Origin of the sequence: Mucilaginibacter sp. RCC_168 (assembly GCF_041355315.1) — a bacterium.
Taxonomy (GTDB): Bacteria; Bacteroidota; Bacteroidia; order Sphingobacteriales; family Sphingobacteriaceae; genus Mucilaginibacter.
Map to the genome: position 1 here is coordinate 230,687 of NZ_JBFUPN010000004.1, position 56,062 is coordinate 286,748.

General features: G+C 42.0%; 45 protein-coding genes and 1 tRNA gene (1 of these 46 only partly in view). 19 read left to right on the top strand and 27 right to left on the bottom strand.

The window, feature by feature from the left end:
* The 6 genes from AB6735_RS05105 to AB6735_RS05130 form a co-directional block, all read right to left on the bottom strand.
* Positions 1–97, bottom strand: the start of a protein-coding gene (locus AB6735_RS05105; protein WP_370994772.1) for a Wzz/FepE/Etk N-terminal domain-containing protein. 965 nt of this gene lie to the left of the window's left edge; only the first 97 of its 1,062 coding nucleotides appear in the window; the start codon lies at positions 95–97; its stop codon lies beyond the left edge, outside the window.
* Positions 98–138: 41 nt separating this feature from the next.
* Positions 139–2,622, bottom strand: coding sequence for an SLBB domain-containing protein (locus tag AB6735_RS05110; RefSeq protein ID WP_370994773.1), 2,484 nt, complete (start codon positions 2,620–2,622; stop codon positions 139–141).
* A 185-nt stretch (positions 2,623–2,807) separates the two neighbouring features.
* Positions 2,808–3,320: a D-glycero-beta-D-manno-heptose 1-phosphate adenylyltransferase gene (gene rfaE2 / locus AB6735_RS05115; protein WP_370994774.1), complete on the bottom strand. Its 513-nt coding sequence runs from the start codon at positions 3,318–3,320 to the stop codon at positions 2,808–2,810.
* A gap of 53 nt (positions 3,321–3,373) precedes the next feature.
* Complete coding sequence (gene gmhA / locus AB6735_RS05120; protein ID WP_370994775.1) at positions 3,374–3,931, bottom strand: D-sedoheptulose 7-phosphate isomerase; 558 nt, start codon at positions 3,929–3,931, stop codon at positions 3,374–3,376.
* 79 nt (positions 3,932–4,010) lie between these two features.
* Positions 4,011–4,991: a D-glycero-beta-D-manno-heptose-7-phosphate kinase gene (gene rfaE1 / locus AB6735_RS05125; RefSeq protein WP_370994776.1), complete on the bottom strand. Its 981-nt coding sequence runs from the start codon at positions 4,989–4,991 to the stop codon at positions 4,011–4,013.
* A gap of 237 nt (positions 4,992–5,228) precedes the next feature.
* Positions 5,229–6,890: a capsule assembly Wzi family protein gene (locus AB6735_RS05130; protein ID WP_370994777.1), complete on the bottom strand. Its 1,662-nt coding sequence runs from the start codon at positions 6,888–6,890 to the stop codon at positions 5,229–5,231.
* A gap of 405 nt (positions 6,891–7,295) precedes the next feature.
* Between AB6735_RS05130 and AB6735_RS05135 the strand changes: the two genes are divergently transcribed.
* Together AB6735_RS05135 and AB6735_RS05140 are read left to right on the top strand one after the other, a co-directional pair.
* On the top strand, positions 7,296–8,156 hold the full coding sequence (locus tag AB6735_RS05135) for a hypothetical protein (RefSeq protein ID WP_370994778.1): 861 nt from the start codon (positions 7,296–7,298) through the stop codon (positions 8,154–8,156).
* A gap of 90 nt (positions 8,157–8,246) precedes the next feature.
* Positions 8,247–8,435: a hypothetical protein gene (locus tag AB6735_RS05140; protein WP_370994779.1), complete on the top strand. Its 189-nt coding sequence runs from the start codon at positions 8,247–8,249 to the stop codon at positions 8,433–8,435.
* 47 nt (positions 8,436–8,482) lie between these two features.
* Here AB6735_RS05140 and AB6735_RS05145 read toward each other — a convergent pair whose 3' ends face one another.
* Positions 8,483–8,824 (bottom strand): YciI family protein, encoded by a 342-nt coding sequence (locus tag AB6735_RS05145; RefSeq protein ID WP_370994780.1) that lies wholly within the window; start codon positions 8,822–8,824, stop codon positions 8,483–8,485.
* A gap of 154 nt (positions 8,825–8,978) precedes the next feature.
* Here AB6735_RS05145 and AB6735_RS05150 point away from each other — a divergent pair, with 154 nt between their 5' ends.
* The 5 genes from AB6735_RS05150 (at position 8,979) to AB6735_RS05170 (ending at position 14,258) form a co-directional block, all read left to right on the top strand.
* Positions 8,979–9,455: a GNAT family N-acetyltransferase gene (locus AB6735_RS05150; protein WP_370994781.1), complete on the top strand. Its 477-nt coding sequence runs from the start codon at positions 8,979–8,981 to the stop codon at positions 9,453–9,455.
* Between the two features lie 98 nt (positions 9,456–9,553).
* Positions 9,554–10,369, top strand: a complete 816-nt coding sequence (locus AB6735_RS05155; protein WP_370994782.1) for an AraC family transcriptional regulator — start codon at positions 9,554–9,556, stop codon at positions 10,367–10,369.
* A gap of 155 nt (positions 10,370–10,524) precedes the next feature.
* Positions 10,525–10,947, top strand: a complete 423-nt coding sequence (locus tag AB6735_RS05160; protein WP_370994783.1) for a secondary thiamine-phosphate synthase enzyme YjbQ — start codon at positions 10,525–10,527, stop codon at positions 10,945–10,947.
* Positions 10,948–11,105: 158 nt separating this feature from the next.
* Positions 11,106–12,974 carry an ATP-binding protein gene (locus tag AB6735_RS05165; protein ID WP_370994784.1) on the top strand — a complete coding sequence of 623 codons (1,869 nt, stop codon included), beginning with the start codon at positions 11,106–11,108 and terminating at the stop codon, positions 12,972–12,974.
* 411 nt (positions 12,975–13,385) lie between these two features.
* The gene (locus AB6735_RS05170) at positions 13,386–14,258 is read left to right on the top strand and encodes a creatininase family protein (RefSeq protein ID WP_370994785.1); all 873 of its coding nucleotides are present in this window, start codon (positions 13,386–13,388) and stop codon (positions 14,256–14,258) included.
* Positions 14,259–14,804: 546 nt separating this feature from the next.
* Here the strand turns inward: AB6735_RS05170 and AB6735_RS05175 are convergent.
* Positions 14,805–15,752 carry a Smr/MutS family protein gene (locus tag AB6735_RS05175; protein WP_370994786.1) on the bottom strand — a complete coding sequence of 316 codons (948 nt, stop codon included), beginning with the start codon at positions 15,750–15,752 and terminating at the stop codon, positions 14,805–14,807.
* Positions 15,753–15,895: 143 nt separating this feature from the next.
* Here AB6735_RS05175 and AB6735_RS05180 point away from each other — a divergent pair, with 143 nt between their 5' ends.
* Together AB6735_RS05180 and AB6735_RS05185 are read left to right on the top strand one after the other, a co-directional pair.
* The gene (locus AB6735_RS05180) at positions 15,896–16,402 is read left to right on the top strand and encodes a DUF892 family protein (RefSeq protein WP_370994787.1); all 507 of its coding nucleotides are present in this window, start codon (positions 15,896–15,898) and stop codon (positions 16,400–16,402) included.
* Positions 16,403–16,966: 564 nt separating this feature from the next.
* Complete coding sequence (locus AB6735_RS05185; protein ID WP_370994788.1) at positions 16,967–18,844, top strand: M1 family metallopeptidase; 1,878 nt, start codon at positions 16,967–16,969, stop codon at positions 18,842–18,844.
* A 188-nt stretch (positions 18,845–19,032) separates the two neighbouring features.
* On the opposite strand, the gene AB6735_RS05190 is transcribed toward AB6735_RS05185, so the two are convergent.
* Both AB6735_RS05190 and AB6735_RS05195 read right to left on the bottom strand, forming a co-directional pair.
* Positions 19,033–19,431: a YtxH domain-containing protein gene (locus tag AB6735_RS05190; RefSeq protein ID WP_370994789.1), complete on the bottom strand. Its 399-nt coding sequence runs from the start codon at positions 19,429–19,431 to the stop codon at positions 19,033–19,035.
* A gap of 381 nt (positions 19,432–19,812) precedes the next feature.
* Complete coding sequence (locus AB6735_RS05195) at positions 19,813–20,007, bottom strand: cold-shock protein (RefSeq protein ID WP_076377605.1); 195 nt, start codon at positions 20,005–20,007, stop codon at positions 19,813–19,815.
* Positions 20,008–20,207: 200 nt separating this feature from the next.
* Between AB6735_RS05195 and AB6735_RS05200 the strand changes: the two genes are divergently transcribed.
* Positions 20,208–20,861: an HAD family hydrolase gene (locus AB6735_RS05200; protein WP_370994790.1), complete on the top strand. Its 654-nt coding sequence runs from the start codon at positions 20,208–20,210 to the stop codon at positions 20,859–20,861.
* 109 nt (positions 20,862–20,970) lie between these two features.
* On the opposite strand, the gene lysA is transcribed toward AB6735_RS05200, so the two are convergent.
* The 4 genes from lysA to AB6735_RS05220 all read right to left on the bottom strand — a co-directional run bounded on the left by lysA (position 20,971) and on the right by AB6735_RS05220 (position 26,802).
* Positions 20,971–22,146, bottom strand: coding sequence for a diaminopimelate decarboxylase (gene lysA / locus AB6735_RS05205; RefSeq protein WP_370994815.1), 1,176 nt, complete (start codon positions 22,144–22,146; stop codon positions 20,971–20,973).
* Between the two features lie 219 nt (positions 22,147–22,365).
* The gene (locus AB6735_RS05210) at positions 22,366–23,676 is read right to left on the bottom strand and encodes an aspartate kinase (RefSeq protein ID WP_370994791.1); all 1,311 of its coding nucleotides are present in this window, start codon (positions 23,674–23,676) and stop codon (positions 22,366–22,368) included.
* 220 nt (positions 23,677–23,896) lie between these two features.
* Positions 23,897–25,186 carry a BamA/TamA family outer membrane protein gene (locus AB6735_RS05215; protein WP_370994792.1) on the bottom strand — a complete coding sequence of 430 codons (1,290 nt, stop codon included), beginning with the start codon at positions 25,184–25,186 and terminating at the stop codon, positions 23,897–23,899.
* Positions 25,187–25,371: 185 nt separating this feature from the next.
* Positions 25,372–26,802: a hypothetical protein gene (locus tag AB6735_RS05220; RefSeq protein ID WP_370994793.1), complete on the bottom strand. Its 1,431-nt coding sequence runs from the start codon at positions 26,800–26,802 to the stop codon at positions 25,372–25,374.
* Between the two features lie 117 nt (positions 26,803–26,919).
* Here AB6735_RS05220 and AB6735_RS05225 point away from each other — a divergent pair, with 117 nt between their 5' ends.
* Both AB6735_RS05225 and AB6735_RS05230 read left to right on the top strand, forming a co-directional pair.
* Positions 26,920–28,899 carry a phosphatidylinositol-specific phospholipase C domain-containing protein gene (locus AB6735_RS05225; protein ID WP_370994794.1) on the top strand — a complete coding sequence of 660 codons (1,980 nt, stop codon included), beginning with the start codon at positions 26,920–26,922 and terminating at the stop codon, positions 28,897–28,899.
* Positions 28,900–29,087: 188 nt separating this feature from the next.
* A complete protein-coding gene (locus AB6735_RS05230; RefSeq protein WP_370994795.1) occupies positions 29,088–30,047 on the top strand; it encodes a hypothetical protein in 960 nt (319 codons plus the stop codon).
* A 399-nt stretch (positions 30,048–30,446) separates the two neighbouring features.
* On the opposite strand, the gene AB6735_RS05235 is transcribed toward AB6735_RS05230, so the two are convergent.
* The 3 genes from AB6735_RS05235 to AB6735_RS05245 form a co-directional block, all read right to left on the bottom strand.
* Positions 30,447–30,785, bottom strand: a complete 339-nt coding sequence (locus tag AB6735_RS05235; RefSeq protein WP_370994796.1) for a hypothetical protein — start codon at positions 30,783–30,785, stop codon at positions 30,447–30,449.
* A 12-nt stretch (positions 30,786–30,797) separates the two neighbouring features.
* Positions 30,798–33,920 (bottom strand): AsmA family protein, encoded by a 3,123-nt coding sequence (locus tag AB6735_RS05240; RefSeq protein WP_370994797.1) that lies wholly within the window; start codon positions 33,918–33,920, stop codon positions 30,798–30,800.
* A gap of 297 nt (positions 33,921–34,217) precedes the next feature.
* Positions 34,218–35,183 (bottom strand): quinone oxidoreductase, encoded by a 966-nt coding sequence (locus AB6735_RS05245; RefSeq protein WP_370994798.1) that lies wholly within the window; start codon positions 35,181–35,183, stop codon positions 34,218–34,220.
* A 205-nt stretch (positions 35,184–35,388) separates the two neighbouring features.
* Here AB6735_RS05245 and AB6735_RS05250 point away from each other — a divergent pair, with 205 nt between their 5' ends.
* Together AB6735_RS05250 and AB6735_RS05255 are read left to right on the top strand one after the other, a co-directional pair.
* The gene (locus tag AB6735_RS05250) at positions 35,389–36,108 is read left to right on the top strand and encodes a DUF4397 domain-containing protein (RefSeq protein ID WP_370994799.1); all 720 of its coding nucleotides are present in this window, start codon (positions 35,389–35,391) and stop codon (positions 36,106–36,108) included.
* A 155-nt stretch (positions 36,109–36,263) separates the two neighbouring features.
* Complete coding sequence (locus tag AB6735_RS05255) at positions 36,264–37,718, top strand: alpha-L-fucosidase (protein ID WP_370994800.1); 1,455 nt, start codon at positions 36,264–36,266, stop codon at positions 37,716–37,718.
* A gap of 99 nt (positions 37,719–37,817) precedes the next feature.
* On the opposite strand, the gene AB6735_RS05260 is transcribed toward AB6735_RS05255, so the two are convergent.
* The 3 genes from AB6735_RS05260 to AB6735_RS05270 form a co-directional block, all read right to left on the bottom strand.
* Positions 37,818–38,105: a hypothetical protein gene (locus AB6735_RS05260; protein WP_370994801.1), complete on the bottom strand. Its 288-nt coding sequence runs from the start codon at positions 38,103–38,105 to the stop codon at positions 37,818–37,820.
* A gap of 84 nt (positions 38,106–38,189) precedes the next feature.
* Positions 38,190–38,263: transfer RNA gene (locus tag AB6735_RS05265), tRNA-Arg, on the bottom strand.
* Between the two features lie 134 nt (positions 38,264–38,397).
* The gene (locus tag AB6735_RS05270; RefSeq protein ID WP_370994802.1) at positions 38,398–39,264 is read right to left on the bottom strand and encodes a hypothetical protein; all 867 of its coding nucleotides are present in this window, start codon (positions 39,262–39,264) and stop codon (positions 38,398–38,400) included.
* A 269-nt stretch (positions 39,265–39,533) separates the two neighbouring features.
* Here AB6735_RS05270 and AB6735_RS05275 point away from each other — a divergent pair, with 269 nt between their 5' ends.
* Complete coding sequence (locus AB6735_RS05275; RefSeq protein ID WP_370994803.1) at positions 39,534–40,469, top strand: Nif3-like dinuclear metal center hexameric protein; 936 nt, start codon at positions 39,534–39,536, stop codon at positions 40,467–40,469.
* 320 nt (positions 40,470–40,789) lie between these two features.
* Entirely contained in the window at positions 40,790–41,650 is an 861-nt protein-coding gene (locus tag AB6735_RS05280; RefSeq protein WP_370994804.1) for an N-acetylglucosamine kinase, read from the top strand.
* 177 nt (positions 41,651–41,827) lie between these two features.
* On the opposite strand, the gene AB6735_RS05285 is transcribed toward AB6735_RS05280, so the two are convergent.
* Positions 41,828–42,520 carry an NUDIX domain-containing protein gene (locus tag AB6735_RS05285; RefSeq protein ID WP_076374039.1) on the bottom strand — a complete coding sequence of 231 codons (693 nt, stop codon included), beginning with the start codon at positions 42,518–42,520 and terminating at the stop codon, positions 41,828–41,830.
* Between the two features lie 130 nt (positions 42,521–42,650).
* On the opposite strand from AB6735_RS05285, the gene pfkA reads away from it, so the two are divergent.
* The 3 genes from pfkA to gap are packed head-to-tail and all read left to right on the top strand — an operon-like array spanning position 42,651 to position 45,492.
* Positions 42,651–43,637: a 6-phosphofructokinase gene (gene pfkA, locus AB6735_RS05290; RefSeq protein ID WP_370994805.1), complete on the top strand. Its 987-nt coding sequence runs from the start codon at positions 42,651–42,653 to the stop codon at positions 43,635–43,637.
* 3 nt (positions 43,638–43,640) lie between these two features.
* Positions 43,641–44,489, top strand: coding sequence for a hypothetical protein (locus AB6735_RS05295; RefSeq protein ID WP_370994806.1), 849 nt, complete (start codon positions 43,641–43,643; stop codon positions 44,487–44,489).
* A gap of 7 nt (positions 44,490–44,496) precedes the next feature.
* Positions 44,497–45,492 (top strand): type I glyceraldehyde-3-phosphate dehydrogenase, encoded by a 996-nt coding sequence (gene gap / locus AB6735_RS05300; protein WP_370994807.1) that lies wholly within the window; start codon positions 44,497–44,499, stop codon positions 45,490–45,492.
* 210 nt (positions 45,493–45,702) lie between these two features.
* Here the strand turns inward: gap and AB6735_RS05305 are convergent, their stop codons facing one another.
* The 6 genes from AB6735_RS05305 to AB6735_RS05330 all read right to left on the bottom strand — a co-directional run bounded on the left by AB6735_RS05305 (position 45,703) and on the right by AB6735_RS05330 (position 55,809).
* Positions 45,703–46,428 carry an SDR family NAD(P)-dependent oxidoreductase gene (locus AB6735_RS05305; RefSeq protein ID WP_370994808.1) on the bottom strand — a complete coding sequence of 242 codons (726 nt, stop codon included), beginning with the start codon at positions 46,426–46,428 and terminating at the stop codon, positions 45,703–45,705.
* Positions 46,429–46,479: 51 nt separating this feature from the next.
* Positions 46,480–47,385: an AraC family transcriptional regulator gene (locus AB6735_RS05310; protein ID WP_370994809.1), complete on the bottom strand. Its 906-nt coding sequence runs from the start codon at positions 47,383–47,385 to the stop codon at positions 46,480–46,482.
* A 154-nt stretch (positions 47,386–47,539) separates the two neighbouring features.
* The gene (locus tag AB6735_RS05315) at positions 47,540–49,957 is read right to left on the bottom strand and encodes an ABC transporter permease (protein ID WP_370994810.1); all 2,418 of its coding nucleotides are present in this window, start codon (positions 49,955–49,957) and stop codon (positions 47,540–47,542) included.
* Positions 49,958–50,138: 181 nt separating this feature from the next.
* Positions 50,139–50,330: a hypothetical protein gene (locus AB6735_RS05320; protein WP_370994811.1), complete on the bottom strand. Its 192-nt coding sequence runs from the start codon at positions 50,328–50,330 to the stop codon at positions 50,139–50,141.
* Positions 50,331–50,411: 81 nt separating this feature from the next.
* Positions 50,412–52,355: a 1,4-alpha-glucan branching protein GlgB gene (gene glgB, locus AB6735_RS05325; protein ID WP_370994816.1), complete on the bottom strand. Its 1,944-nt coding sequence runs from the start codon at positions 52,353–52,355 to the stop codon at positions 50,412–50,414.
* Positions 52,356–53,331: 976 nt separating this feature from the next.
* Entirely contained in the window at positions 53,332–55,809 is a 2,478-nt protein-coding gene (locus tag AB6735_RS05330; protein ID WP_370994812.1) for a glycoside hydrolase family 31 protein, read from the bottom strand.
* Positions 55,810–56,062 lie beyond the last annotated feature (253 nt).

Genomic DNA, 56,062 nt, shown 5'->3' on the forward strand with positions numbered 1-56,062 from the left:
ATATCTTGGTTTTAAGATATTTGACAACTAACTTGTATTTCAACAGAACATCCTTTAAAGATAATTCATCAGGCTCAGTTGTTTCAGGTTTATCCATTTAGTATCCGATAAAGTGGTGAAAATTCAATAAACAACAGCTTATTTGTTCAAACTAACTATTCCAAAAATAATTGCACCTAAGGAGGCCAATCCTGTTGCTAATCCAATAAAATTCTGTATTCCGCCGCCTTTTGGTTCAGGCTTTTTAGGTACATATATTTCAGATCCGGGTTTTACAACGGGGTGATTGTTAAAGAACAGGAATTTACGTGTTCCTTTTACCGTACCGTTAGGGTAAACAACGTATGCACCTCTTCTTAATGACCGCGGCGAATAACCACCCGCATTGTAAATATAATCATTAAAAGATTTTGAATTATTGTAAACCACGGCGCTTGGGTATAATACCTCGCCGTTAACACGTACCACCTGTTGCTGTTTAGGCACACGCAGCACATCACCATCTTCCAGCAAAAGATCGCTTTTTGAACCCGGAGATTTCAAAATGTTTGTAAGATCTATCCCCACATAATTATTCCGCTGTTGTGCGTCATTATTAACACCGGTAGAGTCACTATAGGTTCTTTTAAGCCTGTTCAATTGCTCGCTTCGTTCACGGGCTATAGCAGCCGTATCTGATTTATTTTTGTCGATACCTAAGATGGCTATGTAATTCCTTTTTAATGATCCGCCGTCTGCATCTGCTGAGGCGGTTAAGCCGCCGGCTCTCGCAACCAGGTCAGATATTTTTTCATTTTTATTTTTAATAGTATAAGACCCCGGATATAGAACTTCGCCCTCTACGTGCACGATCTTCTGTTTCTCAAACCCTGGTAAATTATAAACCGATACAATATCATAAGGTTTTAACACAAAACCAGTATCGATTGCGCTTAAAGGGCCATCTATATTAACGCTATATACTTGTGCAACCGCACTATTTCTTGATGATGGATCGCCGTTGTTTATTCTCCTGGCCACTTCAATCCTGTTAGTGCTGGCGCCTTCGGCAAAACCACCCGCCTTTTGAATCAGATCGGCTACTGTTTGATGCTCTGCATAAGCAAATACACCCGGTTTCCGCACCGAGCCATTAATAGTAACCTGGTATATATCGCGCAAATCAAAAATTGACGATATAGTTATGATATCCTCACGCTGTAAAGCAATAGAAGACTTTTTACTAATGATATCCTTTACGTTAAATGAAATAAGCTCCGTTGTATTATCGGGTTTTAACCTGATAATATTTCCACGTTCCATAAAAGCGTCTTCTTTTAATCCAGACGCTTTCTCAATCAGCTGTGCCAGTGTTAACCCATTCTGCAGTTCATACTCTCCGGGCCTGAAAACCGCTCCATTAATAACCACCCGGTTTTCAAAGCGGCTTAAAACCGATTCTACTGTATACTTGTCGCCCCTTAATGGTATGTAATTTTTATAATCCGCTTCCAAAACATCAGTTAAACGATGTTGCTGATCGCTCACCTGCATTACCTTAATACGTGCTGTATAGGCACTATCCGTAAAACCACCGGCAAAATCAATTACATTTTGCAGATTTTCACCTGGCAAAACCTCAAACAGCGCAGGTATTTTAACCTGGCCGGCCATTTCAACGCGTGTTCTGTAGGTAGGTACCCTCACAATATCCTGATCCTGTAGGGTTATATTATCTTTTTGACTTCCCTTAACCAAAAAATCATAAACATCCAGATGTCTGATGATACGGTTATTCCTGATGATCTCAATCTGTCTTAAGCTCCCTATGCGGCTTGGGCCGCCCGCGGCATAAAGTGCATTAAAAACAGTAGACAATGATGATAAAGTATATGTACCCGGTTTGGTCACTTGCCCTACCATGATCACTTTAATACTGCGAATGTTACCTAACGTAATTTGTACATTTGTACCTCGCCCTATAGCATAATTACTGGCTTGCAGCCTGCCCTTTATAGTGGCTGATGCTTGCTCAATAGTTTTACCGCCAACGTTAACTATCCCTACTCCCGGAATATTAATATTACCATCGGGCGAGACGTCCAGTTTCCAGTTTACCTGAGAGTTTCCGTACACATTAATAACAAGCTGGTCTTCAGGACCAACAATATAGTTCAAAGGTGTGGCTATTTTTAAATTGGGTTCAAACTTTAAGCTTTTGTTTTGGAATATATCCAAACCAAATATTTTGGGGCCAGGATAATTAACGTTTAGAATTGGTTTTGCGTTCTCAAGCGAGTCGACCCTATAATTTAAGCTTCGTTTGCCAGATACACTACTATCAGCGCTATTGGTCAGCCCCACGCCCCCACTTTTTCTGATCAGATCAACACGGGCCTGCAATTTCTGGATCTGAGCATCAGGCATACCCCGTCCGCGAGCTTGTTGAATCAAATCATCATCACTCAATCCGGAACTTTGGGCTTGCTGCATTAACTGCTTTATCTGCTGATCACTTAAAGCATCAACGTTGATAGTAGAGAGGTTTTGGGGATTAATACTGGTTTGAGCAGCCGCATGGTTAATTACCCCGCAACAAAACGCAACAATAAACAGAAATATAAGAAAGTTAGTTTTAATCATATTTGAAAAATATCGGAGCCTAAAATCCTGCAATAAATTAATTTAGGTTTTTTGCAAAGGTAAATCAATTTGCTATTGAAGACAGCCGTAAAATTTTATATTATTTAATATATCCTTATCGTTTTATTAATCACGCATTTAAACCAACCATATCCTCGATAAAAGGGAACCAGTATTTTTATTCTCTATCCCTTACCTGGAATTTGATGCTTGATTTTTTCAATAATTGAAGTTGACGAATAGCCTTTCACAAAATCGATGGTTTTTACCTCACCGCCATTGGCCAGTACCTCCTTGCTCCCCACAATATTCTCAACAGAATAATCGGCACCTTTTACCAGGATATTAGGCAATAAAGTACTGATGAGGTTAAGCGGCGTATCTTCTTCAAAAACTACAATGGCATCAACAAAAAACATGGCAGCCAATATAGCGGCCCGGCTATTTTGATCATTAACCGGCCGGCTTTCGCCTTTGATACGCCTAACTGAACTATCTGCATTAAGACCAATGATGAGCTTTTCGCCAAGTTCTGCTGCTTTAGCCAGATAAGTGATATGACCAATATGCAGCAGATCAAATACGCCATTGGTAAAAACAACTTTTTGACCCATACTTTGCCAGCTTTGTACTTGTGCTTTAAGCAAAGGAATGGTAGTTATTTTGTCTGCTAATGTCTTTTCAAGGTTGATCCTCATCTGTTTGTTTTTATTGTCTCTATACGATTCAATTTATGATTATGCTGAAAATACTATTCAAACAAGGCATCAACTGATTGACAAAGAATATGCCCTATCAGTATATGCATTTCTTGTATCCGTGCGGTTACATTTGATGGTATAACGATATTCATATCGCATATACCGTTCATTTTTCCGCCGTCGCGCCCAGATAATCCTAATGTTTTGCAATTAAATTTTGCGGCGGTTTCAAAAGCGTTAAGTATGCCCTGGCTATTGCCGCTGGTTGATATACCTATAAACAAATCACCCTTCTGTGCAAAAGCCTCTACCTGGCGCGAAAATACATAATTGTAGCCGTAATCATTAGCTATGGCCGTAAGCGCCGATGTATCAACCGTTAAAGCTATACCTGGCAAAGCTCTTCGTTCTTTAACAAATCTTCCGCTTAGCTCGGCAGCAATATGCTGGGCATCTGCAGCGCTGCCACCATTACCGGCCAGTAAAACCTTATTGCCACTTTTTATGGTATCCGATATCATTTTACAAGCTTGCTCAATATCTCCAGTAAGTGTATCTATTACTTTTTGCGTTGTATGCTGATGATCCTTTAATGCTTCTAAAATCATTATTGTTTATGTTAGTTGCAATATGTTGTACTTATACAACTTATTGTCCTTTCCTTTATTATTTGTTTTAGTATAAAGCTTAGCTTTCCCTTTTCATATCAAGAATGATCTCATCAATGGTTGTTGTGGCGCTCCCTACCTGGCGTATTACTATAGCAGCGGCATGGTTAGCCAGTTCGCCAGCTTCCTCAATACTTAAACCCGCTGCAATAAAATAAGCCATCGTAGCCAGCACTGTATCGCCGGCACCGGTAACATCAAATACTTCTGTGGCTTTTACCGGTAACAACTTATATCCTGACTCACTTAATATCAGCATGCCTTCTTCTGAGAGTGTTACAACCAAATAAGCAGCTCCTGTTTGTTTTAAAATAATTTTTGCCGCGTGTTGCAGGCTTTCCAGGGAATCAACCTTTTCAAGCTGGGCCGCTTCAGCCAGTTCCTTACGATTGGGTTTGATGATATATGCGCCTTTGTATTTGTCGTAATTTAATCCCTTAGGATCAATGATCACTCTTTTACCATAACGTGTAGCTTCCTGGATTAGTTTTTGGGTAAGAGACGGGGAAAACAAACCCTTATTATAGTCTGACAGGACTACAATATCAGCTTTTTCAAAGTGACTAACCAATTCATTAAGCAGCTTATCAGCAATAACCTCAGATACCGCATCGGTAATTTCACGATCTATCCGAACCAGTTGATGGCTCCCTGCAAGCACCCGGGTTTTAACGGTAGTAGGGCGAAATTCATCTTTAATTATAGTATGTGTTTGTACCCCTTCGCTGCTAAGTATTTCTATTAACTGAGCACCCGCAGTGTCATTACCTATTACGCCGGCAACAGCCACTTGCGCACCTAAAGCTACCAGGTTTTGTACAACGTTACCCGCACCTCCCAGGGTAACCGACTCATTTTTCACATTTACAATAGGCACAGGTGCTTCTGGCGATAATCGGGATGCGCTGCCGGTAATATAATGATCAATCATCAGATCACCGATAACGAGTATATTTGGTTTATGGGTAGACGATTGTATAGAATATATCTTGTTTAGCATTTATTTAAAATTCGCAGACCGTTAACTATTAATAACCATTTATTAACAGTTTGTTTTAATAATGTAGTATTATTAAAAGTTGGTAAAAATTTCGCAAAGATAATTTTTTAAGGCTATTTTTTTGAGCTAATAATATTTCGGCAGTCATTCATCTGATTTTTAAAAACATGTTAGTTACACTACGTAACGTAAAAACAAAACATAACATATTATTTTCAATAAATTTACTCTGGTTAATTATTCAAAGTAATAGGTAAGATTGAGCCTTGCATGTAAATTAAAACTATTGCCGTGATTATACTGGTAGTTTAAAGAGTAAACAGGAGTTAATTCGCCCGAGATCAGGTATTTTTTCAATTTGATATTAGTGTAAAAAGTGCTGTTAATATCTACCCAATGCGAATTAAAATTACCTGTACCGCTAAAGGCGCTATAATACAGATCATTATTATGAAGTTGCCGTTCCAATGTTAAGCCATAGGAATTCATCCCCTTTAGATAACTGATATCAAACATAAAGCTGTTGCCCCCTGGTCCAATACCGGCACCAATATATCTTCCTTCATTAGTATACCCATCCCTCGGGCTTATGATATGCGTATACCAGGTAGGTTCATCTCTTAGTAAAAAAGTAGGTGACCATTGCAATTGAGTTAACTCGGCTTTTATTTGTATGTATCTATCTTTAGATAATTCGAATAATTTACGGCCACCTAAAGTGATAGCAACCGAATGACCGGGCTCCTGCAAGAAGTCGTTAATACTACCGGTTCGATCATTCCTTGCCCATTCAAAGTAAAGTTCGGCGTTATATAGAGGTAATAATTGTCGTACATTAAGTGCAAAGGCAAAATCTTGCCTATCTCCACCAGTACTATTAGAAGCATCGTTAGCCTTAATGGATGAACCGGTAATTACCGGAAATAATTTCCGGAAAATATTCTTGTTATGATAAAGTGAGTCTTTATCCAAATAATCGTATCCTGTAACTCCCAGATACAAACCTTTTAACCACTTGGGCTGCCAGTTAACCGTATAAGCTGATATATAGCGGGTAATTTCCGGCTTGGGTTTAAATAAACCTTTTCCATTCACTATTATGTTAGTATCAATTGGAAGATAGCCCGACTGTTTTAAATTCCCTCCTATTATCTGCCATTCAAATGACCCTATTACAGTTTTAATAGGTTTAACTGAATTAAATGTCCAATGCAAAAAACCAGGTGCCGAGTTACTCATCATAATGGAGTTTTGAACACTCGGGCCCCACCACATATTTTCTGTTGAAACACCTGCTTCCATATTTTTAAAGTTGACCGTTATTTTTGATTGTCCCGGATACAAATGCTGTAATGATTTATTACCGAATCTTTCCGGAGCATCGATACCGTTGATGTTGGTATAATAAGCCCTTAAAAGTTGTATATTGGTACTATTGGACTGTATGTCGGCAAACGTGTTAAAGCTTTTGTTTTGTGCATATACAAACTCTGGTTTTATCTGCACCCTAAATATACTGGCTTTTAATAAAAAGCCTCCGCTAACCCGGGTCTGGTACCCGGCGGCAGGATACAATGAAGAGTTATTATATCCATAAGGCCTTTTAACATTATAATCATTTAACCAGTTAAATGGAAATATTTGAATACCAGATGGCTTTCCCATAAACTGAAAATTGGCGTATGATTTACTGGCTACCAATTGTTTAAAAGATGAATCCGTATCATGCCATTCACCGTTTACCGGTCTTACAGTAAAAGATGATGTATTATCACTTTTGCCTAATAACTGGTTTCTCCTGGCAACATCTTCTGTATAACTCCCTACTGGTATAGTTTGTGAAAAAGTTTTTATACCTAAACACAGCAAGGCGACGGCTAATAATAAAATTTTCTTCATAATTATTGATAAGGACGTAGTAAATCATCTAAACATAACAAAAGCAATTCTTTTTCTTATTAAAAAACTATTGCCCTATTTGTACAAATGCAGCGATAAAGTTTAAAGTATTTGCCGATTAAACGACATGATGGGAACAAAATTACACTAATCTGTCACAAAAGATAAAAGGATGTAAATATTAACACCTGGCTATTAATAAATTAACGATAAGGCATTAAATTATCGGGCTGGTTTATTTCGCCCTGGCTGATAACAGAGAAACCCAAATTCAACCTTACTATTTACAATAAATTAACATTTATTTTTTTAGCGATATTATTTTTTATTGCAGGCAACCAAATGCCATTTTCACAACGTATTGGAGTTATAAAGAATTATTATTAATCATTTTTAACCAGTACAATGAATTTACTTAAAAATCTGCCCCTCGCAATTACAGGCATTGCGGTTATATTTGCCAGCTGGTCATGCTCCAAAAATAACAGTAACAACACCCCAAACCAGCCTGCTCCGGCTAATGCCGTTAGGTTATCAGCCAATGCAAAATTTGGCAATGTACTAACTGATTCCAAAGGAAAAGCCCTTTACTTTTTTGCCATCGATGCCAACGGCAGCTCAGGTTGCAGCGGCGGATGTTCGGTGGCTTGGCCTACTTTTTACCAGGCAGATCTTACTTTAGATAAAGGCTTGGACAGTAAGGATTTTGGTACTATAACCCGTACTGATGGATCCAAACAAACCACTTATAAAGGCTGGCCGCTTTATTATTATCAAAATGATGCCAATGCCGGTGATATCAATGGTGATAAAGTAGGCAACACCTGGTTTGTTGCCAAACCCGATTATACTGTTATGGTAAGCAACAGCCAGTTAATTGGCAATGATGGCGTTAAATATAACAGTGATCTTAAAGCCGGTGATGGTGTAACCCAGTACATTGTTGATGATCGTGGTCAAACCTTATATTCATTCAGCCATGACAAGTTTAAAATTAACAATTTTACCAACTCTACTTTCAGCAATAACAAAGTATGGCCTATCGATACTGCGGTTAACGCAGGATTGAATGTCCCTTCTGTTTTGGATAAAACCCAGTTTCAAACCATAACAGTATTCGGAAAAACACAACTGGTTTATAAAGGCTGGCCCTTATATTACTTCGGTGCCGATAACAACCAGCGTGGTAATAATAAAGGTGTATCTGTCCCAACTCCGGGTATATGGCCTTATGTTAACGCTACTTCAGCCGTTGCACCTAATTAATTTAATTTCCTGATAAAAAAGCGGGTAAGAACATTCTTATCCGCTTTTATTACGCTTAAAAGTGTATTCACCTACCAATCTATTTTGCATATGCAACTATCCGACTGGCCTATCTGGCCAATGGCATTGGGCACAGGTTTGAACCTATCCCAAGTGTGGGCACTTATGGTTAATACTGTGGATCAATGGAGCGATTTTAAAACGTACTTCAGGTTTATCATTAACCCTGAAGGAAAGATCAGCCGCCTGGATATTGGGCAGGCGGCTACTAAAAACTAAAAGCCTTCACTTTTATAAAGGCTTTTAGTTTTAACCCAGTTATATACTTATAAAGGGTTAACTTCTCTTACTTCTACATTGCCGCCAAAATCTAAAATAGGGCAACCTTTGGCCAATTCGGCAGCCTCTTCTAATGAATCGGCTTTAACCATGGTGTAACCACCAATCAATTCTTTAATTTCGGTGTAAGGGCCATCGGTAACAATATTATTGCTTCTTACCACTTTACCATCTCCGAACAGCCGGTTTCCGCGATCAGCCAGTTTGTTTTGGGCAGCTATACCACCAACCCAATCCATCCATCTTTGAGTAACGGCCTGCATTTCTTCTGGTGAACCTTGGGGCGCGCCAACAAAATCGTTTCTGAATACAAATAGGAAATCTTTCATTTTTATTAAGTTTTAAAGTTTTAAAAACAGATGACGAACATCATTTTCAAAACTGGACAAGTTGGTTAAAATATTTTCAGGACGATGGAAAATCATGGAGTGATCCCGAATTTCAAAACAAACTTATAATTTTACCTGATATCGAGACCATAAAATGGAGCAAATAAATATCAGGAAAGCGGAGTTAAAAGATCTGGATGTGTTGTTTGAATTTAAACAGGCCTTAGTAGAATCTGAACGCCCTTTTGACCCAACCTTAAAACCAGGGCCGCTTTACTATTATAACATTCCCGAGTTAATTGAAGCAGCTGATGCCCGGGTAGTAGTAGCTGAAACCGCTTCAAAAGTAATCGGTTGTGGTTACGCCCGCATTGTTGATTCCAAACCTTATTTAAAACATCAACAGCATGCTAACCTGGGTTTTATGTATGTAATGCCCGAACATAGGGGTAAAGGTGTAAACAAATTAATCATAAACGCGCTTAAACAATGGTCGCAACAACAGGGTATTACCGAAATACGGCTGGAGGTTTATGCCGTTAACACTGCTGCGTTAAAAGCCTACGAAAAGGTAGGGTTTACACCACACATGCTCACCATGCGATTGGGTTTAGAGGATGAAAAGAATTAAACTATTGTTCTTTCTTAATTTTTTCACGGTGCTCAATCCAGATAGGCGGCCTTTTTTATCTGCAACCGAAAATTAAATTTAAATTGTAATTTTCGCTCATGCACATCAGGAACCTTACTCAAAAGTTCGACATTGCCTATGTTGTTAAAAACGAATGGCACCTGCCCGTGCATAAGCATACCCATTATGAACTACAGTATATTATGCGTGGCAAAGGCCAGCATATGATCAACGACCGTAGTTATGGTTACAAAAAGGGCGACCTGTTTATACTGGCTCCACAAGATACCCACTTTTTTATATTCGAAGAAAAATGCGCTATCTGTATCATCAAATTTCACGAAGCCTTTTTCCAGGATCTGTTATTAGATGCCGATTTTAAACAGGTATTCATACGCCTGTCATCCCCACATCGCAAAATGGACCTGCCGGGCAGCAGGCAACAGATCATTCAGTTGATGGATCTGATTATAGCTGAACACCGGAAAGAAACCGGCTATCAAAATATCATCATCAAAAATGCCCTCGCTTTGGTGCTTTCTCTGATAGCTAAGGGGGCTGATCAAAATATGGTTAGGCCAAAAGATGATAAGATCCAGGCCATACTCAACTACATTGATCAGCATATCACCAACAAGCAGTTATTATCATTACAAAACATGGCCGATACCTTTCGTATCAGCAAAACCTATTTTAACCAATATTTCAGCAAAGCAACCGGCACATCTTATAAAAAATACGTACAGGAATATGCCCTAAAACTGATCGCCCATCAACTGATTCACAGCGACAAAACCCTGTCGCAACTGGCAGATGAATTTGGCTATACCGATGAAAGCCACTTAAGCAACGCATTTAAAGCACATTTCCGGCAAACACCTTCAGCATTCAAAAAAGCTAATCAGGCACATTAGTATCCCCACTCCTTAATGTGGGTATTAATTGAAAACGTTATTTAGCGGGTATTTGTAAAGTAAAACGAATTCTCCATCAAAAAATACACTATATTAAGCACCTTTAATAATAATTCCGATCGATACTTATTAAATATAGACCACCGTTACATCTCATGCAAATACATCAGCAAATGCTTCTGCTCAAAGAACGGAAAAGGGGCTTCCATTTGATCACTGCCGAAGTAGTACATGCCCTGCCGCAACTGGCCCTGATTAAAACCGGTATCATGCAGGTTTTTATTCAGCATACTTCGGCCTCTTTAACGATCAATGAAAATGCCGACCCCACCGTCAGGCGTGATTTTGAAATGTACTTCAGCAAAACCGTACCCGAAAATGATCCGGATTACCATCATGATGATGAAGGCCCTGACGATATGCCCGCGCATTTAAAAGCTGCTTTACTGGGCAGCTCGGTCATGATCCCCATTCGTAACGGCAGACTTGCCCTGGGTATGTGGCAGGGCATTTATTTGTGCGAACATCGCAATTACGGCGGCCAGCGTAACCTGATCATCACCGCCTGGGGCGAATAACCCTTTGTTTTATAGATATAGGCCATTCAATTCATCCTCTTTATTTTTATTTAATATATTTTCAACTCTGCGTAGTTTATTTCGTATACATTATATTTATAGATTAGATTATAGGTCTCAACATCACCAAAAGTGGTTAGTAATATAATATCGGCTTAATGCAAAAACGCACATTTTTTTTTATACTCCTATTGCTTGCCGCTATTTGTAGTTATAGCCAGGTAAGTGATATTGCTAAAATTAAAAAGGCGCTCCCTCATATTACGGATAGTGTTAAGTATGCCGATGCCCTTAACCGGTTAGCCATATTAATGTATGAAAGCAACCTCGACAGCACTTTTTATTACGCCAAACATGCCAGGTCCATCTCTGAGCGGTTAAAATATAAACAGGGCATTGCCGATGCTTTGAACACATTGGGTATAGTTTATGACCTGAGGGGTAACCTTCAATTATCACTGCGATACTATAATGACGCCCGTAACCATTACATGGCCATACATGATTCATCAAATGAGGTGCAAACCCTGATGAATATAGGGCTTGTTTTCAGTGAAAATAATGAAGAAAAAAAATCCATCGAGATATTTAGAAGAGCTTTAAATTTAGGCAACACGCTAAAAAAAGATTCGATCATGTCGCTTGTGCTTTGTGATTATTTGCTGCTATATCCAAATCGTATCCCAAAAGATTCTATTCCAATTTACTTAGCCAAAGCCCGGCAAATAGCTACCAAATATAATGACCACCGGTCGCTGCTGGTTACCGACCAAATACAGGCACAACTTTATTTAAAGAACAAGCAGCGCGAAAAGGGCATCAGTTTGCTGGAAAAAACTGCTGCTGAGGGCATAGCCATGGACCTGAATTATCTGAGCCTCGACATTATCCAGTCCCTCGGCGAACTGTACAACAATACGGATACTGCTAAGGCTATCGCCCATTACAAACGGGGGCTTGATATTGCCGATGCAAGGGGCTATCATATGTATCAAAAGATATTTGGCAAGCATCTGTACGATATATACATAGCCCGTAACAACCTCCCAGAAGTTCAGCGATATGGCGAAAAATTGCTTAAGCTGTATGAAGATGAAGAGCAATTCAACAATACCTCGGGTTTTGACTATATTGATTATGCCTTAAAAGACCAACAGTTGGAAGCCATAACCATCAGGAGTAAAAACCGGCAGATAGTGGCTATTATATTGGGCGTACTTTTTTTACTCACTGTAGTAACCGTGCTTTTCATTTACCGCTTATACCGCCTGAAAAAGAAACATGCGGGCACACTCGAAGCGCTCAACCGGTCGGTATTATTGCGTAACGAAAAGCTGGAGATAGACCATGAGTTTAACAACCGCCTGGTATCTATCCTGGCGCATGATTTCAGGCAACCGATAGGCACCCTTAAAACTTTGGCCGCGGTTTTAAAAGATACCGACGCGTTAACCCGCGAGGAGCTCATGGAACTGGTTGATACCATGGAACATTCCTCCACTATCTCGCTTGAAATATTCGAGAATATTTTGCAGTGGATAAAACAGCAGCTTTCTGGCTTTAACTATGAGCCCAAACCTTTAAAATTAAAAGAACTGATTGATGAAGCCCTCCAGCCTTTTAATGTCATCGGGGAGGAATACCAGCTTAAGTTTCAGAACAATATAGATAGCGACATTGTAATACATGCCGATAAAGAACTGGTACAATTTATCCATCGCAACTTTATACACAACGCCATCAAGTTTTCGCCGCGCTATTCCACTATCTCTATTTCGGCGTCGACGCATTCAGGTGAAACTACGCTTTGCATTCTGGATGAAGGCAAGGGCATCTCTCCGGAAAAAATGACATCGATATTCAATTTCAAGGCCACTATGCATTACAGCAACGAAAAAGAAAAAGGTGCCGGTGTAGCCCTGATGATCTGCAAAGATTTTATCGAAAAAATGAGCGGTCGCATCTGGGTAGAAAATGGCAACCAAAAAGGCGCCGCGTTTTGTTACTCCCTCCCCAGCTTAAAATAGCTCACCAAAAACTTTTTAAACCTTAAATTTTAACACTTTTCGGGGCAAAACCTAGTTAAAAACGCTTTAAAATTGATTCAAAACCATCGATTTTAACACTTTTTAACAAATTTCAGTACGATTTTGAGCAGTTTTAAAAACTTTAAAAAGTATTATTTTTTGATTGTCAAATAACTGCATGAAAAACGAGCGGTTTTTGGCTTGTTTTATCTTTAACACAACGGCCCGGTTCGCCTTTTATTCAGGAAAACCGGGCCGTTGTGTACATACAAATATACGAAATTCCGGGCACATCAACAGCGTTGTTAAATTCAGCTTATTCATTAGCTTATAACATTTTATGCTGCTATATAAATGTGTAAATTTCAGCATCAATAAACACCTTTCCATTAACCTATAATTTGTACAGCGATGAAACCTTATTTGCTTTTATTTTACTTAATATTATTAACAGCGTTTGCACGTGCCCAGCAGCAGTTGCCGGCCCGCTGGGACGAACTGGTAGCATCTGATTTTCCGCAGGCACTTCAAAAATCCGCTAAAACCTGCATCCTGCCTTTTGGCATTCTCGAAAAACATGGCCCTCACTCACCCATCGGTACCGACCTGATACACGTTAGGGAATGGGCAGCCCATGCGGTTAAATCGGAATATGCCGTGGTATTCCCAGATTATTTTTATGGGCAGATCAACGAGGCACGTCACCAGCCCGGCACCTTCGCCCTGCCCAGCAAGGTGATATGGGATTTGCTGGAGGCAACCTGCGACGAGATTGCCCGCAACGGCTTCGAAAAAATAGTGATCCTGAATGGTCATGGCGGCAACCCGGAGTTTATCCAGTTTTTTATGCAATCGCTGCTGAATAAAAGGCATAATTACGCCGTATATTTTTATACACCCGGCAACGACGAGGAATTTAACAAGCAATATGCTAAAATGCATAAATCGGACCCGCGCAATGATATGCATGCCGGCGAGGACGAAACCTCTACCCTTTTATACTATCGGCCCGATCTGATGCGGATGGATCGCGCCGCGTCTGAATCAGGAGCTAACCAACATCGCTTAAATTTGCAAAATGTGTATACCCCTATCTGGTGGTATGCCGGTTTCCCGAATCATTACGCCGGCGAAGGCGCTAAGGCCACTCCGGAATTTGGCAAGTTTATAGCCGAGCATGAGATAGCAACCTTTGTAAAAGCCCTAAAAATGATCAAAGCTGATACGGCTACCATGCAATTGCAAAACGAGTTTTTTGACCGGGTTGATAAGTTGAATAAGTAAGTTTTAAGTTCGGAGTTTTGAGTCATCAAAAAAGGTTGTTATGGAATCCCGTCGAAGCATGGTGGGCAGGCCTCTGCCTCTACCCGTCGACGGAGGGTGACAACCCAATTTTGACATGTTAAGCTTGGCTTCAGCCAAGTGACTGCCGGGATTAAATCCTCTCTTGAGAGTAATAGCCCATCAAATGACGGGAGGGATAGCCCGCTACGGGGCACACCAAATTTTTACAATTATTTTCTACAAATATGTAGTCCCTACGGGACATAGAGCAACAATTTAAGCTGCAAATGTGGCTGTATTTCATGTCCCGTAGGGACTACATATTTGTAGAAATAGAACCAAAAGGTTTTTTGCCCCATTAGGGGCTACACCTCTTGAATTAGTATAGATGCCGTCTTTTCATGGGCTATTCCCCTCAAGAGGGGAATCGTACAGCCTCCCTTTTTTATCTTCCCAACACCTATGGGCTCCAGCCGAGCGACTGCGAAGTTTTATTTTGCCGGCTCAGAACTCAAGACTCAGAACTTCAAACTCAAGACTCAAAATCTACTTAAATATCACCTTAGTAGCGCCGTAGCCAAACTTTTCTTTACGGGCATCCATAAAGGTTTGTACTTTGGGGTGTTTGCCCAGGGCTTTATGCAGTTCGTTGCGCAATACACCGTTCCCGGCTCCGTGTATAAACACCATATCGGGCAATTGGTGTACAATGGCCGCGTCGAGGGTTTTATGAAAGTGCGCCAGTTGTATGTTCAGCATTTCGCTGTTTTGCAAAAACTGGTAGTCATCCCGCAGTTTTTCAATATGCAGATCCACCTCATTGGATGGCTTGTCCAATACCACTTTTTCCTCGGGCAATTTAAAAAAGCTTTCCTTCAGCTTTTGCGCGTCGATCACCAGATCAGCCTCATCCAGGCGAATAAGCCAACCGGCATCTTTTAGTAAAGGGATCTGCTTCTTGGCGGTCGAAAAATCTTTAGCCTTAAACTTTTCGCGCAGTACCAATGGCGCGAGCGGTTCTATATTTTGTTTGGTGCTGTAAATCACATTAAAAATAAAAGTGGGCCACAACTGCAGATCGGCCAATTGAGCCGAGTAGATCTTTATGGCCGATCCCGGCGCTATTGCTTCTGCAAATTCACCTTTAAACACCTGTTGTTTTTCGGTTGTAAGCGCTGCCAGCAATTGGAACGAGGTAGTATTCACCAAATGAAAATGTACTACCGAGTTGGCTTTGGCATTGGCAATTACACCCAGGTAAATCCCTTTCTTTTCAAATTCGCCGGCAGGTACCGGTGTTTCATTATCAATAGCGGCTTTTTTTGCGCCGGCAGGTTCATAGCCATGTACCGAGGTAACTTTGCTGGCCAGCACGGGTATCTCAAACTCATCCTCGCCGGTAACCCCTATCATCTGGTCGTCAATTATCCGGGTTACAAAACCCTCCATTTTTTCGTCAACAAAGCGTACAAAGTCGCCCAATTTATATTTCATAATAGTATATGTCTGGCTGCAAAGTTACTGTATATCTCCAAACGGATATATAAATAAAACAATGTGAGTTAATATCGCTTTACCCTAAACAATTTGGCCTTTTTTAAGTTGAATTACCGCAACAATTAAAACTCATTCATATCATGGATAACTCGAGCACTAAACCTTTAGAACCGCAATTATTAAAACAGGTATTTGTACACAACCTTAACCGGATATATTTTGGCAAACGCTATCTGGACAAAAGCCTGGCCCATCTGATAAAACTGGCATCATTTACTGCCCTGGAACAAGCCATACAGGAATTTTGGGACGATGTAAAAAAACACATAGCCCGGATGGAGGAGGTATACAAGCTGATTAACGAAACCCCGTCCGACAAAAACTGTAACCCTATCAAATCAATCGTGAAGGATGAGTTTTGCCTGGATGAAAAGCAAAGCATATCTATCCTGGGCGATATGGACCTTATCATGTACCTGCAATTGCTGGAGCATATTAACATCACCTCCTGCCGTATGCTCATGATGGTAGCTAAACTGTTAAAATATGACGATGCCCGGCAATTATTGACCGAATGCTTTGACGAATCCATTGATAACGACCAGCTTTTTATGCTGATATCTAAGGAATATCTGACAGAAAACTAAGTAGAAGCTGAAAGTGGAATGCTTAAAGCCGAAAGCTGGGAAATAACCTTAAACTTTATGGGGCTAAAGCCTTATTTTGATTTATCTTCTCCGCCCCATAAATGGGACGGCAATGAATTTTAAGGCCATCTTGAGCTTAAAAACTTTATTCATTGCCGTTTGGCTTCAGCCAACGGTTAAATTAAAGGCTCTTAAAAAGGCTTTAGCCCAAAACTATTACAACTTTTAAAAGCCAGGCATATAAAGCTAACAAGGTCTTGATGACTCATGAGTTTATATGAGCTGGATCATATAAAAAAAGCCATCCGCACTAAAGCAGATGGCTTAAATATTAGTTATTTAATACCCCTATTAAAATAACTTAAACAAAGGTAAAAAAATATACCCTACCTGTGCAACCGATTTAGTCTGAAATTAACCTTTGTTACAAATTTGTTACGAAATCATAAATACTGGGTTTAGCCGGCATTTCCGGATCGTGTATATCCGCATTTTAAATTCATGATAATCGCTTATTAATTATCAATTGATTTACATTAATTTGCATTTGAATTAACTAACAACATGATCAAATCCATACTACTATCAGCTTTTGCCTGCCTGATGCTGGCACAGGTACAGGCGCAAAGTTTGTATATGCCGCGCGATATACAGCAAGCCTATAAAAAAGGAACCCGCTCTGCCGATGGCAAACCCGGAAAAAATTACTGGCAAAACTATGGCCGGTATAACATCACCATTACCGCCCTGCCACCCAACAGGGAAATTAAGGGCACAGAGCAAATCACTTACATTAATAACAGTCCGGATACCTTGAAGTCGCTTAATATGAAGCTCATATTAAACATTCACAAACCCGGTGCCGCCCGTATGGGCAATGCCCAGCCCAATTATTTAACCCCGGGCCTACAAATTGATACCTTCCTGATCAATGGCAAGGTAAAAAAGGTAAACAACGCCACAGCCTCCACCAACCAAATGGTTGGTTTACTAAAACCATTGATGCCTCATGATTCGGTTAAGCTGCATATTGCCTGGCATTTTGAGATCTCCAAAGAGAGCGGTCGTGAAGGGATGATCGATTCTACCACCTATTATCTGGCTTATTTTTATCCGCGGGTATCTGTTTATGATGATTATAATGGCTGGGACAGGCTTCCGTTTATAGATGCTCAGGAATTTTATAACGACTTTAACGATTATACCCTGCAGGTAAAAGCGCCTAAAAACTATATTGTTTGGGCTACCGGAACCTTGCAAAACCCAAACCAGGTATTGCAATCCGAATATGCCAAGCGTTTGCAGGCATCCATGACCAGCGACTCCACTATCCACGTAGCTACCGCAGCTGACCTGGCCGGTAAAAACATCACGGCTCAAAACGATGTAAATACCTGGATATGGAAAGCCAATGACATTAGTGATATGGCTGTAGGTATCAGCGATCATTATGTTTGGGATGCTGCCAGCGCCATTGTTGATGATGCTACCCACCGCAGGGCCAGTATGCAGGCGGCTTTTTTGGATAATGCCGACGATTTTCATCATGCGGTTCAAAATGGCCGTAACGCCCTAAGCTGGTTATCGCGTAACTGGCCGGGCGTGCCTTATCCATTCCCTAAAATGACCTCTTTTCAGGGTTTTGCCGATATGGAGTACCCAATGATGGTGAACGACAGTCATAATGCCGACAACCAGTTTTCGCAATTTGTACAGGATCATGAAATAGCACATACCTATTTCCCTTTTTACATGGGTATCAACGAGAGCCGTTACGCCTTTATGGACGAAGGTTGGGCTACTACTTTTGAGCGTTTGATAGGCGCTGCCGAAGTTGGCCAGGAAAAAGCCGACGCCCTGTATAAAAACTTCAGGGTTGAAAGATGGATCAATGACGCTTCCACAGCCGAAGATCTGCCGGTAATAACCCCATCGAGCGAGTTACGGGGCGGTTATGGTAATAATTCTTACGGTAAACCATCCTTAAGCTATTTCGCGTTAAAAGATATGCTGGGCGATGCTCTGTTTAAAAAAGCCTTGCATGGTTACATGGATCGCTGGCATGGCAAACACCCAATTCCGTGGGATTATTTCAATTCCATGAGCAGTGTATCTGGCCGCAACCTCAACTGGTTTTTTAATAACTGGTTTTTTACCAATTATTATATCGACCTGGCCCTGCTAAACATCAGCAAAGCCAATGGTGGTTATACCGCATCTATCAAAAACATTGGCGGTTTTGCCGTTCCGTTTGATGTGAAGGTTACTTATGCCGATGGCACAACCGAAAGCATACACCAAACACCAGGTATTTGGGAAAAAAATCAAAAACAGGTAAGCGTAAATATCAAAACTACCAAGGCTATACAATCGGCCGAATTAGACGGCGGCATATTTATGGATGCTGATGTAAGCAACAATAAATTTGTAGTGAAGAAGTAGGGTAAAAGGTGAAAGGCGAAAGGAAAAAGGTTAAAGGTGAAGGGATGAAAGGTGTCTTTTCCATCTTTCGCCCATCGCCTTTAACCTTCTATAGTATTAAAAAAATAAGGCGAAAGGTAAAAAAGGTATTTTCCAACCTTTTGCCTTTCGCCTTTTACCTTTCACCTTCTATAATATCGTACTAAAAATTATGCGCCCTGTACAGAATCATTCCAGTCGTCGGCAGTATTTTTTACTTTTGATTTAGCCTCATTTACAGCATCATCACCTGCTTCTTTTGCTTTACCCGCTACATCATTCACCTTTGAGCGCACAGCATCAACCGCATGTTCACCTCTCTCGCGTAAATCATTAACAGTACCGCTAAACCTTGATTTTGCCTTATCAACGGCATTATTGCCATATTCTTTAAGATCATGAGCGGTTGTTTGCGCTTTATTTTTTGCGGTACCAACCAGGTCATTGATATAATCGGCAATGTCTTCTCTCAGGTCTCCGCCTTTTTCAGGAGCCAGTAATAAGCCTAATGCAGCACCTGCTGCCGCGCCTACTAAAAGTGCTGCTATAATTTTTGCTTGATCTTTCATGTTCAATTTTTTAGTTAGATGATTTAATCTGAATGATATAAACAACAACAATGCCAGTTTTCTGGAGATAGAAGGATTAGGGGAGCAAGGAACAAAGATTTGGGGGTCTTGCGCGAATCGACTCACCCTGTCATCGCTTCGCTCGACATCCCTCTCTTCGCCTACGGCGGAAAGAGGGAGTTTGAAAATCTTTAACAAAAAATAAAGTTATGTCATTGAACGTAGCGTGGCAATCTCATCGCGTTGAAACCATCGAGGAGATTGCTTCGTAGTTCCTCCTCCAATGACATAATGGAGATAAGGAGGCCCCACATCCATTTTCAACTCACAAAAAAGGCATTCACTAAGTGAATGCCTGTATGCTTAATGGTTATATTATAATTAAATAACTTTTACATTTACCGCATTTAAGCCTTTTCTTCCGTTCTCAACTTCAAACTCTACTTTATCATTTTCACGGATTTCATCGATCAGGCCTGTTGAATGAACAAAGATGTCTTGACCACCACCTGCTGGTGTAATAAAACCAAAACCTTTTGTTTCATTGAAAAATTTTACTGTTCCTTCTTTTTGCATTATTTTATTTATTAAAGGCCGCAAGGTACAACAATATTTTATAAACCCAAGTCTGGGGAGCCAACGCACCATTGCTATAAATAGTTAACCACCTCATTTACAGACCACAATATTGTTTAAAAAAAATTACCGGGCCATGAGCCATCCTTTATCCGGGTTATTTTCTAAAATGGCTATGTTTGCCAAAAAAATCCACGTACATGAAAGCCTTTATATTCGACCTTAACGGAACCATGATCAATGATATGCCCTATCATACCAAAGCCTGGCAAACCTTACTGAATGACCAATTGGGCGGCAGTTTTACCTGGAACGAAGTAAAGCAACAGATGTATGGCAAAAACCCCGAAGTACTGGTACGGATGTTTGGCCCCGACAAGTTCACTTTAGACGAAATGAACAAGCTATCGTACCAGAAAGAGGAAAAATATCAGCAGGAATTCTTACCGCACCTGGCTCTATTGCCCGGTTTATCTGAATTTTTAGAAGCGGCTTATCAACGGGGTATCCCGATGGCGATTGGCTCGGCGGCTATTCCTTTCAATATCGACTTTGTGTTGGATAACCTGAACATCAGGCACTATTTTAAGGCCATTGTAAGCGCCGACGATGTATTGTTAAGCAAACCACATCCCGAAACCTTTTTAAAGGCAGCAGCCCAGCTTGATACCAACCCTAACGACTGTATCGTATTTGAAGACGTACCTAAAGGTGTCGAAGCGGCTGCGAACGCCGGGATGAATGCCGTGGTGATCACTACCACCCATGAACAACATGAATTTGAAAAGCTATCCAATGTACTGCATTTCGCGGCAGATTTTACGGATGGGTATTTTAAGGAGCTGTTGGGGTAAGGATCGGAGCAAGGAATAAAGATAAAAGGACAAAAGCCGCCTGTGAGGACACAGACAGCCGGATAAATTTTATCAAAGCCCTCCCTTTTGGGGAGGGTTGGGAGGGGTATTACTCCGAATATATGCTCCCTACCCTATCGCGCAGGTTATAGCCCGATGCCATTACTTCGCCATAAGCACCGGCTGTTCGTATGGCGATCAAGTCGCCGCGAAATGATTCCGGAAATTCTACGTCCTTCTGGAAACAATCGGTACTTTCGCAGATAGGACCAACTACGTCGTATTTTAAGTTGGGAGTTGCGGACTTTTGGACTTTCGGACTTTCGGACTCCCGGCTCAAATTCTCTATCTGATGATAAGCCTGGTAAAGCATGGGGCGCATAAGTTCTGTCATGCCGGCATCCAATACCAGGAAGTTTTTCTTCAAACCATTTTTCACGTACAACACTCTTGATATCAGCGACGCGCTTTGGGCCACCAGGGCACGCCCTAATTCAAAATGGACTTCCTGACCAGGCTTTACATTCAGGAAATTCTTGAACACCTGGAAATAGTTCTCAAAATCGGCAATATTCCCATCGGGGTTATAATAATCCACACCCAGGCCGCCGCCGGTATTAAGTACCTTAACCGGGAAACCGTGATCTTCAAACCAATCCTGCATCTCGTTAATACGGGTGCACAAATTTTTGTATACTTCCAGATCGGTAATTTGGGAACCGATGTGGAAATGGATACCTAAAAACTCCAGGTTTTTGCATTGGCGCAGTGCTGTTGCCACATCGGGCAGTTGCCATATATTGATACCGAATTTATTTTCGTCGAGACCGGTGGTAATAAAATGGTGGGTATGGGCATCAACATTAGGATTAATACGGATAGCCACCTTGGCTTTTTTCCCTTTAGCAGCAGCCAGGCCGTCAATAATATTCAATTCCTGTACCGACTCCACGTTAAAGCAAAAAATATCGGTATCAAGACCCAGGTTTATTTCCCTGTCTGATTTGCCTACGCCGGCAAATACGATCTTGCCTTTATCAAAACCACGGTCAATAGCTGCTCTTACCTCGTTACCACTCACACAATCGGCACCAAACCCAAATGACTGGATCATATCCAGCACCCGTGGGTTAAAATTGGCCTTCATGGCATAATGCACATGAAAACCATGCTTAGCCGAAGCATCGCGGGCGGCAGTAAGCGTTTGGCGCAGCACCTCCAGATCGTAGTAGTAGAACGGTGTATCTAAATCTTGAAATTTATTTATATTAGCTTTACTAAACATAGCAATGATCAATAATCTGTCTGTTATATTGTGTTTATCCGTTTCTGTACTTGTTGGCCTCTTATCCAGCTTTAAATTGTACCATGACAGAAAACTTACTCTAAAACTTTTACTCCTAAATACCGGTATAGCGGCTGTATTTGCTGTTATTGGCATTTACTTTTTATCGAGGTAAATCCCGTTTTCAAATCCGAAATCGAAACTCCGGCATCCGAAATCTTAAAACAACCTGTTATGCAGGCTCCTCAAGGTTTCTATCTTATCCTCGGTTTTTACCAGTAACGACAGGTTATGGTCGCTGCCGCCGTATGATATCATTCTCAGCGGGATATGTTTTACGGCTTCCAGCACCCTGGCTGCGTAACCGTGTTTTTCGGCACCAAAATCACCTACCACACAAATGATCGTATGGTTCACATCCAGCTCTACCGAACCAAAAGCGTTAAGCTCCGTGGTGATCTCGCCCAGGTAAGTGGTATCGTCAATGGTTAAGGACACGGCCACTTCCGAGGTGGTGATCATATCGATAGATGTTTTGTAACGCTCAAATACCTCGAACACCTTACGCAAAAAACCATGTGCCAGCAGCATCCGGCTTGATTGGATCTTGATGGCCGTGATACCATCCTTAGCGGCAATGGATTTGATCTTGTCCTTTTCGCTGGTGTTGGTGATGAGCGTACCTTGCGCTTTGGGATCCATAGTATTGAGCAAACGAACCGGGATCTTATATTTTTGTGCCGGGAATACGCTCTGCGGGTGCAATATTTTAGCGCCGAAGTAAGCCAGCTCGGCAGCCTCATCAAATGACAGCTGGGCAATAGGTTGTGTGCCTTTTACAATACGCGGATCGTTGTTATGCATACCATCGATATCGGTCCAGATCTGTACTTCTTCGCTGCGGATACCTGCGCCTATTAAGGAGGCGGTATAGTCACTGCCGCCGCGGCGCAGGTTGTCTACCTCGCCAAAGGCATTGCGGCAAATAAAGCCCTGAGTGATAAACAGGTTTACTTCGGGATGCTTATCCAGCAAAGGAGTTAACTTTTCAGTGATATGATCAACAACGGGTTCGTTATCCTCATCTATCTTCATAAAATCGAGCGCGGGTAACAGAACCGAAGGAACGCCGATCTGTTTCAGGTAAACATGGTATAGTGTCGTCGACAGCAATTCGCCTTGCGCCAGTATGATCTTATCTTCGATTGTGGTAAACAGGTCATTAGCCAGGTTGCTGAGTACCGAAAAATGGTAATCGATAACTTCTTTGCCTTGTTTTAAAAATTCGTCATCGGTAAACAGTTCCTTAATAAACAGTTCGTACTTATCCTTCAGCAGCTTAATAAGGGTTATGGCCTTTTGCTTATCGCCGGTGAGATAAGCTTGTCCAATTTCAACCAGGCTATTGGTGGTGCCTGATACTGCCGAAAGCACAACGATCTGCCGTTCGGAGGGATTGATGATGTCGAGCAGATTTTTCATGCGTGCGGGGCTACCCACCGATGTTCCGCCAAATTTTAAAACTTTCATTTTTTAGCTGTATTTTCCATTGCATACCGGCGTTAAACAGGCACCGGTATTTGAGGCGCTAAAAATAAGATTTTAAAATACTTATAGCCTATATCAGGTCAAATTAAATCTTTTATAAAATGAATTCACTGTTTTATACCGTCTGTGGTATCATCAATGATATTAAGTTAAGAAAATCCAATTTTTAAAACATGAATTTGATTATGCCTTATCCCACCCCTTAAAACGCCTCATTCAAACCCAAAAAGAAACCTTTGGAGCCATATTTACCCCAGGCATAATCCAGACACAGGTTGGTTCGCGTGGCCTTGTTAAACAGCACCCGTAAGCCGCCACCGCCACCCGGCTGCCATACCCGGAATAATTTAGTACCCAACCCATCATTGGCTGTTTGCAGGTTAAAAAAAGTCACTCCGCTTACAAACTTATTGTTCAGTATCGGGAAACGATATTCCACTTCGGAGTAATTATATTGGGTGCCTTTGAAATAGGTAGACGTATACCCTCTGCCGCTGCGGAAACTGCCATCGCGGCCGGTTCCCGGGATCTCCAGGTAAGGCAATGTACCACCGAGCAGATACGAACCCCAGTTCCAGAAAGCGATCACATGCTCGGGATGACTTTCAGAAAGACTAAAATATTTCCTGAAATCGGTGGTGAATTGTACCGCGCTTTTGGTACTGCCCATCCAGGTTTGATTGATCCGGAAACCGGCATCGGCATAAATACCCTTGTAAGCGCGGTTCTGGTTATCGCGGGTAGTGTACTGCACATTAAAAAGTAGTCCGTTGGCCGAATACCGGTCCTGCGGAAGCCCATGCTGCTCGTTATAGATACGCGATGGAGTTAATTTATTGGTAGTGTCCTTAGCTTCAATATTTCGCCTGATATCAAACGATACCCCAGCGCCAACAAAAAGTCCCTTTTGTATTTCTTTATATACTTTCTCCCTGAAATTAAAATACAACGATTTAAGCGTATACACTTTACGCTGCGGATCGGCCAGTATTTTATCCGCTTCGCTGCCTTCCACATTTTGACGGCCGATACCCAAGCCAAAATCGGGCGTAACGGTTTTGGCAGCAACCAAACTTCCCTGAAAGTTCCATTTATTGCCAGGCGTATACACATTATGATTTACATAAAAATAAATAATACCCTTTGTAGTAATGGAAGCCGATGTAGCGGCTACTGATAACAGCGTGTTCGGGTCGTTCCCTAATTTACGCCCGGCCACAGCCTTGATCCCGATCTGCGAACCGATAGTAGGGTTTGCCGCCACATTGGGGATAACGGTAATACCCGATGATTTTTTCAGAACAGAATCGGGCCTTTTATGCGGATGAAAAATAGCATTTGCCAGATCGCCCACATCATATTGTTTGGATAGAGCAACCGCTTCCTTGCGTTGCAGTTTCAGGGCATGCTTTTGTACAGAATCTTTTTTTAAAGAATCGGCGCCAACTGCCTGACCATAGGCATTATTGGCCACGCCGGCACATAGTGCCAATAATAAAATATTAAATGCTAAATAAAACTTTCGCTTGGTTATATATTTCGTTTTCAGGATGATAAATATTTAATTTTCAATTACTAATAAACCCGTTGTGATTAGTTAAATCAAAATTTAAACCCTAAAATCCTTGAAATGTTTGGCAAACCTCTATTGTAAACTTACCTGTATTGGCTCCGGTTTTACAAATTATGAATATATGACAGCATTACACCTACTGAAAAATGAGAAGCACTGGTGTTTATTGGTTGGCCAGCCAATACATTGCTTTCGCTTGGATTATCAAAATTAATATACTGCATGTATTTATTGGTTGTACCATAAGATAGCAATAACCCGGTACGGAAGTTGAATTTCCGTTTCTTTAGGTTGGCGCCTAACTGGCAATGGTAAATATTGTAATAGGCCGTATTAGCAGTATGGCCATCATCGTTTTTATACAAAGCATTATCGGCATAGTTAAAGTCGGTATGTAATGATACAAAGCCGGTTACATCAGGTTGCAGCAAATAGCTTAGCCCTATCCCAAAATTGAACACTGATTTCCTTACATCTTTAAGTTTAAGTAATGACGAAGTTGCAATATCAGGTATATCTCCTCTTACAAAGCTTACATCACGCGGGGTTATCAGGTTATATTCATTCAGTTTGTTAAAATACTCGGCAGCGAAATAAATTTGCCCGTTTTTTAAATCATAGGCATAGCCAAAACCTATACTCAACGGCATTTTGTAGGTTGCCTTAAGCTTATCTTGCCTCGTATTAGCTAAAATATTAAGTGTATCGCCGGCAAGTCTTATATTACTGGCCACATTATCACTTAGTATGCTTGCGCTGCCGGTTACATGTAACAGCGGTGACGATACCGTAAGCCCCAGGTGGCTCTTATCCGCATCATAAGCCAACCCCATCTTAAACCTTATTCCCGCATGAAAATAAGATGCCAGGTATGACTCTTCGGCATTTGCAACTGGTGGCAGACTTGTAAGGCTACTGGTATTATACAAAGCCCTTGAACTGAAATCGGAATTGAAACTTTGCTTACGCAGCTGTGCCTCCGCCGATATACCCAATGCAAAATGATCTGATACTTTAAAACCACCACTTATAATGCCTGTAGTTTCATTGATACTGTTCAGCCTTTTAAATTGCCCCAGAAAGGTTTCATTACCAGGACTATAAGAATCATCAAGCACGTTGAACTTACCATCGCGCTGCTGTGTAGCCTGGTAGCTCATAACCGGGTTATGGGTAAGCGCATAACCAACCGTGAAGGGGTGTTTACCCTTTAAAGATATTGTTGCCGATATCATTTGCGGGATGATACTGGCCGATGTTGATTTAAGATCGAGCCCGGTGCCAACCCCATTCTTTATTTTAATAGTACCGTACTGGTAAATTGACCCGCTGATGGAAGCCGAACTTTTACTGTTGTAAGCCAGTAAAGCCGGGTTCAAAAACATCACTCCGCTGTCGCGGTTAAAAGCGATCACTGCCCCGGGGGTTAGGTAGCCGGCTGGGTTATAACTCGACGACCAATAGTTGGCGTCTTGTGCTTTTACTTCCTGCAGGAATAAAATCACACCTAAAAAAATGATAAGTGTTTTTAGCATAGGTTAGTTTTTTCAAATAAAAATATTATAAATTCACTGTAAAGAAAAATATTAGCTGAAAATTATAATATTGAAATTATTAAATATGCCCCTACTAACCCCTCTAAACCTGCTATTATGAAGTCTCTGTTTCTTAACACAGCACTCATTTTATTTTTGATCTTCTCCGTGTCAAAAAAAACACAGGCGCAAAACCTGAGCTTTAGCCAGCCTATTAATTTTTTGCCAGCTGCCCGTACCGATAAGGCAATTGACATTACTAATTTTAAAGGTGGCTATTTTGTTACCTGGAAAGATACCGGCCCAATCGGCAATATCCATGTATGTTATCTGGGTAAACAGCATGATACCCGGTTTTCGCAAAACGAGACGACAGCAGGCACAGAGAAAAGCGCCTTTGCACCGGTATTAAGAGTGGTTAACAACCATATATACGTTTTATGGTTGGGCACGGATGGATCATTAAAATATATTATTAATAACAGCGATACTACTTTTAATACGCAAGCTATAAGTACAGTAAACTTCGAAAATTCACCTAAACTAAGATCGGGCATTACAGCCACGGTTATAAACAACCGGATGATGATTGCCTCACATGCCGATAATAAGAATGATATGGTAGTAACCCTGATCGATGCAGATGACAGTGGGGTACTTAAACCGGCTACGCTGCAAACAGTACCCAATAAAAAGAGCCCGGAGTATCCTTTTATAGTCACACTTTCCAATAATACGATAAGATTATGCTATTATAACGATCAGGGTATTTATTATACTGATCTTAGTACGGATACCGGGATTTGGACAGATCAATTTCCTGTATCCGGTTCAAAAACCAAAGCCTCTCCGGCCGTTTATCACCTGTTTAATACTACCCGCCTGTTTTATATCTGGAAGGGCAATAAAAAGGATAACCGTATTTACTATGTTACCGGTGATGAACAAACCAGATCGGCTGCCGGGCATACTTTACCCGACTATTTTAAAACACCTTATCCCGTGTCTGTTTGTAATGTAGATACCAAAAAATTCATCATGGCCTTTATTAGCGAAGATCAAAAACTTTATCTAAGCTACTTTTCCAATTACAATCCTGCCAGATGGATGGAGGATACACTGTTTCCGGCCAAAGGAAACCTTACCCTTAAAGATATCGTGATACCTGGCTCGCATGATGCTGGTATGTCGGCGTTAAACGGTACAGGAGGGCAGCACGCAAGCTCCATCAACCCCTGCAATACGCTTACCCAGAAACAAAATATTGGCAAGCAGCTCAATGCTGGTATCCGGATGTTCGATCTGCGGGTGGGGTCATTTAAAAACAGCATTTACACCAAGCACAGCTCTTCCGATTGCATGGCCGATGCCATGGGTGGCGGATATGGCGAGCGTTTTAAGGATATCCTTGATTCCATTAAAACCTTCCTCAATCGTAATAAAAAGGAGTTCATTATTTTAACATTCAGTCATTTCTGCCCAAAAGAGGCGTCGGCAAGTAAAGTTGCCGACTCTATTTTTCAGGTCCTGGGTAAGGAGCGCATCTATAATAACCAATCGAAAAGCATTGACCGTATTAAACTGAACGAACTGGCGGGCAAGGTGATCGTAACTTTTGAGCAATACGCCAATCCCGATAAACTCATCGACTCCAACTCCATGGCTGACAAAGGGAAAACTTTTCTTAATATCCGCAGGGCCTATGCCGCTACCAACCAGATCAACAGATTGTTGAGTACGGAGGAGCTATTTTTCAATTCGATGAACGGTATAAATGGTAACGACCTGGTACGGCTCGACTGGCAGCTTACCCAAAGCAGCGACGAGGCAGCGCTGGTGTGTAATGATTTTCAGGACGAAAAGGTAAACCCTGTAATTAACGGCATGATGCTGCTCACCAATGTGATCAAAAAAAACCAAAGCATAACAGACCTGGCCATGTTTGGCAATAAATATCTCCCAGCAAAATTGAATGAATGGATAAGCACAGGTACCATCAACAAAAGCAATAAACCCAATATTTTATATGTTGACGTGGCCGGAGCCTGGATAACCGATTATTGTATTGAGCTGAACGGGACGCCGGTTTATAATTAAAAAAGGAGATCACTCAATATCTTTAAATTGAAGCTGCTTCAGGCTATCCAAATCAACCGATGATTCTGCAAATTGCATTTTGGGTTTACTAAAAGTCTTCATGACCTAATGGTACTTTAAATCACCCTGATAGGGGGAGAATTTACAGCACGGCAAACATTATATTTGATATAAACCTTACCCATCTGATGCACAAACTCATTACTATTTTCACGTTTATCCTGAGCAGTGGTAATATCTTTGCCCAGATAGTTTATCCTGATACACAATTACCTACTGATACGCCCCGGATTTTTGCCAAAGGCTTCCTAAGCGACGGACTAAGCAACCGTGATTTTACCATATCCCCCAAAGGCGACGAGATATTTTTTACCCTTGAGCAGCCGCGTGCCGTAGGCAGTGTTATTTTGCACCTGGCTAAAAAGAACAACCAGTGGGGCAAGCCGGAGATAGCCTCTTTCTCGGGCCGCGACAATGATCATGAAGCCTCGTTTTCTCCGGATGGGCAGTGGATCTATTTTTCATCAGACAGGCCCTTGCAGGATACGGGCGCCCGGAAAGATTTTGACATATGGCGGGTTAAACGAACCGGTAATAGCACCTGGGGTAAACCCGAGAACCTGGGACCGAGCGTAAATACCTCCAAAAATGAATTTTACCCCAGCATTACCCGCAGCGGCAATTTGTATATAACTGTAGAAGCTGATTATGGTAAGGGTGATGAGGATATTGTGGTTTTTAAAGCTACAACCACCGGGTATGGCAAACCCGAAAGCTTGCCAGAAGATATCAACACCAAATACGATGAGTTTAATGCCTTTGTTGATCCTGATGAGCAATTTATCCTGCTTTCATCCTATGGCCGACCGGATGATATGGGTCGCGGCGATATGTACATCAGCAGGAAAGATAAAGCCGGTAACTGGCTCCCGGTAAAGCGTCTGCCCGTGCCCATCAATACTACAGTGCTTGATTATTGCCCCTTTGTAACCTGGGATAAAAAATATCTCCTGTTTACCAGCAAACGGTTAAACCCACAAATGCTCAACAAAAGCGGTAAAACCTATGAGCAAATCAAGACCCAGTTAAATGAAGCAGGCAATGGCAACGATGATATTTATTGGGTGAAGTTTAACCCGGCGTGGTAAATTTGTTTGAACTGGGACTTTGGGGATTAAATCCAGATTAATGGGTTTACTATTTACTGTGAGTAAAATTTAGCTCTGCTTCGACGTTTAGTAACCAGTATGAGAAAGAGTCCGAAGAAACCCAGCATTCCTATTACATTACCCAATCTTCAATCATGTGCGATTTAAATGGCATATGTCCGTGTGAGCCAACCTCCCTCAACCATAACAAAAACAATCCGGCTAACAAACAACCAATAGCTACAATCCGTTAATCATCGCATAAATTATTTATTGTTTCTTCATCTTTTGGAGCAAGTCTTGTGTTGGGAGACCGTGTGTAGCTGACTTGTGATGTCGGTAAAGTACAAGTCTGCTACCCGCCAACAACCGCACAAGACTTGCGCTAATGGGAGTGATTTACAGATCGTATACTTCTTTCAACTGTTTGAATATATTTTTGGTACCGCCAAAAATACCCGACCACCCCCTATTGTTACCGTCTGCAAAATAAGCATGCAATAATTCATCATTATTGCCGTGATATTCAACTCTTACCCAATTATTTATAAAATCTCTACCTTGTTTTCCATATGATATGGAAATAACTCCCGTAATAATTATTTCTGTTTTAGCTCCTCTAAAACTTAATACTCCTGGAGATATATTTAGAGCTCCGATATCATCCATAGCCATCACTTGTTTTTTTTGCCGGGTATTTTCAGAAGAAAGATACCATACATTGTTTAAAGCACTCATTGGGTAGTTATATTATTGATCCTCCGTCGTTTCCTTCAGCTCGTCCTCCTTCTTGGCCTTGCCCATTTTTATTTTTGGGTTCTCCTGGGTACCTGTGATGGTCATTGGGATACCGAATATACCGAACGGTGGTAGTCCCAGCCTGAATTGAAGATTCAGCTTACCATCCAAACTTACCTGGCCTTCAAACCTCGGCCTGAAACCCGCCATACGCATTTTAGTACGTTCAATGGTCATGATATTATTGGCAATGGTGCTTTTGATATCCACTTTGGATACGTCGCCTTTGGCCAGGCTGTCATGCCCGGTTTGTTTGCCTACGGCGCTAAACAGTTTAAAACCATACAGTTTTACCTTCTTAACCGAAAGCACACCGCCTCCTTTTATGGAAGGATAAACAGGTCTCATATCACCGTTGAGTTTACCATTCAATTTATAATCCAACGATACAATACCCTGCACATGCGCCGCTGACGAAGCCATGTCATGAAACATTTTTACTTCTTTATAAGCGCGCTGTATATCAAACTCTTTGGCATTGATATGGTAATCAAAATAAGCTTTTTGCGGTGTGGTGCTGCCATAAGTTGCATCCATAACTACAGGCGCACCTATCAGGGTAAAGCCGGTTTGTTTAAGGATGATCTGTCCATTGCTGATACTCATTTGCCCTTTGGCATCGCTGATGTCCAGGCCCATGTATTTTACCTTTTTTACATCGGCGGTAAAATCAAGATCGAGGTTGGCGGGTACCAGGATAACCCCGTTTGATTTGGTAGGGGTAGGTTTAGCCGATGCCGGAGTTCCTGCAAAGGCCATAAAGTCATCGGCAATGATGAGGTCGCTTTGCAGATTAAACTGCCCTTTCAATGTCGAATTTGGTTTGACGGCATAATCGATCGCATTAGATAACGCGCCATTCAAAACGATCACCGATTTACCATAATTGGCCGTAAACTGATCGAACTTCATTTTATCCTGGTTAAAGCTGAACAGACCCGTCTTGATCAGAAATGGTTTGGGAAACAACTCCGACCGAAGCGTAATATCTCTTACTTTCATGGTGCCAGAATTAGCCAATAGATTATACCGCCCGGCAAGGGCATCGCTTTGTTTACCTTTTAATGAAAAATTGGTACTGATAAAGCCCTTTACATCATACCCTTTCATCGCAAATACTTTATATATCTTACCAATATCCAATTGGCCGCGTGAGGCTATGCGATAGTTGAGATCATCAAAATTATGCAGATCGGCTTTCAGCATAAAAGGCTGCCCTTCAAAATTAAAGGACACCGGTTTAATGTTTACTTTCAGTCCTTTTAATGAGCTGGTATTGTTGGTGATATCCGCGCTCACCTGTATATCCTGCACAGGGTGCGGGTAGTATTTGGTTTGCACATAACCGTTCTTCAGCTCCAGTTTGGCATCGGTAACCGGGAAGATCCCGCGTTGGGGGATATACCGGCCTTTGATCTGCAAATTCGCATCCAGATCGCCGCGCACATCCATACCGCTGTCAGCAGGTAAAAACTGTTTCACATCACTCAGGTGGAATTTGGTTTGAAGACCCGCGTCGATCATCGCGCCGGCTGTATTACTCAGTTTCAAATACCCTTTTAAATAGTTATTAAGGGCAATGGCGTTCAGGTTATCTACCTGCAGGGTGGCATGAGCTATATCGTGATCTGGACAGGCAGCATTCAGGTTAAAGCTGATATTTTTTAACGCTTCCGGCAGATTGGCGTATTTGATATACCCATTGGTAAAAGAGGAATGCAGCGTAAATTTAGGGATGCTGGTGATCACCGTTTCTGTCTTTGGTCTTAACCCGCCGGTTCTTTTTAGTCCTTTGGCATATTTACCTTCGGCCAGCAGGTGCAGTGAATAACGCCCTTTCAGATCAACTGCTTTAACGCCAAAGGCGCGGTTCCATTTTTGCAGGTCGATCTCGGTATTGATCTTGGCGTAGATCTGCGGTTCCTTGATACCCTTTACTTTGATCACCGAGCCAAAATAATCTTCACCAATGTTAAAATAGATCGAATCGATATTAAGATTTAAACTATCGGGGTTAAGGCCCGGTAGTTTAGCATCCATATTGATAAACAGGTTTTTCACCGGTTCTGGTGTATTTTTATTTACTACGGAACCATCGCGTACCTTCATATTGAAAGTAAGATCGGGCATAATGTTTTTGGAGGCTATGTATTTGCCGGTAAGCGCAATCTGGATATTACCGTTGCCGCTGATATCGGTATCATCAACATATTTTTCATACTCGGCGGGCAGGGCGGTAAAAATATCACCCAGGTCGTTCTGATCAGAAGTAATGCGAAAATCCATATCATAACCGTCTTTCAGGAACTCAAACCTGCCCTTAAACTTAACCGGCAGCTTATTAATGAGCAGGTCGTTTTTCTGAAAGGCAAAAGCCAGGGATTTGGTATTGATGCTGGTGACCAGGTCGGCATTTACTTTTTTATGATGAACATAGCTTTTGCCGGCATAAATAAAATCGACAGAGGCTGCCGCGATATGGCTCGACAGATCAAAAATATCCTTGCTCAAATCGCCGCTTCCTTTATAGTTAAAATCGCTGGCACTGATTTGCGTTGGTACCGACTTATCATCATACACCAACCGGCTTTTTTCAACCAGTATCTGTTCAATACCTAAAGATGCGCTGCTGGTGTCAGCCGCGTTCGCAGGTTTGCTGTCTTTTGATTTATATACGTTGTAATTGGCCTTGCCACTGCTATCAACCTTAATATTGATAAGTGCCTGGCTCAGGTATATTTTATTGATATTGATCTTGCTTTTAAACACCGACGAAAGATCTATCGCCAGTGAAACTTCCTTAGCAGCTACCAGCGTATCATTCTGGAAAGGAGCGCTGCCATTCAACAAAAAATCATTTAATGTGAGGGTAAGTGCCGGGAACCTTTTAAAGAATGATAAGCGCGTACTTGTAAAATTGAGTTTACCGTTGATACTGCCTCCCGCCCACTGTTTAATCTTGTTGGTTATAGTTTGCGGAAAAAGATACGGCAACAGAAACATCAGCGCCAGTAAGCTTACCAGTGTTATACCACTTATTTTAAGTGTTTTAAATATGATTTTTTTAATCGGCATCAGCATAAAAATAATTGCAGATAGGGCGCAATGAAGATAAGGATAAAAGCCAAACGCCGCGGGTAAAATTATTATTAAGCTTTGTTGGTAAAATGTTTTAACTGATGATTAAATGCAGAAATATTATTGATGGGGTGTATCAAATACACGGGTAGCGGCGTAATGTATAATGTCGGTACTATAAGTTCCTTGTCCCCATTACGGGCCCCTCTAAAGGGCCCGGGGGCAGGGATATTTTATAACAAACTATTTTACAGCTTAGCCCAGGGGAAAAGCCCGACAATAACGGCCTCCTGATCAGGGAATTAAAATGATCTTTCCGGTACTTTGTTTGCTTTCCATGTACTCATGGGCCAATTTGCCGTCGGAAAGCTTAAAAGATTTTGGAGCTTGTAACACCAGCTGTCCCGAGGTTATCCAGTTAAACAATACGCCCGCTCGTTTGATCCGTTCTTCTTTTGAATCCAGATAACTCCAAAGGTCGCCGCCGGTAATGGTTTGCGAACGATCCATCAGGAGCTCTAAAGATGGTGGCGGCTCCGGTAATCCACCAGCTTTACCATATAATACTACCGTGCCTAATATCCTGGTTACCGCAAGACTGTCATTCAAGGTGCTTGCTACGCTATCGTAGGTTACATCTGCACCTTTACCTCCTGTATAATCTAATACCTGTTTTTTCCAATTGTCCTGGTATAAAAAAACCACGTCGGCTCCGGCAGCGACCGCGGCAGTTCTTTTAGCTTCAGAAGAGGTAAGGCCTATAACTTTTGCACCCAGCAACTTGCATATTTGTGTAAGCAACTGACCAACGCCTCCAGCCACTGCATGCAATAGCACAGTTTCGCCGGGTTTAACCAAATGGCTGTCTGTTGCCAGATAATGCGCCGTCATGCCTTGTAAAAGTATAGCGGCAGCGGTATCAAAGCTTATTTCGGTGGGTAATGGGATAGCGTGTGTTACCGGTACGGCAACCAGCTCGGCATTGGCAAAGGGTACATCACCAAAACTCACCCTGTCACCTGGCTTAAAATCAGGATGACCATTATTATCGGCTACTATCCCAGCGCCCTCATAGCCAGCAATATAAGGAGGTTTTCCCAGCAGGTGGTACTTCCCTTTACGCCGCTCCGTATCAGAAAAATTAAGACCGATGGCTTTCATTTCTACCAGTATATCCCCGGCCTTTAATACAGGCGGAGCGATCTCTTGATATTGAAGAACTCCGGGGTCTCCGAATGTGGAAAATGTTAATGCTTTCATATCATCTAATATCAATCTTTTTTGGGTCACCTATTTAACATGGCGAATAATTCAATATAAACAGACAATAGCATGATACTTTGAAAAACAGCCACGCCATGAACGTAACATTTAATTTACAGATAAAATTTGGGGTATCTGTAGCATTCTTACCTGCGGTATACGTAAGGTTAAGTATATGATGATCTCTACAATAATTAATTTTATGAAATACGTTCAACAAAATTTAAAAAGGCGGGCAGGCATGGTCGGGATGATGTGTTTGCTGGCTGGGCTGCTTACCTCCTGCTTAAAAAATCATGACAATGACTATGTTGAACCACCGGTAGCATATCTTTCGGTGATCAATGCTTCGCCTGACTCACAACCCGTAAATTTCTTTTTGGATCAGAACCGTGCCAATGATTTCCCCATCAATTATGGGCATGGGATTGATTATATCAGGGCATTCCCTGGTAAACGGGTGGCCAGCTTTTATATAGCGGGTACGCAGCAAAAGCTTAAAGCAGATACCATAAACCTTACTGCCCAAAAATTTTATTCTATGTACTTATCCAATGTAACCGCTACTCCGGATATGATATTAACCACCGACTCTATCAGTCGCCCGGATGCTGGAAAAGCCGCCATTCGCCTGGTGAATGTTAGTCCGGATGCCGGCGCGGTTGACCTGGGGATAAAAGCCGGTGCCTTACTGGCCGGTAACCAGGCTTATAAAGGAGCCTCGGCTTTTGTACCGGTACAGGGTAACAGCACGTATACACTGGAAGTCCGCAAAAAAGGAACTACCACGGTTTTGGTTACCTTGGCAGACTTAAAACTAAACAGTGGATCGGTGTATACCATATGGTTGCAGGGATTGGCTGCTGCCACCGATCAAAAGAAATTGAGCGCCAATGTTCAAACCAACGCATATTATTATTGATTATTAAGAAGTATCGTTTTTCAAAAGCAAAAGCCCCTGCAATGTATTGCAGAGGCTTTTGCTTTTTTTATGCAGATATAATTCTTTCCCGTAGTAAGATAAAGACACCATTCCAATCATTAAATTTGTTATCACTCCTGCTTAAAAATGCTTTTATGAAAAATTTATTGTTTTTGCTCCTTCTCCTTTTCAATATTAATATGGCCGCCGCACAAAAGTTTGAGCCCAATTGGGAATCGCTCAATAAACGAAAAATGCCTGAATGGTTTCATAACGATAAGTTTGGAATTTTTATTCATTGGGGGCTGTATGCGGTACCCTCCTACGCGCCGGTAATACCCAACAGCGGCGACAGCTATGCCGAATGGTACTGGTACCGCGTACAGCAGGATAAACAAAAAGATTATGTAGCATTTCACGATAAAAATTATGGCGCCGATTTTTTGTATCCGCAGTTTGAGCCAATGTTTAAAGCAGAGATGTTTGATCCCCAACAATGGGCCAATGTTTTAAAAAAATCAGGCGCACGCTATGTGGTGCTTACCTCAAAGCATCATGAAGGATATTGTTTATGGAACAGCGCCGAAGCCGACCGTGACTGGGGGCGTCCATGGAACGCGGTAACAGGAACGCCAAAACGTGATCTGTTAGGCGACCTTACCAATGCCGTAAGGGCCGAAGGACTAAAAATGGGATACTATTATTCTTTGTACGAATGGTTCAATCCCCTGTGGCTGAAAGACAAGAAACGCTTTGTTTCGGAACACATGTTCCCACAGTTTAAGGACCTGATAACAAAATATAAACCCTCTATTATTTTTTCTGACGGCGAATGGGAATTGCCCGATACCGCCTGGCACAGTCCCGAATTACTGGCCTGGTTGTTCAATGAGTCGCCGGTAGCCAAGGAGGTAGTTGTTGATGATCGCTGGGGCAGCAACACCCGTGGAAAAAACAACGGGGCCACTTACATCACTTCCGAATATGGCAGTGGTATGGATGCCAGTGTTATCTGGGAAGAAAGCCAGGGCATCGGTCATTCCTACGGATACAACCGGAATGAGAAGCTGGAAGATTATAAAAGCAGTCACGACCTTATCTTAATGCTGATTGATATTGTTTCCAGAGGCGGTAATTTACTGCTCGATATCGGGCCTACTGCCGACGGACGTATCCCGGTAATTATGCAGCAGCGATTGACCGATATAGGCAATTGGTTAAAAATTAACGGAGAAGCGATATATGGCACTACCGCGTACCGATATCCGTATCAGTGGAGTGCAGGGCCAAAACCGCAGAAAAAGAAAGAAAGTTATATGGCCGGCTATAGCATCGCGGAGTTGGTTATACCTAAAAAAGATACGGCATCTATAGCAGCCTTTTTTACAAAAAAAGGAAAAGATCTGTTTTGTATACTTCCCGCCTATGTACCACAAATACGTTTGCAAAATATCCATGTTCCGGCAAAGGCGGCAGTTACTATTTTAGGAAGTAAAAAATCATTGATGATAAAAAATGCCGGTAATGATAGCATCATTGATCTCTCCAGCTTAAAGCCGGGGGAAGTTCCGGCTGAGCTCCTGGTACTGAAGATCAAGGATGCTTTATAGATCGTTTCAAATGAGCTTTACCATCCGAAATTAAATTTCTTGATATAAATTTCAGTCTCAGTCTATTGTTTTAAATGAATCCAAAGGGCAGGTACACAATCAAAGAAATTGTGATACCAACTGCTCCCACTCCTCCTCCAAAGACAGATCCGGGCGAATTTGTCTTGCTTTGCCGTACCAGTAATCGGCATTCCAAATATCGCCTTCCTTACGGTGCAGGTAGGCATGGACCCAGGCCGATGCCCGGTCATTGAGCTGATCAACCTGGGCATGCGCCTGATGCCAATCGCCTTTGCCATCATACCAAAGGCTTTTCAATTGCACCGAGAGCCCGCTCACGGGCTGTTCTGAACTTAATGATTCTTTAAATTCGTTTAAAGTTTTCATAGGGATCTAAAATAAAGAAATCTGCCTGTGTATAAAAACAAAAAAGCCTCAAGACTTTCGACTTGAGGCTTCTGACTTAAAAAGTGATCCCATCAGGATTCGAACCTGAGACCTACTGATTAGAAATCAGTTGCTCTATCCAGCTGAGCTATGGGACCATCGCGAGTTTTTCGCGGTGCAAAGATGCAAAATTATACGAAAATATCAATCAAATTTTTGAATTCAGTTACCATTTGGGTCGGAATGCTGCTTATTCCTTTCCTTTTATAAAACGTTCCGGTATTTTGAATATCTATGCTTTGATTATTTTGCCCGTAAGCAAATCAACATTATAGGTTTTATTTTTAATAACTACACTTGCTTTGTGGTCACCTAAAAAAGTAACAAGACCTTCATAATACCATTTGATACTATTGGCCTCGCCTACAGCTGCAAAAGTTATGGTGCCTCTTGTTATATCGCTATTTTTTGACAGATCAATACTTACATCCTTCAACGTATAATAAGCATGTACAGATGATGGGATCAGCGTTTTCTTAGTCGACGCGGTATCAACAAATGATTTAATGCTTCCATTAAAAGAAATAAGTTTGCTACTGCTGCCATTAATAGCCAGAGGCACATTACTATCAAAAGCCTTTGCCTGATAAAAAGCTTTTATATTATGAATAAAAAGTCCGCTGGGGGTTTGGCCGGTTGTTGCCAGCGAGTCATAAGCTACGTATCCGTTTAACAATCTAAAAACAGTAAAGGGTTTTGTTCCCGGAATCCTTATGGTATCACTCTTACAGCTAAAATAAAATTTGAATAATCCGCTGGTTTGGGAAGTAATGGTATCGCCAATAACCGTTTTATAATTTACCACCGTATCCGGAAAAAAAGAGCACAGGTCCACAAGTCCTGATACAAGCGGCTTTGATTGTTTAATGGTAGTAAGATCGGGCAGGATGAGCCCCTTATTAATGTCCACACCTCCGTAAGCACCAGACAGGGTTTGTGTTATATTTCTGATGATCTGGTTGGTAGCAAGGCTTGCTGTGTCTGTAGTAGATACCGGTGGTTTATTGTTTGGATTTAGTTTCACTTCTTTCTTGCAGGCAGTATAAAATAGCGAGGCACCCGCTAATACAATAAGAAGGCTTTTGAACTTTAGTTTCATGATAAGGGAAGGTGTAGATTTTTCTTAATATGTTACGATTTGATATTTGTGGATTTATCGCGAAGCAAGCAATTGAGATGCCGTTTACCGGTTAACCAAACAAAAAAGTCAATTTAACCGTAAAGCAATGATGTGCCGGTTTATTAAGTGCTGAAAGCTACTCCTGACATGAGTAAAACAATGGACTATGGGGAAAAACATCGGGCAAAATATTACGCATAAACCCTTTGTCTATTCTTTATATTTGACTATTACCACAACCAAATATCATGAGCACAAACAATTATCCATTCCAGCTGGGTCTGGATCAGTCCAGGCGCAAATTCATTTATAATTTTACTAAAGCTGCCGGCGTTGCCGCTCTATTAACCTCTCCTGTAATAAGCCATGCTGACAGTTTTTTTGTTCCGCCCGCACCCGTAACTGTTGGGGAAGTTATGGACATGTTCATCAATCAGGTACCCGGCGCTCCTTTCAACAGTACCGTTGATACACTGAAGGCTGGCAGCCGCGACATTCAGGTTACCGGTATTGTTACCACCATGTTTGCTACTGTTGAAGTGATCAGGAAAACTATTGCTTTGGGAGCCAATTTTATTATTGCCCATGAGCCTACTTTTTACAATCATCAGGACCAAACAGCCTGGCTGGCCAATGACGATGTTTATCGTTATAAAGCCGATCTGCTTCAACAACATAACATAGCCGTATGGCGTAATCATGATTATATACACAGTATTAATCCCGATGGCGTTAGGATGGGGCTATTGAAGCAATTGGGCTGGCAGAGTTATTATAATCCGGTTGCTACTAATGTGTTGATGCTTCCAACAACATCTTTAAGCTCGTTAATTGGTCATTTAAAGCAGAAATTATTTATTGATAAGGTGAGATATATTGGCGATTTGAAGCAAAACTGTCAAAAAATATTGCTGATGCCCGGCGCTGCAGGCGGCACCAGGCAAATACAAGCCATGGGCAAAGAAAAACCGGATGTGTTGATATGCGGCGAGATACAGGAATGGGAAACTGCCGAATATGTTCGTGATGCGCAAGCTAAAGGCCAAAAACTATCGCTCATCGTACTGGGACATATTGCCAGCGAAGAGCCCGGTTCTGAATTTATGGCAAACTGGTTAAAAGAAAAGTTACCTGGCATGAAAATAACACACGTATTATCCAACAATTCTCTTTCATTTTTGTAGTTGTTAGGCACAATGAATAATAAAGCAGAAGTAACATTATTTGTTGCTAAATAATTTAACATTACGTACAATTGCAAATTAAGTACTTTAATTACCGGTGTGCTAATTACATGTTAATCATACACTTGTTATAATTAATGGTCTTTTTGATTAAACATGTATCAACATTAATATTTAATGTGTTTTTAAGCGATAATTTATGTAAAAACAAAGCCTGATTGACTTGAAAATCGCAATTTTTGTTTTTTAAAATGGAAAGTGTTTTTTTTACAATAAGTTAATCATACTTTTAACCCAATTTTTTTAATAAAACTTAATTTATGATCATAATTGCTGACGGTGGCTCAACTAAAACAAATTGGTGTCTGGTTACCGAAGAAGGTAAAAAAGTGTATTTTAACACTGAGGGTTATAACCCTTATTTTTCAAGTACGGAATATATCATACAATCTTTAAATGAAAGTTTGCCAACCGACCTGGAGAAGGATGAAATAACCGAAGTAAATTATTACGGCGCCGGCTGTTCGACACCCGAGATGCGTAAAATTGTTGAGGAAGCCATGAAAGTGGTTTTTACCAAAGCAAAGGTGAACATTGGTCATGACCTGCTTGCAGCCGCCCGTGCCCTGTTAGGTAACAAAGAAGGCTTCGCCGCTATTTTAGGCACTGGTACCAATACCTGTATCTATGATGGTAAAGAAGTGATCAACAATATCGACTCTGGCGCTTACATTTTAGGCGATGAAGGCAGCGGTTGCTACATAGGCAAAAAGCTTTTAGTTGATTACCTGCGCGGTTATATGCCCGAGCCGGTACGTAACCTTTTCTGGGAAACATTTAAACTTACACCTGATGATATAAACGAACAGGTTTATACACAGCCGCGTGCCAATCGTTTTTGCGCCAGCTTCAGCAAGTTTGTTTATGATAACAACGTACATATCGAATACTCGCGCAACCTGGTACGTACCTCATTTGAAGATTTTTTCCGCAACCTGGTAACGCATTACCCCGATTATCAAAAATACACCTTTAACTGTATCGGTTCAGTAGGCTATAATTTCAGAAACGTTCTGGAAGAAGTAGCTACAGAAAATGGCATGGTAGTAGGCAGCATTATCCGCTCGCCTATAGACAACCTGGTAAAATACCACCTGGAACTGGCTCCGAGCTCTTTATAAGAATAAAGATTTTTGGAACAAGGATAAAGGACAAAAAGAAGGGCCGGAAAAAATTTCCGGCCCTTTATATTTTACTTTTAAATCTCTGACCTTTGATTAGTAAAATTCAGAGATTAGAATGATTTATCAGCTCTTTATCATTGCTCCTTGTTCCAAAAATCCTTGCTCCATGCCCCCTTATCCAATATTCATCTCGCCCTGGAATATTTTGCCGTATTTACGCTTGTCGAACTTATATAATTTAGCGGCGCGGTAGGAAACTCCTTTTTGTTTTTCGTCAAGCTCTTTTAAAAATCCATAGCTCAGCATTTTCTTTCTAAAGTTGCGTTTATCCAGCTTTTTACTCAGCACTGCCTCGTAAAGGGATTGTAATTGGGTTAATGTGAATTTTTCGGGTAATAACTCAAACGCAATCGGCTGATAGTGCAGCCTCCTGCGGATCTTGTTAAAACCGGTATTAAATATCTCGCTGTGGTCAAACGCGAGCTTTGGCAGCTCGTTAACAGGGTGCCAGAAAGCCTTTTTGGCATACTGGGTAACCGGTCGTAGTTCTTTTTGCCCATTTATACGGATCAGCGCATAATAAGCCACGGTGATAACCCGGCCCTGGGGATGCCTGTTCACTTCGCCAAAAGTATGAAACTGCTGCATGTGCAAATCGCGCAAGCCGGTAAGCTCATACAAAATACGCTCGGCAGCATCGTCAATACTTTCGTCTTGTTCCACAATATAACCAGGCAACGCGAGTTCATCTTTATAGGGCTCTTCGTTACGCTCAATAAGCAAGATTTTAAGCTCGCCGGCTTCAAAACCAAAAATTACGCAGTCAATAGAGAATACGGAATCAAACTTGGGTAGCATTACTTCCAAAACGGTACTGGGATTTAAGTTTAATTGTTAAATATATGACCTTAATTCCTAATCCAAAAAAAAACAAATAAAATTTAATGGTGTAATTTACACACACTATCTTCGTAGCGCAAATCTAAGTAATGTAAAAATGCAGAAAATTTCAAAAATTGCGGTTTTAACTTCTGGCGGTGATGCTCCCGGAATGAATCCCTGTATCAGGGCGGTTGTTAGAACAGCACTATACAATGGCCTTGAGGTTGTTGGTATCAGGCAGGGTTACAAAGGACTTATTGAGAACGATATGTACGATATGGACAAACGTTCGGTAAGTAACATACTTAATTTGGGTGGTACTATTTTAAAAACAGCCCGTTGTTTACCTTTTAAGGAGGACGAAGGCATGGCCACCGCCTATAAACACCTGAAAGAACACGGCATTGATGCCCTGGTGGTTATTGGCGGCGATGGTACGTTTACCGGCGCGCTGCGTTTCTCAAAAAAATATCCGGACATTGCCGTTATGGGCGTACCAGGCACCATTGATAACGATTTGTGCGGCTCAACCTATACCCTGGGTTTTGACACGGCTACCAACACGGTTATTGAAGCCATTGATAAGATACGTGATACAGCCGACGCACATGACCGCTTATTTTTCATTGAAGTAATGGGCCGCGATTCTGGCGCTATAGCCTTACGCGCGGGTATATCCTGCGGTGCCGAGGCTATCCTGCTTCCTGAAAAACAAACCGCTATTGAAGATCTGATCAAGAATCTGAAGGATGGTTCATCTAACAAAAAATCATCAAGCATTGTTATTGTGGCCGAGGGTGATAAAAATGGAGGTGTGTATGATGTGGCCAAGGCTGTGCAAAAAGAAGTTAAAGATTACGATATTAAAGTAACTATATTAGGCCACTTGCAAAGAGGTGGCAGTCCATCAAGTTTTGACCGTATTTTGGGTAGCCGGCTTGGCTATGCCGCTGTAAATGCGTTAATTGCGGGCGAAACACAAAAAATGGTAGGTTTGCAGGCCAACCATATTCTGCTTACCAGTTTAGAAGAAGCCCTTAACCAACATGAATTTAAGCTGGAGGCCGATCTTTTGGAAATGGCAGATATATTATCGATATAATTAATGATTGCAGTTGTATATAGCGGATCGTACTTTGCACATTGGCGGCTTGCCGATAAAGGCCGAACTGTTGCTTCCTTTAAAACCAATGGCATCAATCCCTATTTTAACGACGAAAAGTATATCCTGCAGCTGCTCAACAAAAACATTAACCTGATACACCACGCCGAAGAAATAAAACGTATTTATTTTTTTGGCGCCGGCGCCTCCTCCAACGAGCGCAGGCAAATTGTATATAACGCGCTATCGGCCTTTTTTAAATTTGGCAAAGTAGTAGTGGAGCATGATATTACGGCAGCAGCAATTGCCTGTTGTAAAAACTCTCCAGGCATTATCAGCATTTGCGGCAGTGGCTCCAACGCGGCCTGGTACGATGGCAAAAAGGTATTGGACAACAATTATGGCCTGGGTTATATTCTGGCCGATGAAGGTTCAGGTAACTGGCTGGGCCGACAGCTGATCAAAGGCTATATGAACGAAACCCTGCCGCCTAACCTCAAAAAGAAGTTTGTAAACAAGTACGATGTAGACAGAAAAACCTTGTTAGAGAAGGTTTACCGGCAAAAACAACCTGCTTTGTTTTTAAGTTCGTTCACCGAATTTTACCAGGATAACCTGCACGACCACTATCTGCAAAACGTCATAAAAAAAGGTTTTAGCAAGCTAATTTCAACATATTTACTACCTTTATCAAAGCAACATCCGGGTGCCTCTATTCATTTTGCAGGCACGGTAGCTGCCAACTTTCAGGAGTATTTACATGAAGCTGCATCTGAGGCAAACCTTCAAATAGCAAATATCATTAAAGAACCTATAAATAATTTATTAACCTACTATTCTAATAAAAATTAAAAAAATCATGAAAATAGGAATTAACGGTTTCGGCCGTATTGGACGCCTGGCATTCAGAGCCGCAATTGAAAGACCCGACATTGAAGTTGTTGGTATTAATGACCTTGTTGAGCCTGATTATATGGCTTACATGTTGAAATACGATTCAACTCACGGCCAATTCAAAGGCACTATTGCTGTTGAAGGCGGACATTTGGTTGTAAACGGTAAAACCATCCGTGTTACTGCTGAAAAAGATCCTGCTAACCTTAAATGGAGCGAAGTAGGTGCCGAGGTGGTTATCGAATCAACCGGCCTTTTCTTAACTCAGGAAACCGCACAAAAACATATCGATGCCGGTGCTAAAAAAGTTGTAATGAGCGCGCCAGCAAAAGATGATACCCCTACCTTTGTAATGGGTGTTAACCATAAAGAATTGAAAGCCGATCAAACTATCGTATCAAACGCTTCATGTACTACCAACTGTTTAGCACCTATCGCTAAAGTATTGGACGATAACTTTGGTATCGAAGAAGGTTTGATGACCACTGTACATGCTGTTACAGCTACTCAAAAAACAGTTGACGGCCCATCGGCTAAAGACTGGAGAGGCGGCCGCGGTGCTTACCAAAACATCATCCCTTCATCAACCGGTGCTGCTAAAGCGGTTGGCTTAGTTTTACCTCAGTTAAAAGGTAAATTAACAGGTATGTCTTTACGCGTACCCGTTGCCGACGTATCTGTAGTTGACTTAACTGTACGTTTGAAAAAAGGTGCTTCATACGAGGCTATCAAAGCTGCTATGAAAGCTGCATCTGAAGGCGAATTAAAAGGCATTTTAGGTTATACCGAAGATGAAGTTGTGTCTGAAGATTTCAAAGGTGATGCACGCACTTCAATTTTTGATGCCAAAGCTGGTATCGGTCTGAATGATAACTTTGTTAAAGTAGTATCATGGTACGATAACGAATGGGGTTACTCAAACAAACTGATCGACCTGGTTCAGGAATTGGGTAAGTTCTAATCTTGCTCCATCAATTTTAATTTATAACACAAAGCCTGCGGTTTACCGCGGGCTTTGTTGTTTTGTAGCCTATAAAAAGACTGTAATGCTGAGCCCTGTCGAAGCATGGTGGGCGGGCCTCTGCACACGAGTCTTCGACAAGCTCAGACTGACAATCCCCTTATTTTTATCCTTGCTCCTTACTCCCCAAATCCCTACTCCCCCCAAAACCTACCAGGGCGTCTCTCCATAGTCGCTGATGTATTTGCCTGTAGGGCCGTCCTTATCCAGCATGGCGTAGGCTACAATTGGTGCGGCGCCGTCTTCTACCGGTTTAGGACCCTGATTGTGGTTAAATTCGGTATTGGTATAGCCGGGGTTTACCGCGTTTACTTTGAAAGAGTCCTTCAGCTCAGCAGCCAAAGCCACGGTGTAAGCATTCAGAGCTGTTTTTGACGGACCATAAGCGGCTGATTTAAAATGGTAATGCTCCCAGTTAGGATCGTTATGCAAGGTAAGCGAGCCCAGATCGGATGTCACATTCACTATCCTTGGGTTTTCGGCCTTCTTCAGCAGATCAATAAAAATTCTTACCGTACGGATCGGACCGAAAAAATTCACCTCAAAAACGTTGTGCAGCGTTTCATCATCGGCATTTGAAGGTGTTTGCGGGAAAGCCCCTGGAATGCCGGCGTTATTGATCAGCACATCTAATTTGTCAACGCGTTTGATCAGATCATCATGAGCCTGCTGAACAGAAGATTCACTTGTAACATCTATCAGCAACAATTCAACATCGTTAAAACCTTCGGTTTTTAGTTGCTCCACGGCCCTGTCGCCATTGTCTTTATCCCTGCTGCCTAAAAATATATGATAGCCCGCTTTGGCCAGCTGGCGTGCGGTTTCCAGACCAATTCCTTTATTGGCGCCGGTTATTAAAACTGTTTGTTTATTCATAAAGCAAAGCTATCGAGGCCTGCTTAAATAGCTGCTGCACATTGCCGGGCATTAACTGTACATTTCCCGGATTTGCTCCCGGTAGCCTGCTGGCGGCGTACCTGCAATACGTTTAAAGAAACGATTAAAATAAGCCGCGTCATCAAACCCAAGCTCATCGGCTATTTGCTTTACCGAAAGTTCGGTGTGCAGTAAACGGCGCTTGGCCTCAACAATAAGGCGTTCATGGATGTGCGTAATGGCTGTTTTACCGCTTTGCTGCTTTATTACATCGTTCAAATAGCCGGGTGTAAGGTTTAGCAGATTTGCGTAATCGGCAACCTCATGCAGGGTATCATAATGTTTGCCAATAAACTCCTGGAAGCTTTTCAACAGGCAATAGCTCAGCGTGAGGCAGCTTTCGCTGAATTGTTCTGCGTATAGCCTGCTCAGATATATCACCAATACCCTAAGCCATGAGGTAAGCATCTGGTTGCGCCAGGTGCCATCAGCATTAAATTCTGCCACCATTTTGCGCATTACATCCTCAATAAAGTTTACGTCGTCGGTGGTCAGCAGCAGTTCATGGGCCCCGGCAGGGTTTTGGATAATAGGAAGTTGCTTTAAGGTACGATTTTCTTCTAACTGCAAAAACTCATCGGTAAAGCTGGCCATAAAACCTTCCATTTGTCCTGCATGCTCTTTTAGATGCACTTGTTGGGGCACGGTAAAGTAAAAAGTATCTGGCTTAATGGTATAAGGCGTAAAATCTACCCAATGGCGGTTATTCCCTTTCTTTACTAAAACAAAGAGGTAATAATCCTTTCGGTGAGGTAACAGGAAAGCCGGATCAAGCTTAAACACGCCACAATTTTCACTGGCCTCGCGTACTTCGATCATGCTGCTGCCAATGGAGCTGTTTTGCAGCAGTGAATAGGTTGGTATTGCTGGTTTCTCGGGCGTAGTTAAAACTGACATACCGCAAAATAACGGAATTACCAATAAAAATCGGTCATCCTAAGGTACAAAGGGCTCTATCCGCAAACATGCATACTTTGCAACATAGATACTTTGACCTTTCAGCATGATCTGATATCTCCTTGTTCCTTATCTAAAAATCCTAACCTTAACATCATTCCGTCTTCAAACTTTTAACCGGATTTGTTAAAGCGGCTTTTACACTCAGGTATGATACTGTAGCAAACGCGATCACCATCACCACAGTAAATGGAATAAAGAATAACAGCGGACCGATATCAATTCTGAACGCATAGGTTTGCAACCATCTGCTGATGGCATACCAGGCCAGTGGCGCCGAAATCACAAAGGAGATAACTACCAGCGCGGCGAAATCCTTATACAGCAGGGTTAAAATACTATTCACTGTTGCGCCCAAAACCTTGCGGATGCCGATCTCTTTAGTACGTTGTACAATGGTATAGGACACCAGGCCAAACAAACCCAAACAGGCTACAAAAATGGCTATGCCTGTAAATACGCCAAACACCTGTCCAAAACGCTGGTCGGCTTTGTATTGCTCATTAAAATGCTGATCCAGAAAAAAATAGTCAAACTGGTCGCCCGGGAAAAACGTGGCCCAGGTTTTCTTCAAATCTGCAACTGTCTGGGTGATATTAGTTGAACTTATTTTAACCGATACAGAGCCCCGCACATCAGGTATACATCTGAAAATGATAGCATCGTAAGCATCACGCAGAGATTGCTGGTGAAAATTATCAACCACCCCCACAATGGTATAAACCTGTCCCCAGAAGTCTATTTTTTTTCCCAGCGCGTCCTCCGGTTTATTAAAACCTATTTGCTCTGCAGCTTTTTTATTAAAAACAACACTATGGGGTTCGTCGCCATAATCTTTTGAGAATTTTCGCCCGGCTATTAATTTTTGGTCATAAGCGGTCAGGTAATCATAATCGCCGCCAATAATACGATACTGTTTGCCCTGGGTTTGGTCGGCGGTAGTTAATTTGATCCCACCAGCATTCCAGAATACCGGCTCACCGGGAACTGTAGTTGATACCGTAACACTTTTTACTGCTGATTGGGCCAACACTTCCTGCTTAAAAGTGCTCATGCTTCTGTAAAAGGAATCAACCTTAACCAACGGTGGTTTGATCACCAGTGTCTGATCAATTTTTATTCCCAGTTTTTGGTTTTGCATATACGTTAACTGCCTGAATACGGTAAGTGATCCGATGAGCAAAAATATAGAGGCCGCAAACTGGAACACTACCATGGCCTTGCGCAAAACCACACCTTTGGGCGATGCCAGTATTTTACCTTTCATAACCTCGACAGGTCTGAATGAAGATAATACAATGGCAGGGTAAAAGCCGCTAAAGAATGATCCTAAGATAAATATACCCAGTAACGATCCCCAGAAGATGGGTCTGGTAAACATGGCAAACTCCATTTGCAGGCCCGATACGCGCGAGAACACCGGTAAACAGATCAGAATAAACACTAAAGCGAGTATGATGGCCAATCCATTAAGCAGCATGGCCTCAAGCATAAATTGGGCAATCAACTGCCCTTTTGCAGAACCCAGGGTTTTACGAACCCCAACCTCCTTGGCCCTGCCGATGCCCCGGGCTGTGGCCAGGTTAATATAATTGATCCAGGCAATGATGATCACAAATATAGCTATGCCCAATAATAAGTAAACTGATTTTCCATCGCCATTAGGTTGAAATTCAATCATCCGGTTGGAGTACAAATGAATGCTTTGTACAGATTGCAGCGTGTATACGCCACCCTCACCCGAACCTTTATACCCATCGTAAACCTTTTTTACTATAGGTATAAACTTACGCTCCAGCACTTTCGAATCAACACCCGGCCTCAGCAACAAATAAGTTGTACAGCCGTCATTTAACCAGGCATTATCCAGGTTAAAATCCTTATTCGGCGGATTATCCTTAAGCAGGGTATTATATGATTGTAAAAAATCAAACTTCATGTGCGAATTAGCCGGGATATTTTTCATTACACCGGTAATTTTTAATGGCTTATCGTTATTGACGATCAGCGTTTGCCCCACCGGATTTGCATTACGAAAAAGCGTTTGGGCAACTTCTTCAGATATCACTACCGTATTGGGTTCTCTTAAGGCTGTTTTGGGGTCGCCACTGATGAAAGGGAACGAAAAAATATTAAAAATGGAGGGGCTGGCGAAGTAATTATTCTTAATCACCATTTTCTGGTCCTTATAATTGGCCAGTAACTGCCCTGCGCCAACAATCTTTACAAAATCCTCTATCTCTGGCAAAACGGCCTTAAAAGCGCTGCCCGGCGCAAACGCCCCGCCTGCCCATTGGGTGCTTAACTTGCCATTGTTATACCTATCCTGATTAATGCGGTAGATGCGGTCCTTTTTAGCGTGGAAATTATCGAAACTTAATTCGAAACTTACATACTGTAAAATTAACAGACATGCTGCCATGCCTATTGCCAAACCAACAATATTAATAAATGAGAAGGCCTTGTTTTTAGAGAGATTTCTAAAAGCTACAAGCAGGTAGTTTTTCAACATAATCAATCAGGTTTTATGCCGCAATTACAGCTAAAAGCATACCCTGATTATAAATTACTGAAATTCAACTATTTAAAATAAACTCCGTTTAATAACTGTTCGGATTCGTTACAATTATTGTTCAGTATTGAACAGGGAAACAAAGTTACATATCACTCGATATCAATCACTTAAAGCTTATTCACATCAGCTCGCTGTCCTTTTTTTCGTGATAGGTTTTGTAAGCGAGGTAAAAAAACAATAAGGACGGAATAGCGTTCAGCAATACATTTTGAGCACTGACCTCGGGATAAGTTATGATCACCTGCACTATTAATGATATGAACAGCAAACTGCCAATAGCGATGTACAGGTAACGGAATTTAGGATTCATAAGGTATTCAATTAACAATGTAACCAAGCTAAACGGGTATTTCCGGTTAATGGTTACATTGTTGATCGAAATTTAAATCTGTTACCGTTTCAACTCATATTTGGCCGGCGCGTCCTTAGCTATCTTAAACACGGTAGCGCCAAGCGGCGGCAGCGTAATAATAATTGAATTATCCTTGCCATGCCATTTTACGGCTTCGGCAGTTACCTCGGGCGCGTTGGTTAAGCCACTGCCCCAGAATTTTTTAGCATCGGAGTTAAATATCTCTTTCCATTGGCCACCTGCGGGTACACCTATGCGATAATTATGGCGCGGCACGGGTGTCATATTTAAAATAATCACCAGGTCGTCTTTTTCATTATGGCCCATACGTCTGTAAACCAATACCGAATCGTTGGCATTACCGCCGTCTATCCATTCAAAGCCACTAAAATCAAAAGCTTTTTGATATAGGGCCGGTTCATCACGATACAAATGGTTCAGCGCTTTTACCGTTTCGCTCATGCCCTGGTGGTTGGCATACTCCAATACATGCCATTGTAAGGATTGCGCAAAGTTCCACTCGTCGCCCTGGCCAAATTCGGCGCCCATAAACAGTAACTTGGTGCCTGGGTGCGTAAACATATAGCTGTACATTAAACGCAGGTTGGCAAACTGCTGCCACTCGTCGCCCGGCATTTTACGCAGCATAGATCCTTTGCCATATACCACCTCGTCATGCGAAAAAGGCAGCATAAAGTTTTCGGTAAAGGCATATATGGTACTAAAAGTAATTTCGTTGTGATGGTATTTACGGTTGATCGGATCTTCCTTAAAGTAGCCGATGGTATCGTGCATCCAGCCCATCATCCATTTCATGCCAAAGCCTAATCCCCCTAAATATACCGGGCGACTAACCCCGGTAAATGAGGTAGATTCTTCGGCAATAGTTTGTACCGATGGGAAATGACTGTAAACGGCCTCATTAAACTCTTTCAGGAATGAAACAGCTTCCAGATTTTCGTTTCCACCATAAATATTAGGTTCCCACTCCCCATGTTTACGGGAGTAATCCAGATACAGCATGGAGGCTACCGCATCCACACGCAAACCATCTGCGTGATACCTATCCAACCAGAACAGTGCGTTGCTGATCAGGAAGGCCCTTACTTCGTTACGACCATAATTGAATATGTACGATTTCCAATCCGGATGAAAGCCTTTGCGGTCGTCGGCATGTTCATACAGGTGTGTACCATCAAACTTGTACAAAGCATGGGCATCGCCAGGGAAATGTGAAGGGACCCAGTCCAATATTACGCCAATACCGGCCTTATGAAATTCTTCAATCAGGTACATTAGCCCTTTTGGATCGCCATAGCGAGAGGCTGCCGCAAAATACCCGCTGATCTGGTAGCCCCAGCTTGGGTAAAACGGCGATTCCATGATCGGCATAAGCTCCACATGGGTAAAGCCCATTTCTTTAACGTAAGGTACCAGCTTATCGGCCAGTTGGGTATAGGTTAAAAACTCATCAGGGCTCTCCAAACTGCGTGCCCACGAGCCAGGATGCACCTCATAAACACTGTATGGCCTATCCAGGCCGTTATGTTCCTGCCGGGTGGCCATCCAATCGGCATCTTTCCATTCGTAAAAAGTATCGGCCACAATAGAAGCCGTGCTTGGTGGCACTTCCCACCTGAGTGCAAAGGGATCAGCCTTTTCCAGGTCCTCCCCTGTTGATGCCTTGATATAATATTTATAGGTTTCGCCCACGCCCACATTCGGGATAAACCCTTCCCAGATACCCGACGAATCCCAGCGGGCATTTAAGCTATGCGAACCCCGGTTCCAGCCGTTAAAGTTGGCTATAACCGATACATACTGCGCATTTGGCGCCCAAACAGAAAAATAGGTACCGATAACTCCATTATGCTCCAGCACGTGCGAGCCAAACTTTTCATACAGCTTATAATGCTTGCCCGATTTAAACAAACTGATATCAAAATCGGTAAAACGGCTGTATGGCTCTACCGCATTCAGCATTACATGAGTTTTAGGTGTGGATGGCTTTGCTTTTGCAGCTGGTTTCGCCGTTTCGGGGGTTGCAGCTTTTGGTTTTGGAGCAGTTTTTTTAGCCGTTGCAGGTTTTTCTGCCAGTGTAACTACCTTTTTATCAGCCGCTTTTACGACTTTCTTCTCTTTTACAGGTTTTGTTTCCGGTAACGGGGTTTCGGTTTTCTTTGTTTGTTTAGCCATGATATAATAACCTGTTAAGGCATGTTAGAATAACCCAATGTACGGGAATGTTTGGTTTATATACTATCAAATATAACAGGATTTACAAGATTTTGATTGGATTTAAAAGATTATACTTTGATCCATGATTTTAATCCACCACCCCTCACCATCCGATGACCTGAAAAACTTTTTAAACCTTAAATTTTAACACTTTTCTGCTCAAATAGAGAGTAAAAACGTTCGAAAATTCATTCAAAATCATCGATTTTAACACTTTTTAACAAATTCCAATCCGGTTTTGAGTGATTTTAAAAACTTTAAAAAGTATTAATTTTCTGACTATCAAAGAACTACATACAACACGATCGGTTTTTGGCCTTGTTTTGGTCTTAACAAAACAGCCCGGTTTTCTCTTTTTGAGGAAACCGGGCTGTTGTTTATATAAAGATACGAAATTTAGTTGGAAGTTGGAAGTTTAAATGGCTGCCTTTTATGTAGTCTGAAGACTACCAGCATAGTAGTCCGAAGTCGGAGACATTCGGACAGCGCGAGATGATCCTCTTCACGCGTCATTGCGAGGTACGAAGACAACCGACCAGAGGGAGCTCATTAATACCTATAAATAAAAACAAACACAATATTAATAATCTCTAAGCAGGTAGGGGACTAAGCTTGTATACTCTGTACAGTATAGAGATTACTTCGTACCTCGCAATAACGTATCGAAAAAGGGAGAGAAAAGCCATGTAAATCAAAAAGGCCCCGTTTGGGGCCTTTTGCTTTATTTTAAAATTTCGATGTGTTTGAAATTCTTGCTGAACTTGAATTCTACCGTACCATCGGTATTGATGATGAAATCGCTAACCACTTTGCCATCGGCCAGTATTTTGCCGGGTTTGAATGGCAAGCCGATAATGTTGAGGTGATAACCTTCATAACGCGGGGTATACAGACCTTCCATGCTCTGGTGGATGGTCATCTGGCGGGAATTGCCATTGACCACAAACTTTTTCTCGAGGTAAATATCCTGCTCGTAAGCAAAGGTTTCGCCATAATCTTCAAACAGGAATGAGTTTACTTCATAGTCTGAATAATAGATGTTCTGTTTAACCTCTTCTATTTCGTGCTCACCAACGTATTGCATTACCGGGTACTCGGGTATTACCGAACCGGCTTTTACAAACAGGGGTATAGTTTCCAGCGGCGTGGCTACGTTTACTTCCTTACCACCGTCTACAATTTCGTGCGTCCAAAAGTTAAACCATTTGCCTTTTGGCAAATACACGTTTCGGTTGGTTTGCCCGGGTTCCATTACCGGGCAAACGAGTATTTTATCGCCATAAGTAAACTCATCCTGGCGGAAGTGGTTGAGTTTCACATCCTGCTCATGCATCACTATGGGCCTTAATATCGGGAAGCCATAACGGTGATGCTCCCAGAAGGTGGAGTAAAAGTATGGCATCAGCTTATAGCGCAGCTCGATAAACTTACGGTTGATGGCTGTAAATGGCTCGCCAAAGCTCCAGGGTTCCCGCTCCTTGGTATCGCCCGCCGAATGCGCGCGCATGAAAGGCGAAAATGTACCCATCTGGATCCAGCGGGTAAACAGTTCGCCATCGGGCTCACCGCTAAAGCCGCCGATATCGGTACCGCAAAAAGGTATACCCGATACAGAGAGGCGCTGGCATTGGATATTACCCAATTTAAGATGCTCCCAGGAGGCCACGTTATCGCCCGTCCAAACGGATGAGAAACGCTGCACGCCCGAGTAGCCTGCCCTGGTAATGGTAAAAGGGCGTTTATTTTTCATGATGTTACGCAAACCCTCATAGGTTGAGCGTACCATTTGCATACCATATATATTATGTGCCTTACGGTGCGATCCGCGGAAACCATCGTATTGATGACGTACATCATCGGGGAAAGTACCGGCGCCAAATACGGCAGGCTCATTCATATCGTTCCAAACACCGGCTACGCCCATTTGTACCAGTTCGTCAAACAAACCACCCCACCAGGTACGTACCTCGGGGTTGGTAAAATCGGGGAACTGGCATCGGCCCGGCCAAACGTGGCCCTCCATAAAGTAATCATCGCTGCGGCGGCAGAAATATCTTTTCTCCTTACCTTCCTTAAACACCGCATAATTATCGTCGACCCGGATCCCCGGATCAATGATCACCACGGTTTTAAAACCATCGGCCGCCAGTTCGCTGATCATTTTTTTAGGATCAGGAAAATATTTTCGGTTCCAGGTGAAACAGCGATAGCCATCCATGTAATCAATATCCAGGTAGATACCATCGCAGGGAATTTTATTATCACGGAAACCCCTGGTGATCTTTTTCACCTTAGCCTCGGGATAATAGCTCCAGCGGCATTGGTGATAGCCCAGTGCCCAAAGCGGCGGCATAGGATGGGTTCCGGTTAAAATATGATAGCTTTTTACCACGTCCATCATATGCGGACCGTGGATGTAGTAGTATTGCAGTTCGCCTCCATCGGCCCAGAAACTTGTTTTGGTGGTATCCTCGCCGCCAAAATCAAACTGTGCCTTAAAGGTATTATCAAAGAAAATACCATGCGCAATACCTTCATTTACACTGATGTAAAAGGGGATACTACGGTAAAGCGGGTCCTGGTTCCACTGAAAAGAATAAGCATCAGTATTCCAGTTTTTCAGGCGTTTGCCCCGCAGGTTAAACTCGGTTGGTTTATCGCCCAGTCCAAAAAAGCTTTCCTCGGGATGGCAGGTTTTGGTACAAAAAACATAATAACCGCCAAACTTCACATTCTCTTCCCAGTGCATGGGCACAGCATCGGTACTGGTTACGTGGTTATTGCTATCAGAAAATGATATAAAGAAATCCTTTTTACGGATATGACAGTTTATCGATTTAGTGGCTACGCGAAATTCCAGCTCGTCTTCAAATAAGGTAAATTCCGCGGCTTTATGTTCCAGTTTTGGAACCGCGTAGGAAAAATCTTCGAGGAAAACGCCGTGTGGAGCAACCCTGATCCGGATGATCTCGTCCGTTACCACTACCACCTCTACTTTCGCGTCGCCATCGGTAAAGTAGAATTTATTCCCCAGCTGATCGGCATGATTAGGCGTACCGAGGTACTTCTTGATGATGGGTTTTATAGCATCGGCCGGGTTATTGAGATGGTGAAACTCTTCGTCTTCTTCTTCAAGTATGTGCTCGGCTTCAACTAATTTGCGAGGTATCAGCTCCTCATTTGGTATATTACTTTCCATTCAAATCTATTAGGGGTCTGCTACAAATATGTATAAAGTGTACTTACTACGCAATATACGACTATTGAATTAATGAAAAATCATTAACCGTGCCATTCAACGTGATTTCTCATAAATTTAATTAAATTTTCATATCGATTTTTTATTGGTGGGAGGTTACTTGCGCTCGTTTGCAACCACAGGTGTTGGGAAGACGAATGGATAACCTTAACTTTAGGGGTATATGCGAGTACCCGACTTGTTGAAGTTGATT

Excerpts from the sequence above, each read along its gene's own strand:
- AB6735_RS05280 (WP_370994804.1), top strand. The coding sequence starts at position 40,790 with ATGATCATAATTGCTGACGGTGGCTCAACTAAAACAAATTGGTGTCTG.
- AB6735_RS05190 (WP_370994789.1), bottom strand. The coding sequence starts at position 19,431 with ATGAAAGATCAAGCAAAAATTATAGCAGCACTTTTAGTAGGCGCGGCA.
- AB6735_RS05170 (WP_370994785.1), top strand. The coding sequence starts at position 13,386 with ATGAAACCTTATTTGCTTTTATTTTACTTAATATTATTAACAGCGTTT.
- glgB (WP_370994816.1), bottom strand. The coding sequence starts at position 52,355 with ATGCTGAATGCGGTAGAGCCATACAGCCGTTTTACCGATTTTGATATC.
- lysA (WP_370994815.1), bottom strand. The coding sequence starts at position 22,146 with ATGTTTAGTAAAGCTAATATAAATAAATTTCAAGATTTAGATACACCG.
- AB6735_RS05275 (WP_370994803.1), top strand. The coding sequence starts at position 39,534 with ATGAGCACAAACAATTATCCATTCCAGCTGGGTCTGGATCAGTCCAGG.
- AB6735_RS05165 (WP_370994784.1), top strand. The coding sequence starts at position 11,106 with ATGCAAAAACGCACATTTTTTTTTATACTCCTATTGCTTGCCGCTATT.
- AB6735_RS05185 (WP_370994788.1), top strand. The coding sequence starts at position 16,967 with ATGATCAAATCCATACTACTATCAGCTTTTGCCTGCCTGATGCTGGCA.
- AB6735_RS05180 (WP_370994787.1), top strand. The coding sequence starts at position 15,896 with ATGGATAACTCGAGCACTAAACCTTTAGAACCGCAATTATTAAAACAG.
- AB6735_RS05245 (WP_370994798.1), bottom strand. The coding sequence starts at position 35,183 with ATGAAAGCATTAACATTTTCCACATTCGGAGACCCCGGAGTTCTTCAA.
- AB6735_RS05225 (WP_370994794.1), top strand. The coding sequence starts at position 26,920 with ATGAAGTCTCTGTTTCTTAACACAGCACTCATTTTATTTTTGATCTTC.
- AB6735_RS05130 (WP_370994777.1), bottom strand. The coding sequence starts at position 6,890 with ATGAAGAAAATTTTATTATTAGCCGTCGCCTTGCTGTGTTTAGGTATA.
- AB6735_RS05270 (WP_370994802.1), bottom strand. The coding sequence starts at position 39,264 with ATGAAACTAAAGTTCAAAAGCCTTCTTATTGTATTAGCGGGTGCCTCG.
- AB6735_RS05320 (WP_370994811.1), bottom strand. The coding sequence starts at position 50,330 with ATGAATCCTAAATTCCGTTACCTGTACATCGCTATTGGCAGTTTGCTG.
- AB6735_RS05210 (WP_370994791.1), bottom strand. The coding sequence starts at position 23,676 with ATGAAAGTTTTAAAATTTGGCGGAACATCGGTGGGTAGCCCCGCACGC.
- AB6735_RS05135 (WP_370994778.1), top strand. The coding sequence starts at position 7,296 with ATGAATTTACTTAAAAATCTGCCCCTCGCAATTACAGGCATTGCGGTT.
- AB6735_RS05160 (WP_370994783.1), top strand. The coding sequence starts at position 10,525 with ATGCAAATACATCAGCAAATGCTTCTGCTCAAAGAACGGAAAAGGGGC.
- AB6735_RS05310 (WP_370994809.1), bottom strand. The coding sequence starts at position 47,385 with ATGTCAGTTTTAACTACGCCCGAGAAACCAGCAATACCAACCTATTCA.
- AB6735_RS05240 (WP_370994797.1), bottom strand. The coding sequence starts at position 33,920 with ATGCCGATTAAAAAAATCATATTTAAAACACTTAAAATAAGTGGTATA.
- AB6735_RS05200 (WP_370994790.1), top strand. The coding sequence starts at position 20,208 with ATGAAAGCCTTTATATTCGACCTTAACGGAACCATGATCAATGATATG.
- AB6735_RS05250 (WP_370994799.1), top strand. The coding sequence starts at position 35,389 with ATGAAATACGTTCAACAAAATTTAAAAAGGCGGGCAGGCATGGTCGGG.
- AB6735_RS05315 (WP_370994810.1), bottom strand. The coding sequence starts at position 49,957 with ATGTTGAAAAACTACCTGCTTGTAGCTTTTAGAAATCTCTCTAAAAAC.
- gap (WP_370994807.1), top strand. The coding sequence starts at position 44,497 with ATGAAAATAGGAATTAACGGTTTCGGCCGTATTGGACGCCTGGCATTC.
- AB6735_RS05175 (WP_370994786.1), bottom strand. The coding sequence starts at position 15,752 with ATGAAATATAAATTGGGCGACTTTGTACGCTTTGTTGACGAAAAAATG.
- rfaE1 (WP_370994776.1), bottom strand. The coding sequence starts at position 4,991 with ATGCTAAACAAGATATATTCTATACAATCGTCTACCCATAAACCAAAT.
- AB6735_RS05230 (WP_370994795.1), top strand. The coding sequence starts at position 29,088 with ATGCACAAACTCATTACTATTTTCACGTTTATCCTGAGCAGTGGTAAT.
- AB6735_RS05220 (WP_370994793.1), bottom strand. The coding sequence starts at position 26,802 with ATGCTAAAAACACTTATCATTTTTTTAGGTGTGATTTTATTCCTGCAG.
- AB6735_RS05140 (WP_370994779.1), top strand. The coding sequence starts at position 8,247 with ATGCAACTATCCGACTGGCCTATCTGGCCAATGGCATTGGGCACAGGT.
- AB6735_RS05195 (WP_076377605.1), bottom strand. The coding sequence starts at position 20,007 with ATGCAAAAAGAAGGAACAGTAAAATTTTTCAATGAAACAAAAGGTTTT.
- AB6735_RS05330 (WP_370994812.1), bottom strand. The coding sequence starts at position 55,809 with ATGGAAAGTAATATACCAAATGAGGAGCTGATACCTCGCAAATTAGTT.
- AB6735_RS05110 (WP_370994773.1), bottom strand. The coding sequence starts at position 2,622 with ATGATTAAAACTAACTTTCTTATATTTCTGTTTATTGTTGCGTTTTGT.
- AB6735_RS05295 (WP_370994806.1), top strand. The coding sequence starts at position 43,641 with ATGATTGCAGTTGTATATAGCGGATCGTACTTTGCACATTGGCGGCTT.
- AB6735_RS05305 (WP_370994808.1), bottom strand. The coding sequence starts at position 46,428 with ATGAATAAACAAACAGTTTTAATAACCGGCGCCAATAAAGGAATTGGT.
- AB6735_RS05155 (WP_370994782.1), top strand. The coding sequence starts at position 9,554 with ATGCACATCAGGAACCTTACTCAAAAGTTCGACATTGCCTATGTTGTT.
- pfkA (WP_370994805.1), top strand. The coding sequence starts at position 42,651 with ATGCAGAAAATTTCAAAAATTGCGGTTTTAACTTCTGGCGGTGATGCT.
- AB6735_RS05260 (WP_370994801.1), bottom strand. The coding sequence starts at position 38,105 with ATGAAAACTTTAAACGAATTTAAAGAATCATTAAGTTCAGAACAGCCC.
- gmhA (WP_370994775.1), bottom strand. The coding sequence starts at position 3,931 with ATGATTTTAGAAGCATTAAAGGATCATCAGCATACAACGCAAAAAGTA.
- AB6735_RS05255 (WP_370994800.1), top strand. The coding sequence starts at position 36,264 with ATGAAAAATTTATTGTTTTTGCTCCTTCTCCTTTTCAATATTAATATG.
- AB6735_RS05235 (WP_370994796.1), bottom strand. The coding sequence starts at position 30,785 with ATGAGTGCTTTAAACAATGTATGGTATCTTTCTTCTGAAAATACCCGG.
- rfaE2 (WP_370994774.1), bottom strand. The coding sequence starts at position 3,320 with ATGAGGATCAACCTTGAAAAGACATTAGCAGACAAAATAACTACCATT.
- AB6735_RS05150 (WP_370994781.1), top strand. The coding sequence starts at position 8,979 with ATGGAGCAAATAAATATCAGGAAAGCGGAGTTAAAAGATCTGGATGTG.
- AB6735_RS05145 (WP_370994780.1), bottom strand. The coding sequence starts at position 8,824 with ATGAAAGATTTCCTATTTGTATTCAGAAACGATTTTGTTGGCGCGCCC.